General features: G+C 36.5%; 64 protein-coding genes. 43 read left to right on the forward strand and 21 right to left on the reverse strand.

All coding sequences use genetic code 11. From position 1 onward, the window contains the following. From PGL02S_RS19640 to PGL02S_RS19695, 12 genes are all read right to left on the reverse strand, one after another. Window positions 1–553: hypothetical protein (locus tag PGL02S_RS19640; RefSeq protein ID WP_174806176.1), on the reverse strand; the 553-nt coding region annotated here is incomplete at its 3' end. 17 nt (window positions 554–570) lie between these two features. Beyond that, window positions 571–957 (reverse strand): hypothetical protein, encoded by a 387-nt coding sequence (locus PGL02S_RS19645; RefSeq protein ID WP_063477571.1) that lies wholly within the window; start codon window positions 955–957, stop codon window positions 571–573. Window positions 958–1,028: 71 nt separating this feature from the next. Further along, window positions 1,029–1,511, reverse strand: a complete 483-nt coding sequence (locus PGL02S_RS19650) for a hypothetical protein (protein ID WP_063477570.1) — start codon at window positions 1,509–1,511, stop codon at window positions 1,029–1,031. Between the two features lie 18 nt (window positions 1,512–1,529). After that, window positions 1,530–2,009 carry a hypothetical protein gene (locus PGL02S_RS19655; protein ID WP_063477569.1) on the reverse strand — a complete coding sequence of 160 codons (480 nt, stop codon included), beginning with the start codon at window positions 2,007–2,009 and terminating at the stop codon, window positions 1,530–1,532. A 21-nt stretch (window positions 2,010–2,030) separates the two neighbouring features. Continuing rightward, the gene (locus tag PGL02S_RS19660) at window positions 2,031–4,112 is read right to left on the reverse strand and encodes a hypothetical protein (RefSeq protein ID WP_063477568.1); all 2,082 of its coding nucleotides are present in this window, start codon (window positions 4,110–4,112) and stop codon (window positions 2,031–2,033) included. Further along, the gene (locus PGL02S_RS19665) at window positions 4,109–5,995 is read right to left on the reverse strand and encodes an ATPase, T2SS/T4P/T4SS family (RefSeq protein WP_063477567.1); all 1,887 of its coding nucleotides are present in this window, start codon (window positions 5,993–5,995) and stop codon (window positions 4,109–4,111) included. Before PGL02S_RS19665 ends, PGL02S_RS19660 begins: the two co-directional genes overlap by 4 nt. Continuing rightward, window positions 5,996–6,829, reverse strand: a complete 834-nt coding sequence (locus tag PGL02S_RS19670; protein WP_063477566.1) for a hypothetical protein — start codon at window positions 6,827–6,829, stop codon at window positions 5,996–5,998. 2 nt (window positions 6,830–6,831) lie between these two features. Beyond that, on the reverse strand, window positions 6,832–7,509 hold the full coding sequence (locus PGL02S_RS19675) for a P-loop NTPase family protein (protein ID WP_063477565.1): 678 nt from the start codon (window positions 7,507–7,509) through the stop codon (window positions 6,832–6,834). A 19-nt stretch (window positions 7,510–7,528) separates the two neighbouring features. Then, entirely contained in the window at window positions 7,529–8,614 is a 1,086-nt protein-coding gene (locus tag PGL02S_RS19680) for an SAF domain-containing protein (RefSeq protein WP_063477564.1), read from the reverse strand. Window positions 8,615–8,630: 16 nt separating this feature from the next. Beyond that, the gene (locus tag PGL02S_RS19685) at window positions 8,631–10,067 is read right to left on the reverse strand and encodes a hypothetical protein (protein ID WP_063477563.1); all 1,437 of its coding nucleotides are present in this window, start codon (window positions 10,065–10,067) and stop codon (window positions 8,631–8,633) included. Then, window positions 10,064–10,288, reverse strand: a complete 225-nt coding sequence (locus PGL02S_RS19690) for a helix-turn-helix domain-containing protein (RefSeq protein WP_063477562.1) — start codon at window positions 10,286–10,288, stop codon at window positions 10,064–10,066. Before PGL02S_RS19690 ends, PGL02S_RS19685 begins: the two co-directional genes overlap by 4 nt. Before the next feature lie 184 nt (window positions 10,289–10,472). Beyond that, entirely contained in the window at window positions 10,473–11,180 is a 708-nt protein-coding gene (locus tag PGL02S_RS19695) for a translation initiation factor IF-2 (protein WP_127502912.1), read from the reverse strand. 713 nt (window positions 11,181–11,893) lie between these two features. Between PGL02S_RS19695 and PGL02S_RS19700 the strand changes: the two genes are divergently transcribed. The 3 genes from PGL02S_RS19700 (at window position 11,894) to PGL02S_RS19710 (ending at window position 16,191) form a co-directional block, all read left to right on the forward strand. Beyond that, complete coding sequence (locus PGL02S_RS19700; RefSeq protein WP_063477560.1) at window positions 11,894–13,102, forward strand: ParM/StbA family protein; 1,209 nt, start codon at window positions 11,894–11,896, stop codon at window positions 13,100–13,102. Between the two features lie 57 nt (window positions 13,103–13,159). Beyond that, window positions 13,160–13,657, forward strand: a complete 498-nt coding sequence (locus PGL02S_RS19705) for a hypothetical protein (RefSeq protein WP_063477559.1) — start codon at window positions 13,160–13,162, stop codon at window positions 13,655–13,657. Window positions 13,658–14,829: 1,172 nt separating this feature from the next. Further along, window positions 14,830–16,191, forward strand: a complete 1,362-nt coding sequence (locus PGL02S_RS19710; protein ID WP_063477558.1) for a replication-relaxation family protein — start codon at window positions 14,830–14,832, stop codon at window positions 16,189–16,191. Window positions 16,192–16,268: 77 nt separating this feature from the next. Here PGL02S_RS19710 and PGL02S_RS19715 read toward each other — a convergent pair whose 3' ends face one another. After that, complete coding sequence (locus tag PGL02S_RS19715; protein ID WP_063477557.1) at window positions 16,269–16,544, reverse strand: hypothetical protein; 276 nt, start codon at window positions 16,542–16,544, stop codon at window positions 16,269–16,271. Window positions 16,545–16,566: 22 nt separating this feature from the next. Further along, window positions 16,567–17,235 (reverse strand): hypothetical protein, encoded by a 669-nt coding sequence (locus PGL02S_RS19720; protein ID WP_174806177.1) that lies wholly within the window; start codon window positions 17,233–17,235, stop codon window positions 16,567–16,569. Between the two features lie 139 nt (window positions 17,236–17,374). Between PGL02S_RS19720 and PGL02S_RS28875 the strand changes: the two genes are divergently transcribed. The 3 genes from PGL02S_RS28875 to PGL02S_RS19730 all read left to right on the forward strand — a co-directional run bounded on the left by PGL02S_RS28875 (window position 17,375) and on the right by PGL02S_RS19730 (window position 22,239). Next, window positions 17,375–17,497 carry a hypothetical protein gene (locus tag PGL02S_RS28875; protein ID WP_255308655.1) on the forward strand — a complete coding sequence of 41 codons (123 nt, stop codon included), beginning with the start codon at window positions 17,375–17,377 and terminating at the stop codon, window positions 17,495–17,497. Window positions 17,498–17,745: 248 nt separating this feature from the next. Beyond that, window positions 17,746–18,747, forward strand: coding sequence for a hypothetical protein (locus PGL02S_RS19725; RefSeq protein ID WP_063477555.1), 1,002 nt, complete (start codon window positions 17,746–17,748; stop codon window positions 18,745–18,747). 2,208 nt (window positions 18,748–20,955) lie between these two features. Beyond that, a complete protein-coding gene (locus PGL02S_RS19730) occupies window positions 20,956–22,239 on the forward strand; it encodes an RES domain-containing protein (protein WP_063477554.1) in 1,284 nt (427 codons plus the stop codon). Window positions 22,240–22,280: 41 nt separating this feature from the next. Here PGL02S_RS19730 and PGL02S_RS19735 read toward each other — a convergent pair whose 3' ends face one another. Then, window positions 22,281–22,670: a hypothetical protein gene (locus PGL02S_RS19735; RefSeq protein WP_164762880.1), complete on the reverse strand. Its 390-nt coding sequence runs from the start codon at window positions 22,668–22,670 to the stop codon at window positions 22,281–22,283. Between the two features lie 665 nt (window positions 22,671–23,335). Here PGL02S_RS19735 and PGL02S_RS19740 point away from each other — a divergent pair. The 35 genes from PGL02S_RS19740 (at window position 23,336) to PGL02S_RS19905 (ending at window position 51,039) form a co-directional block, all read left to right on the forward strand. Continuing rightward, window positions 23,336–23,824 (forward strand): hypothetical protein, encoded by a 489-nt coding sequence (locus PGL02S_RS19740; RefSeq protein ID WP_063477551.1) that lies wholly within the window; start codon window positions 23,336–23,338, stop codon window positions 23,822–23,824. Between the two features lie 377 nt (window positions 23,825–24,201). Further along, on the forward strand, window positions 24,202–24,405 hold the full coding sequence (locus PGL02S_RS28290; RefSeq protein ID WP_164762881.1) for a hypothetical protein: 204 nt from the start codon (window positions 24,202–24,204) through the stop codon (window positions 24,403–24,405). Continuing rightward, complete coding sequence (locus tag PGL02S_RS19750) at window positions 24,402–24,704, forward strand: hypothetical protein (protein WP_063477549.1); 303 nt, start codon at window positions 24,402–24,404, stop codon at window positions 24,702–24,704. Before PGL02S_RS28290 ends, PGL02S_RS19750 begins: the two co-directional genes overlap by 4 nt. A gap of 136 nt (window positions 24,705–24,840) precedes the next feature. Further along, complete coding sequence (locus PGL02S_RS19755; RefSeq protein ID WP_063477548.1) at window positions 24,841–25,245, forward strand: hypothetical protein; 405 nt, start codon at window positions 24,841–24,843, stop codon at window positions 25,243–25,245. A 209-nt stretch (window positions 25,246–25,454) separates the two neighbouring features. Beyond that, a complete protein-coding gene (locus PGL02S_RS19760; RefSeq protein WP_063477547.1) occupies window positions 25,455–25,808 on the forward strand; it encodes a PilZ domain-containing protein in 354 nt (117 codons plus the stop codon). A gap of 711 nt (window positions 25,809–26,519) precedes the next feature. Then, on the forward strand, window positions 26,520–26,798 hold the full coding sequence (locus tag PGL02S_RS19765; RefSeq protein ID WP_063477546.1) for a hypothetical protein: 279 nt from the start codon (window positions 26,520–26,522) through the stop codon (window positions 26,796–26,798). A gap of 115 nt (window positions 26,799–26,913) precedes the next feature. Then, window positions 26,914–27,333 carry a hypothetical protein gene (locus PGL02S_RS19770; RefSeq protein ID WP_063477545.1) on the forward strand — a complete coding sequence of 140 codons (420 nt, stop codon included), beginning with the start codon at window positions 26,914–26,916 and terminating at the stop codon, window positions 27,331–27,333. A 181-nt stretch (window positions 27,334–27,514) separates the two neighbouring features. Continuing rightward, window positions 27,515–28,063 carry a methyltransferase family protein gene (locus tag PGL02S_RS29130; RefSeq protein ID WP_063477544.1) on the forward strand — a complete coding sequence of 183 codons (549 nt, stop codon included), beginning with the start codon at window positions 27,515–27,517 and terminating at the stop codon, window positions 28,061–28,063. A 522-nt stretch (window positions 28,064–28,585) separates the two neighbouring features. After that, on the forward strand, window positions 28,586–30,589 hold the full coding sequence (locus tag PGL02S_RS19780) for a hypothetical protein (RefSeq protein ID WP_063477543.1): 2,004 nt from the start codon (window positions 28,586–28,588) through the stop codon (window positions 30,587–30,589). Window positions 30,590–30,901: 312 nt separating this feature from the next. Continuing rightward, window positions 30,902–31,822 (forward strand): DNA-methyltransferase, encoded by a 921-nt coding sequence (locus tag PGL02S_RS19785; RefSeq protein ID WP_063477542.1) that lies wholly within the window; start codon window positions 30,902–30,904, stop codon window positions 31,820–31,822. Between the two features lie 159 nt (window positions 31,823–31,981). Continuing rightward, window positions 31,982–32,215, forward strand: coding sequence for a hypothetical protein (locus PGL02S_RS19790; protein WP_063477541.1), 234 nt, complete (start codon window positions 31,982–31,984; stop codon window positions 32,213–32,215). Between the two features lie 114 nt (window positions 32,216–32,329). Continuing rightward, window positions 32,330–32,773 (forward strand): HD domain-containing protein, encoded by a 444-nt coding sequence (locus PGL02S_RS19795; protein ID WP_063477540.1) that lies wholly within the window; start codon window positions 32,330–32,332, stop codon window positions 32,771–32,773. 417 nt (window positions 32,774–33,190) lie between these two features. Then, the gene (locus tag PGL02S_RS19800) at window positions 33,191–34,477 is read left to right on the forward strand and encodes a S1 family peptidase (RefSeq protein ID WP_063477539.1); all 1,287 of its coding nucleotides are present in this window, start codon (window positions 33,191–33,193) and stop codon (window positions 34,475–34,477) included. Between the two features lie 39 nt (window positions 34,478–34,516). Then, on the forward strand, window positions 34,517–34,855 hold the full coding sequence (locus PGL02S_RS19805) for a DUF3221 domain-containing protein (protein ID WP_063477538.1): 339 nt from the start codon (window positions 34,517–34,519) through the stop codon (window positions 34,853–34,855). 467 nt (window positions 34,856–35,322) lie between these two features. Further along, window positions 35,323–36,159, forward strand: coding sequence for a hypothetical protein (locus tag PGL02S_RS19810; RefSeq protein ID WP_063477537.1), 837 nt, complete (start codon window positions 35,323–35,325; stop codon window positions 36,157–36,159). A gap of 69 nt (window positions 36,160–36,228) precedes the next feature. Beyond that, window positions 36,229–36,789 carry a hypothetical protein gene (locus PGL02S_RS19815; RefSeq protein ID WP_063477536.1) on the forward strand — a complete coding sequence of 187 codons (561 nt, stop codon included), beginning with the start codon at window positions 36,229–36,231 and terminating at the stop codon, window positions 36,787–36,789. Between the two features lie 3 nt (window positions 36,790–36,792). Then, window positions 36,793–36,966: a hypothetical protein gene (locus PGL02S_RS28295; protein WP_156515019.1), complete on the forward strand. Its 174-nt coding sequence runs from the start codon at window positions 36,793–36,795 to the stop codon at window positions 36,964–36,966. A 353-nt stretch (window positions 36,967–37,319) separates the two neighbouring features. Beyond that, window positions 37,320–38,390, forward strand: coding sequence for a hypothetical protein (locus PGL02S_RS19820; protein WP_063477535.1), 1,071 nt, complete (start codon window positions 37,320–37,322; stop codon window positions 38,388–38,390). A 46-nt stretch (window positions 38,391–38,436) separates the two neighbouring features. Continuing rightward, window positions 38,437–38,982: a hypothetical protein gene (locus PGL02S_RS19825; protein WP_063477534.1), complete on the forward strand. Its 546-nt coding sequence runs from the start codon at window positions 38,437–38,439 to the stop codon at window positions 38,980–38,982. 53 nt (window positions 38,983–39,035) lie between these two features. Continuing rightward, window positions 39,036–39,329 carry a DUF5983 family protein gene (locus PGL02S_RS19830; RefSeq protein WP_063477533.1) on the forward strand — a complete coding sequence of 98 codons (294 nt, stop codon included), beginning with the start codon at window positions 39,036–39,038 and terminating at the stop codon, window positions 39,327–39,329. 215 nt (window positions 39,330–39,544) lie between these two features. Further along, on the forward strand, window positions 39,545–39,883 hold the full coding sequence (locus PGL02S_RS19835) for a hypothetical protein (RefSeq protein ID WP_063477532.1): 339 nt from the start codon (window positions 39,545–39,547) through the stop codon (window positions 39,881–39,883). 109 nt (window positions 39,884–39,992) lie between these two features. After that, window positions 39,993–40,271 (forward strand): hypothetical protein, encoded by a 279-nt coding sequence (locus PGL02S_RS19840; protein WP_063477531.1) that lies wholly within the window; start codon window positions 39,993–39,995, stop codon window positions 40,269–40,271. A 407-nt stretch (window positions 40,272–40,678) separates the two neighbouring features. Beyond that, window positions 40,679–40,984, forward strand: a complete 306-nt coding sequence (locus PGL02S_RS19845) for a hypothetical protein (protein WP_063477530.1) — start codon at window positions 40,679–40,681, stop codon at window positions 40,982–40,984. Between the two features lie 255 nt (window positions 40,985–41,239). Continuing rightward, complete coding sequence (locus tag PGL02S_RS19850) at window positions 41,240–41,515, forward strand: hypothetical protein (RefSeq protein ID WP_063477529.1); 276 nt, start codon at window positions 41,240–41,242, stop codon at window positions 41,513–41,515. A 188-nt stretch (window positions 41,516–41,703) separates the two neighbouring features. Beyond that, a complete protein-coding gene (locus PGL02S_RS19855; RefSeq protein ID WP_063477528.1) occupies window positions 41,704–42,555 on the forward strand; it encodes an N-6 DNA methylase in 852 nt (283 codons plus the stop codon). A gap of 237 nt (window positions 42,556–42,792) precedes the next feature. Further along, on the forward strand, window positions 42,793–44,016 hold the full coding sequence (locus PGL02S_RS19860; protein ID WP_063477527.1) for a phosphoadenosine phosphosulfate reductase domain-containing protein: 1,224 nt from the start codon (window positions 42,793–42,795) through the stop codon (window positions 44,014–44,016). 254 nt (window positions 44,017–44,270) lie between these two features. Then, entirely contained in the window at window positions 44,271–45,008 is a 738-nt protein-coding gene (locus PGL02S_RS19865; RefSeq protein ID WP_063477526.1) for a Fic family protein, read from the forward strand. 112 nt (window positions 45,009–45,120) lie between these two features. Beyond that, window positions 45,121–46,008 carry a hypothetical protein gene (locus PGL02S_RS19870; protein ID WP_063477525.1) on the forward strand — a complete coding sequence of 296 codons (888 nt, stop codon included), beginning with the start codon at window positions 45,121–45,123 and terminating at the stop codon, window positions 46,006–46,008. A gap of 38 nt (window positions 46,009–46,046) precedes the next feature. Then, window positions 46,047–46,376 carry a hypothetical protein gene (locus PGL02S_RS19875; protein ID WP_063477524.1) on the forward strand — a complete coding sequence of 110 codons (330 nt, stop codon included), beginning with the start codon at window positions 46,047–46,049 and terminating at the stop codon, window positions 46,374–46,376. A 164-nt stretch (window positions 46,377–46,540) separates the two neighbouring features. Then, window positions 46,541–47,224, forward strand: a complete 684-nt coding sequence (locus PGL02S_RS19880; RefSeq protein WP_231887926.1) for a thioredoxin domain-containing protein — start codon at window positions 46,541–46,543, stop codon at window positions 47,222–47,224. A 305-nt stretch (window positions 47,225–47,529) separates the two neighbouring features. Next, complete coding sequence (locus PGL02S_RS19885; RefSeq protein WP_063477522.1) at window positions 47,530–49,185, forward strand: AAA family ATPase; 1,656 nt, start codon at window positions 47,530–47,532, stop codon at window positions 49,183–49,185. Window positions 49,186–49,233: 48 nt separating this feature from the next. Next, entirely contained in the window at window positions 49,234–49,608 is a 375-nt protein-coding gene (locus tag PGL02S_RS19890; RefSeq protein ID WP_063477521.1) for a DUF1257 domain-containing protein, read from the forward strand. A gap of 3 nt (window positions 49,609–49,611) precedes the next feature. Continuing rightward, on the forward strand, window positions 49,612–49,821 hold the full coding sequence (locus PGL02S_RS19895; protein WP_063477520.1) for a DUF2997 domain-containing protein: 210 nt from the start codon (window positions 49,612–49,614) through the stop codon (window positions 49,819–49,821). 3 nt (window positions 49,822–49,824) lie between these two features. Next, window positions 49,825–50,388, forward strand: a complete 564-nt coding sequence (locus tag PGL02S_RS19900) for a 4Fe-4S single cluster domain-containing protein (protein WP_063477519.1) — start codon at window positions 49,825–49,827, stop codon at window positions 50,386–50,388. A gap of 30 nt (window positions 50,389–50,418) precedes the next feature. After that, entirely contained in the window at window positions 50,419–51,039 is a 621-nt protein-coding gene (locus PGL02S_RS19905) for a hypothetical protein (RefSeq protein WP_127502918.1), read from the forward strand. 424 nt (window positions 51,040–51,463) lie between these two features. Here PGL02S_RS19905 and PGL02S_RS19910 read toward each other — a convergent pair whose 3' ends face one another. The 6 genes from PGL02S_RS19910 to PGL02S_RS19930 all read right to left on the reverse strand — a co-directional run bounded on the left by PGL02S_RS19910 (window position 51,464) and on the right by PGL02S_RS19930 (window position 56,639). Then, entirely contained in the window at window positions 51,464–52,705 is a 1,242-nt protein-coding gene (locus PGL02S_RS19910; RefSeq protein ID WP_063477517.1) for a replication initiation protein, read from the reverse strand. A 1,357-nt stretch (window positions 52,706–54,062) separates the two neighbouring features. Next, window positions 54,063–54,353: a helix-turn-helix domain-containing protein gene (locus PGL02S_RS19915; protein WP_063477516.1), complete on the reverse strand. Its 291-nt coding sequence runs from the start codon at window positions 54,351–54,353 to the stop codon at window positions 54,063–54,065. Window positions 54,354–54,358: 5 nt separating this feature from the next. Then, window positions 54,359–54,913: a sigma-70 family RNA polymerase sigma factor gene (locus tag PGL02S_RS19920; RefSeq protein WP_063477515.1), complete on the reverse strand. Its 555-nt coding sequence runs from the start codon at window positions 54,911–54,913 to the stop codon at window positions 54,359–54,361. Window positions 54,914–55,176: 263 nt separating this feature from the next. Next, a complete protein-coding gene (locus tag PGL02S_RS19925) occupies window positions 55,177–55,404 on the reverse strand; it encodes a hypothetical protein (protein WP_127502920.1) in 228 nt (75 codons plus the stop codon). 125 nt (window positions 55,405–55,529) lie between these two features. Then, complete coding sequence (locus tag PGL02S_RS28300) at window positions 55,530–55,883, reverse strand: hypothetical protein (RefSeq protein WP_164762882.1); 354 nt, start codon at window positions 55,881–55,883, stop codon at window positions 55,530–55,532. 123 nt (window positions 55,884–56,006) lie between these two features. Then, complete coding sequence (locus tag PGL02S_RS19930; protein WP_063477513.1) at window positions 56,007–56,639, reverse strand: hypothetical protein; 633 nt, start codon at window positions 56,637–56,639, stop codon at window positions 56,007–56,009. 457 nt (window positions 56,640–57,096) lie between these two features. Between PGL02S_RS19930 and PGL02S_RS19935 the strand changes: the two genes are divergently transcribed. Both PGL02S_RS19935 and PGL02S_RS19940 read left to right on the forward strand, forming a co-directional pair. Then, entirely contained in the window at window positions 57,097–57,363 is a 267-nt protein-coding gene (locus PGL02S_RS19935; protein WP_063477512.1) for a hypothetical protein, read from the forward strand. Window positions 57,364–57,384: 21 nt separating this feature from the next. Continuing rightward, window positions 57,385–57,570, forward strand: coding sequence for a hypothetical protein (locus PGL02S_RS19940; RefSeq protein ID WP_063477511.1), 186 nt, complete (start codon window positions 57,385–57,387; stop codon window positions 57,568–57,570). The last annotated feature ends 101 nt before the right edge of the window (window positions 57,571–57,671 follow it).

Genomic DNA, 57,671 nt, shown 5'->3' on the forward strand with positions numbered 1-57,671 from the left:
AATCCTCATTATATATCATGCCCCCGTATGGAATATAAATTTTTGCATCTGTATTATTTCCATTTGTGATAAAATCACGTAGAACCTGAGAGGGGGTACGGTTCGTGTTTTTAACGGTAACTGAAAAGAAATCACCTTTCGATAATTTGTACAATCTGCTAGGGTCATCTATTTTTTTTGTGTTATCTGGAAATAACACAGATAAAATTTGATGACTAAAGAACTCATCATAATTTAACGCATAACCACCAACAAATTGAGGATTATGAGGGTCTGTCATGTTATCGTAAATTGGATCGTATGTTTTATGCCGATGTTCAAGATTAATCTCGTATGTATTGCCTGTAGATTGCAGAGATTCAAAAAAATCGTTATACATAGTTGGTGTGATATAACCCTTGTCACGAACAGAATCAACGAAAGTTGTAACTGACTTATATGCAGTCATAAATGAAATATCATCTTGATGTTGTGCTGAATTATCTAATGGAAATACGTATAATAAAATGATAGCTAAGATCAAGGTAAACACCTTGCTTATTGAGTTCATCATGTTTCTATCCCCATCTCTTATTGTGCTGTATATATCACCTTGGTTATTACCCCTAAGGTATTTCTTTCAAAGTTAGCTGTATATTCTCTGTTTAATGAAATCGTGGATACATCAATCTCATCAAATTGAAGGTTTTTATTGTATAAGTGGTTGTTTACTATAATGTCTATTTTAGTATCCGGAATTTGTATTACAGACGCTGCTACCTCCTGTCCGGTTATAGCAGGTTTTACTGGAACTCCTAATGTCGAGTGTATATCTCTTTCCAAATGAGTATTACTTTTACTAACTAGGTCTAATGACTTTGATATCGATAAATTCAAATAAATTGCACTCCCTAAAGCAATTACAAATACTGTGGCTGAAAAGCTAAAAAACATCCAGGATTTAACGTGACTAGTCATGCTCACCACCTCCATATTGTTATGTGGTAAGTCAGATCTCTCCAACTTACCACATATCTTTACTAAAAATTTTATTTTTGACGGAACAACAGACCCCGAACGACTCCACTATTATCCATGACGACCTGAGCTTCAAACTTACCTGATGGGTTAATATAATCGTTGCTGGATTCATCGGCAGAGGTTACAAGCGAACCTGTTGCTGTGCTTCCTGTAATGGCACCATAACCAGCAGACCCTTTTGGAACGGTAACGTTTACTACTTGGCTGTACCAAACACCAACAGGATTTTTACCAGTGATAACTTGAACGCCAAACTGACCCTTATCTGAAAATTTTCGAAGTGCATTTGTTACTTGGCTACCAGAAACGGTTGTGTTGTCATAAACTGTATAAGCCGTTTGAGATAGTTCAGTTTGAATATCCGAGAAATTGTTCTGTGCACTTTTTGTAGCTTCTTGTGCGGAAATAAACATTACTACAGCAATAGTAATCAAAGCGATTACCAGAAAAAATCCTGCTGCCATTTTTAAAGCGCTTTGTGCATTATTCATCTTTTTAAATCCCCCTAATTATACTTGTTTAAAAACTAATCCTCGCACAACGCCGCTATTGTCCGTTATCACTTGTGCCTTAAACTTACCTGAAGGATTGATGTAATCATTGCTCGATTCGTCAGAAGTAGTTGTTAATTGACCAGGAGCATTTCCAGTAATAGAGCCATAGGCTGTCGTCCCAATCGGCACCGTTATATTTACAATCTTGTTATACCAAGTGCCTACAAGGTTTTTACCAGTAATCACCTGGACGCCAAACTGGTCCTTATCAGAAAACTTTCGAAGTGCGTTCATTACTTGGCTGCCGCTAACTGTCGTATTGTCATATACGGTGAAAGAGGTTTGCGATAGCTCGGTTTGGATATCCGAGAAATTTTCCTGAGCATTCTTCGTCGCCTCTTGAGCAGAGATGAACATTACCACTGCGATGGTAATCAAAGCGATAACTAGAAAAAAACCAGCAGCCATTTTTAGAGCACTTTGTGCATTATTCATTCCAACCTTGCGTCCCCTTTTCTAAGAAATTCTACCTACTTGTTCGTAATAACTACCCATCTGTTCAATACTCATATACACGAGCGGGAATACGAGATACAAGAACACAAGAGCATACATTGGAGCAAATCCGAGCATTTGCCCCCATTCCTTTTTGGTATCAATAATTTTTTCATAATCTTGTTTTCTTTGTTCAAAGTTGAATGCTCGGTCAGTTTCAAGATCGTCGAATGCTTCGTTGATAGGGATTTTCTCAACTGCAACTTGCAATCTTTCGATCGTTCGAACAAAAGGAATAAATGGTACATCTTCTTTTAATTGCTCAAGAGAATCCTCAGGTCCAGAATCATAATGGAGAAGACATTTTTGGAGGGGTTCTTTGAAGACTGATGAGAACCGTTCCATCCATTCAAGAATCGTTTCAACTGATACTCTTTCAATTTCAGATAACATTGAAATGATCGTATGAAATTGTTCAACCTCATTTTGCATCTCCATCGCTCGAATTTTTTTCTGAAACATCAGAATCCAAACCGGAACATAATATCCAACCAATCCTAGACCGATAGCAATCAGAAGTTCCCACCACTTTAAGTACTCATTTGATATAACTATCGTCTTTTCGATTATACGGTTAGATGTGGATGCAACCATTTTGTCATCAGCATCCGGCATTTCTTTTTGTATTGCGAGGGCAACTCTATCTCTTAGATTTTGTTTCACCCCCTTCAATTGATTAATTATTTTTCTATCAAACTCGGTAGTTTTGTTAGCCTTCGCTAGTTCCTCCTGAGAAAGCTTCCCAAACATCACTTCACTTTTTATTGGAGTATTCAACACGTTGTGTACAGTAAGTGAATGCATGTAAATGAAAGAAGAAAACATTCCTAGAAAGAGAACACTGCAAAGCAACAAACGCCGAACGAAAAACCATTCAATTGGAAGGGGAGAATTAGATTCTTTTAGCAAAAGATTGAGCTTGTATCGTTCCCTTCTATTTGAAGCAGGAATAATGCGATCAACAATAAATCTTATAGGGGGAATCTCGTAAATCCGCTTTTCCCATTTAAACCGTTTTGTTTTCGCAACATATTTACCTTCATTTGTTTCTTGTATCTTCCTAAGTAATACATAAGAAACAACAATGATAGTAAAAACGGATATTTTAGTGATGATTCCTAACTTTGATGTATAGAAATCAGTCATGGCTGGGAAATTTCCGCGCGCCCAGGTTTCAATAGCTTTTGTGAACAAAACCGGGGTTATTGCTATGATGGTCAAACCTCGAAGATAGTAACTCAGTTTTTCCCTACGTAATATTTCAAGATTTATTTCTTTCTTTAGTCTGTCAAGAGCTGTTAGAAACATAGATGAACCATCTCTTAATTTTTTGTCACCAAACTCTTTTATTAAGAAGGAAATTCCAGCGAAAACCTTGAGAAACCGATTGGGTGCTACTTCGTAATAATTTTCGAGTTCCTTTTCCGGGTCTATATCTGTAAGAATTTCATATACTCGTTTTGCATGGAGTGAAGCCTCATATGATTTCGCTTCCGCAGCATCAAAGATTGCCTCTTCCACCATCCCATGCTGGTGAAAGTGATACCGGACATCAGACAGCATATCGACAAATTGTTTTAACAATCGATCCTCTACTTTATTAATGAAGGAATCCATCAGACTTCCATGAATGACCAATGCTCCTAACAACACCATAAAGGTGGTTAGAAGATCTCGATTGATGAAGATTAGAAAGAGAACCGTAACAGTGATTATGGTGAGAGTCATAAACACTATTCGCATAGTCATTTTTCGTAAAGTAAATTCATCATAAGAATGAATATTTGAAATCCTTCTCCGAACACGTGCGACGTAATTTTTAATGCCAGGGATTCTAACAGCTTTGGAATACGAAGATCTAAAGAATTTATCTAAGTTCCTCTTATTTTTAACTCTTTTTGGATTGATCAGATCCCTATAATAATTTGATTCCTGAAGGTCGCTGCTATTATCGATCTTTCTGGATATCACTTTCATTGCAATGAAGGTAAAGGCAAACAGAAAAATACTTGCACCAGCGATGGTTAACAGTAGAGAAGTCATGATACTTCACCCCAATGTTCTTCCAGAAATGATTTAAATCCTTCGGTATCCTCTGGAGACATATGGTCTATCATTTCAATTCTGTTTCTTTCAGAGATTTTATTTACCGGTACATACCTACCTTCACGAAATTCAATAATGTTTCTCGGTTCGTAAAGTTTTGGTGCTGTAACTCTCTCGTAATACTCACGCTGAGTGTCGAAGAATTTTTCGAATTTATTCTCCAGCCCTATGACTTTTTTATAATTATCCGGAAGTGGTGCAAGTTCAGTCGGAATACATTCAGTGATACGTTCGATATAACGTCTTCCGTCAAAATCCTTTTTGAGATGAATATCAAAATTGAGGACATTAACAACTTGTTCTTCCGCAATGGTTTCATCATGGAACATTCCAGTTTTCATTAGTGAGTTCCGAAGAGACATTATTAATGCTTGAAATGTTTTAGCATGATGCGAAAACAAAGTGAATAAACTTGCTACCTGACTCATTTGAATCATCCATGCGGCCACCGGATCCGTTGCCACTTCTCCCAAGATGTTCACAGAACCATCGGTTTTCTTTTGAATATCTAATGCTTCTTGACCAGAAATTTGGTCCGTTTCTCTTAAACTCAGTATGTTTCTTTCTTTGTAGATCTTACGGAGGTGGAGCTCAAATGCCATTTCTTGAACACGAATAGTATGCCAAGCATATATAAATCTGACCATCGCCATAATCAGTGTGGTTTTACCTGTTCCCTGTGCACCAGTTATAGCTGTAATTCGTGCGCCCTTGACAAGATATTTTATCAATCCTATTGGTAAATCTGCGTTTTCTTCTTTAATTAGTTGATCAAGAGAAGCGTTAGGCACATCAAATTTCCTCACGAAGAACGCCCATGTTTCTGCTAATTTAGGTCTTAGTACGACTACCCTACTTCCGTCTTTCATTTCATTTACCATATACCCATTACTCTCCGAAAGCTGGCCGGGATTATTATACTTATAGATATTTTGGCAAACACGTTTGAGTTCGTGTTCACTTCCAAAGGTTAGAAAAGATAAATGTATGGATTTCCCCTTAAAGAATATCCAAACGCTATCATGAGCATAAGGTACATCTTCAGATTTCATCTGCTGTATGTAGTGATCATACTCACCAACCAGATGCATAAAAGATGTTGGCAAACCCGAGACACCACCAGAAACACCATCAATATTCATGTCCCTTATCTCGTCAGTTGGTCCGAATCCTTTGAGTTCCTGGTACACCCTTTGAACAACTATATTGAGCTTGTCTTCAAAGTTGATTCCTTTAAATTCTTTTTGAAAAACATATTCAATTTCCTCTGATGTAATAATGTAAGAAGGCGTCTTACCTTCCTCTATTACATTTTTCAAATGATCAAGATTATGATTTTCAATTAATTTGGTGAGAGCATCGAAACCAAATTTCTTTTTGTATTGATATAGAAGAATTTCGAATTTATCCTGTATAGTTAAGCTTTTTCGATCATCAAACGGTATTACTAGATTAATATTGTTATCATTAAATCCATAAGTCTTGTATAACAGATCAAACAGAAAAGTTTTAACATATGTTTTGTCGTTAATGTCACCGTAAACGCATCCTTTTAAAGCCCTTTTTAGCTCTACGCGTTTCCGCTTTAAACGTATAAATTCCTCTTCTGTTAAATTCAAATCCATAAGATCGGATTTAGCGAGTTCGTGTAAAGTTTCCTTGATGTATTCACGTATTTTTTCCAATGAAAACTTCGCATCGCCTTCTTCTTTTCTCGGGGCAACAAATTTTCTGTCAGTAAGCTTGAAATAAAATAGTATAGCGGCTATTAAAATCATTACAACTATTAGGCTTGTATTGATCAAGTAGACTGATATCATTTACTCTCCCCCTGACTCAAGTCTTCCAAGTTTGAGGTCTAACTTAGCAGAAATCGCACGCGAGAGTTTATTCACTTCTGCGAAAAAGGAGCTGTTTTCATGTGAAGAAGATATGTGTCTGTTTCTCAAGAAAAAATCCAACACATTACTATCATTGGTAGCATCTAAGAATGAGCTGCAATGAGGAACAGTATATATTTTGTTTTTCAGTCGATATTTTCTTTGAATATTCTTAACACTATACTTTGATTGATCATCATACTTCCCAAGAACAAATAGGTGCTCCTTTTGATTTAGAATTTCTGGATACTCCTTGTTTTCGAAAAATGAATTCAATACTGTTAAATTCTGATTTAGACAGACAACTACCAAATCACTTTCCTGCAATACCGTTTTTGTTAGCTCATTTGTTACTCCACTAGGGACATCAATCAATGTTAAATCATAATAATTCTCTGCATTTCTTAAAATAGCTGGAACTGCTTGAATAAGCTGCTCATGAAAATCTTGATCTGGTTTTGTTGTTCCGTAGAGCATATCAAGATGTCCTTTAATTAATGGAGTAGTGTTGTCTCGAATAGACTCAGGTGTTAACCTGTTACTTTTTGCAAGTCTTTCCAATGCATCAATCCCATAATCCGTGAAGGAGTGTGATAAATGGTTTGAATCTACAGGTTTTTTATATGAGTTTTCAAGGGTCGTTTTACGCCAATGAGTATGTGTAATTAAAGTTTTAATAGGCGTATTCATACCGATATTTGTAGCCGTAGCAATTAGATTCGATGTTGTAGCAACTTGACCGTCTCTAATTCCCCAAAATGCAACCGTCGCCAATCTTATCCCCTCCTTGCAGTTTTGAGTGCATTGCTGATCGACTTCTCATCAACAATTTCACTATCCATTAACAAACCAGCTAGTGATTTTCTATAGTGTCCTGAAAATCGCTTCAGGTTCGAACGCTCATCATGTACATTTTCAACATATCTTTGGTAGTCAACTTCATCGAAGTTAAACAAGTGAATAGTATCTGTGCGAAGGATTTTCGGATTATCGAAGAAATCATAAATAAAATCCTCATCCATATGGGTTGAGATGTAATTATTAACAATCAGTGTAAAGATGTGCGATTCATTCTCTCTTTCTTTAAACAAATCTTCTAGAATAGCTCGTGTTCTTTTTAAAGCAGACTTTTCGAGTGTTGAAAAAATATAAATTTTATCGAACTCATCAAGAGAAACATCAGATATAAAATCGCTATTATCAATATCGATCTGTATGTAGTCATATTCATTCAAATTGACTTTGTTTAAATGTTTTTTGTTCAACGCACAGTCAAACCCCTCAAACTCGATAAGGTCCATCTTCTCCGTTATTTCAGGTATTGATGCAGCTACATCTCCAGATTGTGTTCCATCTACATAGAGACCTTTTAAGCCAGTTAATGAAACTACCTTTATCAGGTTTAGAAGGACCGATGTTTTATCTACAGAACCTATATATAATATTTTTTTCATGTTTTTCACTCCCATCTTTTTAAGGGTTTATGGCGTCTTGATTCTGCTCAAAGATATTCTGCTGTTTGTCTTCTGGAATTGAATTATCTGTTGTCGGTTCTAAAATATTGCTTTTTTCTGTTGGATTTGTCCCATTCGATGAGTTAACACCTTCATTGCTGGACTTATCGTTTAATTGTTGTTCTTCATTTCCAATTGCACTACTTGATTCATTCTGAGAAAAACCATTGGTTCCGTTATTTACTTGATAACTTGTGGCCCCTGTGGTGTACTTCATTTTGTCCACCTCATTTAATGAAGACAAATCTTTATCAAGTTGATTTCGGAGACGTTTGTTCAACTCAACCTTTGCGACTTCTATGATATTCGGATCATTTTGCATGAGTTCAAGTACTTTATTATTAACTGGATATGTTGTTATCGCCTTCTCTTGGAATTGTGGATCCGTATAAGTTAGGGCATAAATTCTTGCGCCATTAATAAATGCGTCCACTATGGCACTCGACATGGTTAGAATTTCGCTTTCATTCATTTCATACCAAACGGTCCCAGTAGCACCTACGAGTTTTTGAACCTTCTTTTTCGATAACACAATGTAATCATGCCCTGTAGGAAAGTTGATCCTAACATCTACGTATTGGGCATTCGCTAAATCTGAAGGAAGTTGCATTACATTAAACTCTTGATATCTGAGATCATTTGGTGTCACGCCCTCATCGTAAAGAATACTGGGAATAATCGCTGTATTCTTTGCTGCATCGATCTTAATCGTTTTATTTACTATTTCTTTAGGGTCTACTAGACTATTTGCCGGCACTTCGTCCTCATTTAATTCAACTTGTTGAAGATCATCAGGCTTAATTTTTGTACCTGCTTGAATATCTTTCTTAAGCAGCAAAACAGACTTCTTTTTTTCTTGTTCTGCAATTTGAGCTGCTTTCATCTCATCAATCTGTTTTTGATAGGCAGCACGTATTTCATTTTCTTTCTTTGTTTGCTGAACACCGTTGTATACCATTACTCCTCCGAATATAGAAGCAGTCAATACAACACCGGCTAAGCCTGCGATGATTAGTTGCTTGTGCCTTGGACGAATCTTTGACATTTGTATTTATCCCCTCTCAATTCCTTAAAAATAGAAAAGCTATGAATATTACAATTAATAAAGAAATAACAAATCCATATTTTAGATGTTTTCTGTTTCGGTTCTTACTCAATGAAACCGGGGCCAAACTAAGTATTTGTTCAAACATTTCATCAGAAATGTCATTCTTTCTGAATGGGTCCGGATGATACGGCAATGCAAAAACTTTCTCCCTAGATAGGTCACTTTCAATATCCGATCTGGTTTGTGCATCAATCAAAGGGATTACTATGTTCCATTTTGTTTGATGATCAAAAGAATCTGTTGCTGATAGAAACTCTTTTAAATGACGCTGTTTCCACTCACTTCCACAAGCTACAACTATTTGTATATCTGATCTCAAAAATTCTTCAAAATATGAGGTTTCTTCATATCCCCCTAGATCAAGAACAACAAAGTTGTACTCTGATGAAAGAAGTGAAATTAGATTTAGATCCGTATTATCAGATTTGTAAAAATCAACTCCATCAATGTCAAATTTTTTTGTGTTTAGAGTGCGACTAATATCTTTTATTCCTTCATATGCCAGTTCAACATATTTAAAGTCACTGCTTTCATTGCACTCTACTATTGCAACCTTGTTACCTTTTCTTGATAAGAAGTATGAAAGTGATATTGCACTGTGCGTTGTTCCGGTACGTATCTGTGCGCCCAAGACAGCGATTACTACAGAACCAAATACTCTGTTCCTTATTATGATTTTTTCCTTAACTGTGGGAAACGGTAGTGTGAAGTCTTCAATTGAATCATCAATTATAAGAGGTCGTTCTACTTTTCTATCATCTTTTGTACTTGTTATATGCTCTACAATCTCATCATTCTGATTTACTCCTGATTTCTCCTGATCCTCTCCCTTTAATCCTCGTTCTTTTTTATTTGTCGATATCGTTCTTCTTTCTGTCTTTACTGAAATTTCGTTCCCACCATTATCAATTTTGCGCCAGGCGATATCCTTGCTGTACTCCCGATATTTTGCCACTTCTGCAAATTCTTTTGATTTTTCAAAGCAATTCATGATGTCAACAATGCTAATCGTGCTATTTGTTGCTGATCTTACAAAAATGTTGTAAATCCCCATGTTCACAAGTTCTGCAAGTAATGGATGTCCCTCAGATTCGTTTGAAAGAACTACTGTCCTTATCTCACTGTGCCTAGTTCGAATGGACAGAAGAACATCAGAAAGGTATTCCAGGCGTTTATCATTTAACTTGTATGCAAGGTCAGTAATTACAATCAGTCCAAATACCGGTTCGTCATTTTCATAAGCTTCCTCTATTGTTTCGATTAAATGCTCAGCCACAACGACCGATTCAATTACTTTAAAGCCTTTAGACTCAATAAACTTCTTGAGCTTTGAACCAAAATCCGTGTTTTGAGTCGCTATAATTATCCTTCGGGTATCACTCGGCGTCACAATTCACCAACCTCCCAAATGCTTTCCCCAAGTACTTCATTAATTGCTTTTTTTATTTCCGGGTGTGGCTCTTCTTTGCTTTTTTCATATCTAGAGATCATTACCTGGTAAACTCGGAGTTTATCATTCCTTTTTTTAATCTCCCCAACAAGATCCTCTTGGGTCCAGCCTTTTCTTAGTCTGATGATTTTTAGTTTTTCAGCTGGGCTTTCAACAATCATCAACATACACCTCCTTAGTCGATATTTTAGAGACACAAAAAAACACGCTAACCAACCCTATGTAGGGTTTGATTAGCGTGCTTCGCTTTTGAAAAGATATATGGAGTTTTTATTTAAACACTTTGTCACAAAACAATCCTAGTACATTCTAAATGAAGTGTCAAACATCTTTTAGTCTTTTAGTTTAGTTATCTTCGAACGCTGCTTTCATTCGTTCATCTATATGATCATTGATATAATTATTAATGAATTCTAATTTCTTTGCAGTATCTTCTTTTTTTATTATAATGCCTGTTTTTATAGGATTAGCATTCCATTTTTCTTCTGCCTCATTTTTAAGTTCACGGGTTATTTTCCTTTCAGTATCTCTAATATTTAATTGTATTGTTCTAATAGCCACTCTCTCTTGAGCTTCTTTTTCTGCAGGGTCAGGTAATGCGAGCCTTGCTAGCCGTTCCTTTTCTTCATATTCCTGACGAATCTCATTTCTCATCTGGTCCATTTTTTCATTTAAAAGATCACCCATAGCTCGTAAAATGCGTTCTTCAGCTTGGAGTATATCCATAGTATTTGAATCTGCGGAATTTTCATCCTCAAAGTATGTGACTTCAGGAAATTTTTCTCTTACATACTCGGCAATAATCTCATTAGGTATCTTTTTTCCGTATTTTTCTCTTACCTCATATATAAATATTGCTATATTGATTTCGAGTTGTGATAATACTCTCTCTCTCTTCCCTTTTGTTCTGGGTAGAGTGTGAACTTTTTGCTTCTCTAGTTCATTAAACCAAGATCTTAAAGTGACAACCGGTATTTCTATTCCTTTCTCCTCTTTCAAATACTCTTGTGCTTTCCCAAGGGTCCACATCTGTGGTAGTTGTTCTTCTTCCACTTTGATTCCATCTCCTCTCCTCAAATATCAGTTTTATATTAGTGATATAGACTATAATTTGGTTTACGATAGTTTACCAAAAACCTCTATCTATATTATAGCCTATAAATATTCAAGTTAATAGATTCTATACAGGTTTTAGATTCTACAAATATATTAGTTATAGGTATGCAACGTACTAATTCCTACTCTTATAGATATCCTATATAATCGGTATAGTATATATTATAAGTCTCAAACACAAATATAAACTCTGCATATAAACTTCTATAGAATATATATATACAGAGTTTATTTAATGTAGGAATATATTACTTTGGTATAGAATATAGATAGAATAATAGATTTGATGGTCCACTATATCTTATATTCTATACTTCCTCGCGATATAAGTTAGATAATCAATATAGTCTACATTTATCAGTCCTCATCTATAACACTTATAGGTTGCAAAACCCCTATAGTCTATATATAGTAAATCTTCGGTTTGCTTCATATAAACTATATACCTCCTATAGGATATATTATGTAAAGGATAGTTTGTTACATATAGTATATATTTTTCGTATAGGCTATATAATCTTTCGCAAAATTCCTTTTCTTTCCCTCATTCATGTGATATAATCCAATTAAGTTAAATCAGTTAATTTAAGTTAAGTTAACTCAGTTGAGTTAACTTAACTGTAAAAATCATAAATTTGGAGGGTAATTCTATGGAAAAAAAGACATCTATGCTGCAAGCAGGATCGGACGCAGGAAATACTCGGCAAAAAACTTCTTATATTGATGAGACAGGGAATGTTGTCAGCATTTCTTTTCCTACACTAATGGCTCCGGGGAATTCAGTGGGTGACCCACTCCGTAAAGAGTCAAAAGATCTTTCGATCACAGACCGTTTACATGTATACATACAATCAAAAGCTCTTTCCGGAACCTATTATTATGTAGGGGATTATGCAAGAGATAAGAAGGGTATGGTTCAACCCGATGGTGCTTTTAAATCATCCAGTGAACTTCACATTGTTACTCAACTGACCGCATTAGCAATTATTGCAGCTTCAATGAACAAAGAACGAATTGATCATTTCTACTCTGGCGGCCTTCCTATTGAGGAGTTTAAAATCGTAGGTGAATCGACATTTCTTGAACGTATAAGCGGTGAGCATGTGATCGAGTTCTTAGATGGTATTTATAATGGAAAAGTTATTACTATCAATATTACTGGCGGGATTGTTAATATAGAGGGCGCTACTACATCACTTGCACTCACAAACAACATCATTGAGAACAAATTAATAGAACTGCCTAGTGCTAAGATCTTTGATGATGAAGACTACTGTATTGGTGATTTGGGAGCCGGCACCACTGATGTAGCACTGTTTGAAGGCGATGGGCTTAATGGTATTAATAGTACGAATTATGATCTTGGGACAAATAAATATATCGATGAAATGATAAATGAAATCAATGAAATAGATGAATTCAAAGAGGCTCGGGATTTCCTCAAGGAAAACAATATGGATGTCACTTCTCCTTATACAAACCGCGAGCAATTTTTACGGCAAGTGGTTTTTCCTGAAATAGCTACAATGCTAGCAGATAAAACAAATAAGTATCAGCCTACATTCAAGGTTTCCTGGGCTAGTAAAAGAAATGTTATTGTTACAGAAATCGTGTTAAAGCACATGAAGTCTTACTACGACGAAGTTGTAAAGCAACTAAATTTATTCGCTCTTACAAAAGCACCAAATGTAAATAACTTTTTCTTAGTGGGCGGTGGTTTGCTCTTTGCTTATTACTATTTTAGAAACATTGAATTCTTTAAATTACCTGATTTAGAAGTCCGGCCTGAAGCTCAGTATTTTACAAGCAGAGCGTATTTGATTAGTTCCTATATTCAAAACCTTGTTGCCTCTCTATAAAATTGAACTCTATACACAAAGTGGAGGGAGGTAAGACGCCCTGCAGGCGGTTTAAATATGAAAGAAAAAGCAAAGGAATTTAAGAGGGGGGTTGGCTTCACCTTCACTCCCTCGCGTATACCTGATGCCGGTGAAGTGGATTTCATTGATGAGTTAAACCGAATTTTAGCACTAAGCAATCTAAGTCAAAACAAATTTACTGAAATTATGCTGAAAGAGGCAGTTGAGTATCAAAAGATTAAGAAAACCCAAAAATTCAAGGATCTTTTTGAAACAAATGAGCAAGGGTTGATAATAATCGATGAGGATGATAGCACCTCTAATTTAAAAAAACCACTAATACAAACCGTAAACTCAATGGAACTAAACCAAAACGCCCACAGTTCATCAACATCTCAAGTTAAAGAAAAGGATGATTTTGAACATTCGCAAATGAAAGCTGTTGAAGATAAAAATTCTTCAGTTAATTCGAAGGATGTCGTTAAAGAACCGGTAGTTAATGATGTCTTAAGAAAAGCGATGGAAAGGGCAAATAAAACAAAACTTAAATCATAGTACTTGATGAACAAAGGACCTGATATAAATCAGGTCTTTTGTTTTGTATAAAATTAAAGGATCATGGATCCTAGAGAAAAGCCCCTCCTAAATAGGTACAACTAAATTAAAAGGTGGGTCAGAAAAATTTATGATATTTCCTTAAATTCTTATAGATCAAATCAGTATTTTATATTGGAGCACTTATCTTTTAAGATGTGCACCCCTTGAACACATTGGGTATATCCTTCCGATGATTTCGAGAGGGTGCATTTTACATTCTTGGACAAAGGAGAAATTGGAATGAATCATAAAACGCCATTTAATAATTATCCTTAACGAATTATGCGAAGAGAGGAGAGAACTCCTAAAAACGACTACAGCATAAACGTAATGTATGCATCGTAATTGAAAGAGGAGTTAACAAATGAAACTTTAATATCGTCACATTAATGAATAAAGCATATAAACTCTTTCTTTGAATCCCAATCACAAAAATAAGATATTACTCAGAATGTTCAAAGCGGCATTGATATCGTTCCTCAGACAGAGTATTTTTCCAATTTGCCAAGGGCACGAATTTGGGTCAGTCGAATATTAGCTAGCTAACCCTGAGAACTCATTATTAGCGATATTAGGTATGTTGCGTGGATGTTCCATAGATCCCACCTTTGATCATAAAGAAGAAATCTATACGATGAGTAGTCAGTTTAGAAAGGTATTTACAAGCATCCTCCATCTCAATAATCAATTAAGTTAACTTAATTGATTTAACTTAAATTAACTTAATTGATACTCTGGATTCATATTTTTTATATGTCTGTTCTGAAGTCATTCGAGTTCATTAGCAGGTGCATTTATAGTAACTAAAGGGTTTCTTGACAAATCAAATAATGAAAAGCAAGTCAGTTTCATAAATAGAACGCAGCAAGAGAAAGAAAGCTAATTAGTGGAATTTATAGTGGAACAATAAGTGGAATCAAAGGGAGACATTCCACAAATCATTCTTCTTTCTAATCTACTACGCATTCCATATGAATGTATTTAATGAATTCTCTTGTTACTTGATGTCTCGTTTAGAATTTGTTAACTTTTTCATGACACGAATGACATTTAACGAAGACGTGAATAAATACAGTAGAAGGTACGCATGATTTTATGCTCTTAAGCTGCTGTCCGGAGGGATGATATTTATGCCTAGTATTGGTGCATACTACTTCAGCAAAACGGAGGTTGATATAATCTCATCATTGTTTATTTTTAGAAGTGGTACTGCGGAGCAGGTTACTTATATGATCCAACCCGAGCTGGCACCAGAAGGCTTTGCAAATAATGCAGGGAAACGATCTGTTTATACCGGTAGAATAAAGTACATTGCAAAAACACTTAGCGGTTTGCAAAAAAAGGGTCTTGTTGCGCTAATGAAACCAGTACACACAATGAAATTCGTTTATTATTTAACTCAAGAAGGCCTCAACTGTGCATACTCAATCTTCGGAATTGAAGAACATTCAGCTAATCTAGCGAGTGGCTGGCCATGCGATTATGGGTACTTCGAATACACTCTCTATAAGCCATCTCTGGATAGATTCTCACATCACGACCTCTCACTTAACTATCACCTGCAAATGTTGAATTTCGCAGCTCTAAGAGGCTTCAAATACGAATTCATTGATAACCGATATGCATCAAGGGAATTTTATACGAAGAAGCAAGGCAAGAATGTAAAAAGATATTTTCGACCTGATGGGGAATTTAAAATTAATGATAAGAATCACTATTGGCTCGAAGTCGATATGTCCACTGAACGCGGCGAAAAATTGGCAGATAAGTTTGAGTCCTATCGAGACTACCTCGATGTAATCTCTGAGGGAATCTCCTTTTCAGAAATCAATGAAACACCAAGGTCAATTGTTTTCCATTCGTCAGCGACTTATATAACCGTAAGATGGATCTCAGTATTTAATGCTTTCATGAGTAAAATGGAAAAGTATACGCCGTTGATTAACTTCAGACTAACAAACAATTCAACACTTAGTAGGGCTGCAGATGCTGAGGTTAATTCAAATTCATATCTAAATAAGGTTAAAACCAACATTCAAATTCACTTGAAACGCGAGTCTGGATTCGTGGGGCTTCCAGATTCCCGCTCCAGTTCACCTAGCTTCATCAAATTGTTATCAAGTGATGAAGATGCTTTAGGTTGGTCTCCTAACATAGTAATCGTCGAGAATTCTGACGGCTCTAAACAAATCCTACTTTTTGAACGTCTTGAAGGACTTGAAAGCTTGGGTATTGCCAGGATTATTGATTTAAACAAGAAACTTCAAGAACTAGAGATAGGTAGAAGTGGACAAATAAAAGAAATTATCCCTATTTTGTACTACTATGACATAACCCCTGATGAGACAACGGTCAAAGGTACAGGCGTTGATATGGTGCTCCGAAGGACGTTAAGTAAACTGATCGTGCATGATGCTAAGAACAATCTATGGTTTGACGGTTTTAATAACATTGAGATAAAGGGAAACCCTTTAATGTATCGAAGAGACTAGACACCTTTAGCTATCCAGTCTTCGAAGCCATATGGTTCTAATTAAATTAATAAGATTTTCCAAAAAAAAGGGCGTTGTCAGTCATCCTTAATACGACGCCTCTTTTTTTTAAGCTCCGGAACTATTGCAGCAACAATTCTGTTTGTGCTATCTGAGAATGCCTCTTCACAAAAAGTTTCCATCACACGGCTAGTGATAACTTCTGGTGTTAATTCATAATCCACATCTATCCGTTCATTAATCGCGTCACAAATCATTTGCAATTGATAATACCTATGTCTATGCATTCGATATGTTACTTCCTTGTACTTAGAATTTTCTTTCCACCATTCTTGAAGCGATTCAAAAAACATAACAACCCCCCCCGATCTTCAATCACAAAACACTCCATACACTACGCTTCTGATTGTTCTCTGTGACGTCAATCCTTTTAGGATCGTAGATTCGATCACTTTCTTGTACAATATGGATGGCCTTAACCTTATCTTTCTCAAGCTTTTCTTTAGTCTTCTTAGGGAATGCTAGGTCTGTAATAAATAACTGAGTATGTGGTCTAGGTATAGGTGCATTGTAGAAAAGGTCATCATAATTAATGTTCGGTGCAACACGGTGAACCATATCCTTAGTGTGCAGACCATATCTTAATAAAGCATGCGTAGCATGTGATAAAAAAGATGATCCAAGCGCTATTTGAAACTCTGAGATTTTGTCATACAAGCACTTGTTCACTCGTACTTTAAACCGATCCCGCTTCCCGTTAATTTCAATGTAGCTATCTATTAAAGCAGCGTACTCATGTCCTAAGAATACTTGATTACCGTAAGAGAAGTTCCGTTTGAAATAAGGAGAGAAAAAGCGAATACATTCTTCACTTTTAACAGCACATTCGATTAAGCGGACTCCAACTTCACCCTCAGGAATCTCTAGGTGTCGCGCAATTCTGTGTATCCACACACGATAGGTATCAGGTACATATGGAGCTATAGAATGTTTCTTATCTGATCTAACTTTACGGCTGGCACTATTCATACCCATCACTCTCATCATCCCCCATCGGAAATTGCGAATATAACAGGCACTCCGTTCCCTAGTGCCTACTTTAAACATATGCCCGTCCAAGTATATTAGAACCTCACACTGGGCATAATAAGAGCAATATAGTAGGGCGTGGAGGGGTATGGAGATGCACAGTACTAAAGAACTTAAACTAACACAAAAAGAACTAGAGCTTTTAGCAAAAGGGTCAATAGAGACAGCCAAAAAGCTCGGCTATACTCTAAAAAAGAAAAAAAGAACTCGTCCATGAAGGACGAGTTTCTTTTTTAATATCAGAAAATAAATTGATTGGAGAAAATATTATTAGGAGCTGAAGCTCCAAACTACTTAATGCTATCTATTTTGAAAAAAACACTTAGAAACCCTGTATCATCAAGGGTTTTACCCTCACTCTTTTAAGAAAAGGGATAAAAGAAACATAAACTTATAAAGGTTTATGACGTTTTCGTGTATAATGAAATACGTAAACGTCCAGCTAAACAAAGGGGGCTTATTAGTGTGTCTATAATTGATAGCTCAGAGCAACAAGTCATGATCTTAAACAAGAAGAAAGAAGAGATATTAGCACATAAGGAACAGATACCTGATGCACCCTATCACTTATTCAGCATCAATGCGATGATTAGGGATGCAGAAATGCGATATGAACGTCTCAAAGGTAAGTATACATCTATAAAATGCAGTCAGTGTAATCAAGCAGTAGATGATGAAATGAAATCGATTAATCTCGGACGCAATATCATCTGTGAGCGATGCATTAAAACAATTGGTCAAGTAATGAATACGACTGAATTCGAAGATAGACATGGATTGAAAACAGGTACCGTCAAGCAAGATATTCATAACACACTTCACACCCTTCAAGGAACTGGGATAATCAGAAAATCAGGGAAATGCTGGCTTGTACATGATGTGCTTGCAGAACTCTATTATGATGCTGGTAAAAACAAGGCACGTCTTGAAATGTCATGGGTAGAAGAGATGGAAAGACACTTATCCTCACTACAGACCCAACACAAAATTCTTAATGATATTAAAGGTTCATTAACTGGCGCTACATTACAATTATTTAGTCTAGATGCTCAGATAAAGGATTATGAGAATCGTTTAAGAATAGTAAAAGGAGGGACTTTACCTTTTCGATGTTCGCAATGTCTCGGATGGATAAAAGAGAAGGGACTCCCAGTATTAATTAGTCATTTTACTCTTTGTGACAACTGTAAAGATACGATCCAGCAAGTTATGACCTCAAGCGAAGCCGAAACTAAATATAACCTATTACCAGGTCGAATTAGAAAAGACATTCACAAAGGTAATCTAGAAAAGTATCTTGAAAATGGTCTACTCCGTCAATCAGGGGGTATTTGGCTTTTTCATGAAACGATAATTAAGCATCACTACTATCCTGAAATAATAACTCCATCAAATAAACCAGAGATCCCATCATCTTTGCTAGCACGATCAGCTGCTGTGTTCCAAAATTCAATGGAAGGGAGATGACCCATGATCGTTGAGTCGAGGAACAGGACTTAGGAAGCACTCTTATAGTAAATATTTTAACTAGTACATCCTTAAGCATGTTGAATAGTTGTTGAACCTCACAAACAAAGATATTAACCGCCTAAACAAAAAAGACCCCCCATTAAAATATTGGAGGTCTTTTTCCCGCTTCATAGGATACCTCATCTTACTTTTGATTTAGCCAATCCTGTTCGATCAATCCACTCATCTAAATCATATTCATATCCTTTATCAAGCTTTTTCTGTTTGATTGTTATGAGCTTATTATAGATCAAGGGAAAGTGGTCCCATTTTGTGAAAATGACTTTGATTTTTGTTCAATCAAATCGTAATGAGAACACTATGACCGCTGAATACGATTAATAACCTTTTTTGATTGGATCTTTCTTAATTATGTTATTCTTAATCTCATTAATCTCCCGCTTCAATTAATTCCTCTATTATGCATTATTCTGATTCTTTCATTACAAGTGATTTATTGGAGTCTTTATTTCACTATCCAAGTCAAGAAAACAAATTCCCGGAGTTGAATTAGTAACCGATAACCTACGCCAGGACACTTGTAGCACCATCGATTTTTATTATTTCTCATACTATTTTTCCGAAATAATCCACTGAAGCGGGTGTTATATATGGATTTTAATGACTCTTGATAGATATATACCCCGTGATTATACACATTTTAAATGGACTTATATGATTTTTATATGTGTGATGCTCGAAATCATAAGAAAGGATATCTTACATACACCGGTCTCACCTCACTATAGCTTCTGAAGCATGGTCACGTTTTAAGGGACTTGGTTTCTCGAAGTTCTGATAACTGTGATATACTGTGGCGGATCTGAACTAGTTAAGCATGGGGGTACTCAATGGAACTCGGAAACGTAGTGGATAGATTCTTGATAAGAACCGTTCTTTTCTTGACGATTTACGTTATTGTAATGTGTATCGTTATTCTGAAACAAGTAATGTAAAGCGTAAAGCAAAATGCTACTGCAGTACATGTATGGTAAATTAAAGAAAATCTAAGATAATTGAGGTGAACTTTATGGTGTCTAATAGCAAGCGTAAGAATACCCAACCCACGGGAGACAATACCGCCAAACTTGCTTTAAAAATTTCAGTTATGGCAGTTATTATGTTCGCAATAGGCGGGGGAGTGCCACTTGGATTAGCCTTGTTTGGCTACCTCAACCAGTAGCATTTAGATATCTATGTCCAGTAAAGACCGTGCTTAGTACACCTGCCTTCTTATTGTTATGTGTCCTAAACCCCTCAGAACTGGTGTGCTTAGGCATTCCCTAGCTCCGACTACTCCGACGCATCTTTCGGCGTTATGAGTTTCATTAAATATTAGCCATTTCTCCGCTCAGAGCCCTTTGCAGCTTATCTACATAGCACTCACTAAAAATCCATAGGTTGTCTTCCAACGAATCATGCGATCTGCATTCGTGTCTACCTAAGTGGTTTCGTAATTGATAGCACCCCACTTCGTTCTCCACCCTTACGATTGGCAGCTAGAAACCGACATTCAGGTAGAAAAGCGTTACAAGGACAGTTGCAACAGAGGTGAATATGTCCCCCGCTCGTCTCGACTTCACTAATAACCAGTTAACCATAGAATCTCACACCTGTTGGGAACACGATCCTCTTTGTCCTTTTGAGAAACCGGCCCTTCATTCAATCTCCGAGCTGACCCCAATACTCGGAGCTGCAGTGGCTACGCTACAGCCGAGGAGGTAATAGGCCATGATCCTGCCTGATCATGGTGTCAATAGACACAATACTATACAGACATCTTCAGCAGCCCGTGGAGTAAGAATACCGGCTCTTTTTTATTCCGAAATAGCTATAAAGGCCGTCAATGCTCATTCGTTGTAACCAAACAAGTACACTATGACTCAAAGAATCTCTTTATGTTCATAGCGTATTAATTTACCATCTCGATGGGTAAGTAAAATCAATTTATTTATCCATAACCATTTAAATAGCTGAAAGTATTCGATTTGATCCGATTTCTTGTCTTCGCTCTTCTGATAGTTACTTTTTCATTTCAGTTGAGAATAAGGTTTGTTATATTAGATTTACAACTAGTACATGACAAGAGGTAGAGGGGGAGAGGATCCCGCTCCAAGTTAAATCCAAACGTTTGCTTTAGGTTATAAATTAACAATTAGGGGCGATATGACGGTGATCAGAGACTTAAGAGAGACTATGCTATGTTCTACCTGCGGGGAGATTGTTATTGATTTTACAAAGAAATATGGTTATCACCTCCTGGAGTCGCAAGATGACTGTCATGAACAAACACATGATGGTATCGAGAGTCTAGATTGTGAAGGTTGCGATCGTGACATTGAAGAGGAAGAAGTGTATTTCATCCTCAGTGTGGACGATACCACCCTGAATGATATCGCTGATAAAGTGGGGGAGAATATATCCGGTTGCAGCTACTGTGAAGGGGAGGAACGTGCATATTTTGTACATGCTTTTAACGATGACCCCTTTGACCCGAGCTCTCGTATGGAAGAGCCAGAGGGTATGAGCGTAGAATCATATTTATTTGATCAAGATGTACCTGAAGAACTTCACTCGTTAATGACCAAACATTTAGAGTGTAAATGTGGACGTGGACGTGATGGGTATCGTCCTGACGACATTACCGGTGGCGTATTCTCTCCAAGTGATGAAATATACACGAAAAATGATGTTGTAGATTTCTGGGGCTATGATTATGAAACATTCAGTGATTTTAGCGCAAAATATGGAGAAAATATCGAAGTAGATGACTTGATAAATTTCAAGAAATACCTCAGTAAATATCCCATGCTCGCGTTAAAACACCCCACAGGAAGAGCTATTTATAGCACATTGGAAAAACACTATACGGCCAAAGAGTATCACGTACTGTCACCAGAAATCGGAACTTTATATCGCGGCCGAACTCGGAAGCGGGATAATTCTAATGTGTTTACCGATAAAGATATGTGGTCACCACCAGCAGGATTACCTCAACATGGTCGATATAACTGTATTGGTGTCCCAGTGCTGTACGTGTGCGATAACGTGGATGCGGTTCCTTATGAAATACATCCCACCCATGATGATGTAATCGACATTGGAGAATTTCAGATCCTTGAAGATGAGCTGCATTTATTCGATTTAGGATCTTTTGATCCCTATTTCCAGGGCTTCTTCAATGAAGAGAATGAAGAAACTAAGATCCTAAAACAAGCCTATCTTTTACCAAATTTTATAGGTACCTGCTGCAGTGCCATTGGATACCATGGGGTTAAGTATGAAGGCGTACATAGGAACCGCTTCAGCTATACGAACTTTGCTCTGTTCAATATTACACCTGGTAAAGACATTAAAGTAAATGAAGTTATAAGCTATTCACCACAATTCACAATAACAATGGAGAAAATCCCATTGGCAAGCTCTCTGAAGCCTTTGGAGGTCTTCTGACGAAATATGAAGAACCCCCACCTAACGGTGGAGGTTTTTTTCTATTCTTCGAGTATTTCCCATTTCACCTCATTGATTATATCTTGAAGTAAGAGATCGGGGGCTAGCTCTAAAAAATCACTGATTCGCGACAATTTCGATATAAAAACCGAACGGTCATTATAAGTGGCGCGAAGTTTTACATCATGCAGCAGCGCAGAAAGAGCCGTGGCAGTATCAACATAGACGGATTCGGCCGGTTCTTCTTTTTCCCATTGCGCATCCATTGTTCCAAAATTCAAAACGAGGTGCGTTTTCTCCGGCTCACAATCCGGATGTTCTTTGTAGAAGAACCCCCCACCTTTGCGGATAACGGTAATCTTGATGTGTTCACTCACTAAGCGTGCAACTTCCCCCTCTTGAATTGAACCTAACATTTGTATCGTAGACATGCTCATCTACCCAGCCTCTTTTCATCTTTTCTTTTTATCATATCAGGATCACACTTCATCCAGTAGTGCCCCGCTCCAGTACAGAGCAAAGATAAAATTTCGTTCTTTCTCGTAATTCCAATCTGAATAATACATTGATGAAACCTGGTACTGATGTTTTCGACCGGATCTGAAAAGATGTTCTTTTTAATCGGGAAGAAAGAAATACCCGAATTGATAGTCCTAACTTTTGGGTGTCTTTCTCGATTTTCCACAAGCCGTGTACACTAAGTATATAGCGCTAATAGGAGGTGCATCTCTTGAACAACTATCTACCCAAACGTTGGGTATCAAATCAAAAAACTATCCGACGAGAAACAAAGATCATGAAGATTACGGGATGGATCGTTGTTATACTAATTGCTCTAATGGCAGTTCTATATATGCATGATATGTTAAAGGAGCGGGAGACCCTTTGTTTTATTGCAATAGCTTTTATTGTAATAACCCGCTTCTGTTGTTCTTATGGAAGACGAAAAAAGAGTATAAAAACGATCTCTGCACTAGAAGAGAGGGCCTATACGAAAAATCAAAGTGGACTAAGTTAATTTTCGGAAATCCAGCATTTCAAACATTGTTGGATCAAAGAGGGTTAAAGAGAATTTGATGCAAAAGGATGTATGTCAATGACAAGAAAAATTAACGAGCTCAGAATGATTCTTAACAATATTCCAGATATCAATGAAGAGGAAGAAGCAATTCTGCTCCAAGACTTATCCTTTTTAAAGGATTCATTTGAAGACGCACTTGTAAATTCAAACCAGGAGGAAATTAGATCATTTTTAAAGTCAAAAATCGAATTGGTAGAACGAACGAGTCTGATTGTTTTAAATAAATCGTATTCTGATCTCATGAACTTGGAACCGATCCGTAATCTGTACGCTCCTATTTTTGAAGAACAACCCGAGCCGGTCTCTATACATCTGTCCCTTGATCCATCTCTTGTTCAAGACTTAAGCGAAATTAAAAGAAAACATCCTTACGGAGAAAAATATTCTCTAGATGACTTTATAGTACTTTTGTTAATTGAACAAACGATGAAACATGAAAGTGCAAAGACCCCATCATTATTTGAGAGAGCCAGTCGAGCAGTATCTGTCATCTTCAATAGATGATTATCTCAGCTTTCAGTTATAGAATGTTGCAATTGCAATGATCCATGGAATTGTAATGAATAGCCTATGTTAGAGATCTTGAACGGAGAGTGGTTGTTTTGGTCCAAACGTATAGAGATTTCGAATTGCTTTTTACAAAGAGAGTTGTACCCGAGGAGTTAAAACCGTTTCAAGTCGTGGCTCAAGTAAAGACCTGTGATGAACGGTTCCATAAGCGACTTCAGAACGTACTATCCGATAAGTGTATAACCTACCGACAATTAGATTTGTTCGAGAAAATGTTTACTTTTTGGACTCGTCGACAATATACGTTCTATATCGGTGATGAGAGAGACTACCAAACATGGGCGGAAATGATTAGAAATAATCAAAGGGTCTTGGCATTGAAAGAACTGGTATCTCCAGAGGGCTTGATCTTCGATTTTAATAGTGAGGGAAAAATGGATGCATTTATCACAGAACTCGAAAAGGTTCTTACACCGTCTCTCAATCTCAGATACGACGAATTCATGGAACTTGTCCAGAAAGAAAAAGAGTATGAGGATTTGAATTCCCATCAAATAGGAGCTGGTATCCAATGAAAAAGCGGCAGCGGAAGAAGAATGAAAAAAAGTACATTACGATTTATGTGGATGAATTTAACTTAATAACCATGACCGATGAAGAAAGGAAACAGGCATGGGATGATTACTTAAAGTATCGGAAGAAATATGCTTTCCGGAAGAGATACAAGGATCTTAAAACTTCTAAACCTCTTATGTATGTCTTCCCACCTAGTCAAAGCATGGGGTCGCTTATCTCCGAAATTAGTAAAAGATCGAGGAAAGGGAATCAACCAGGTACAACGGTTTATCAAAATCAAATTGATTTTATAACATAAAGTAATTGTAAAATGTATTTTTATAAGCATGGCTTCAATCATACTAGCTGCTATTTTCTATAAGTTAGATAAGATATGTTGATGCTACGAAAGCAATGTAGGTTTGAACGTTGGCTAAAGAGAGGATATTTTTATTATGAACAATTACGGATTATTTTCAATTGAAAAACGTGTTCAACCAGCTTTGCCTGTTCCCTATATTTTAACAGTAAAGATTTCTGAGGAACCAAAAGGGTTTTACACGCGCTTATACACTAAATTTCAACACAATTCTATATATATTTTTAAAGAAAGAAACAAAAAACTATTTAAGAGAGAATCAATCCATTGGAAAGCAGGTTTAAATAATACAAAAATAATTAAAGGAATTGAATATTCAATCTATAGTCGTTTTCGTCGTGTCATGGGTTTTAATTTTGAAACAGAGATCGATATGATAGATGCTTATTTTGCTTTAGAGTGTTTTCTAGATGAAATTTTGACTAAAGAATTTATAGATTATCAAATTGCAGTAAATTCTGAAGCTAGAATTTCCAAATGAAACCCTTGGATTTGTTGGTTACATTCTATTAGGTGTTTTGATGATAATCGCATTGGCATTATAGTCTGTAATGGGCCCTCAAATATTCTCGGTTCAATGGTGAAATTGGTTGGGCTGAAATACAAAAATTGAAATGGGCTAATCAAATTAGCTCTAACATATTCGTTATGGAATCCGTTATAAACAGTGATAAAAAAAGGTGGAGACATATGACACAGATAAATCGAACAAGAACCAACATGCAGCAAAAACGCGAATTTTTCCGAGTCCCATATCATTCGGTGGTATCCATATCAACAAATGATGAAATCTTTCTCAATCATCCTACCAATGATCTTAGCGGTGGCGGAATTTCTTTCATCTCTGACCAGGAAAAAGAATATCGAATCAACGATCGAATCAAAGGAATTCTTTATATCGATAGGCAGCCTGTTACTTTCTTTGGCAAGATCGTCCGGATCGAGGATGAACGCATCTCAGCTAAATTTATTCATATCAACGAAAATCAGCGATGCAAGATCATTCAGGAATGTAACCGAGTCCAGTTGAAATATCGGAAATAAATGTGATCGATATGAGGGGGAGGTATCATCTTTATGCTTGAGATTTATGATAATGCTTTACTTTTTTCATCCGCAACTGCTTTTGTTCTACTTATATTCGAGATATTTTAATTATTGAAAGAGTGTAAGGAAACGGAGGAACGGATCTCTCTAGTACATACATTGTTTCATAAAAATAATAAAGTAACTATGACTTTGATTCGTATCATTGCATTCGGGCTGATTTACGTCTTTATTAGTAAGGGCGCATTTTCGGAACCGGTTAGAACCATAAGCACCATCCTGGCAGCACTATTCCTTACTTGGGTGTTTATTGTTGCACTTTCTTTGGTAACAGTGAAGAGATCCCAAAAGAAGTAAGTTTAAGAACTTGGAGTTCAAATTATAAATTAAATTATCAAGATATTGAATGATTTCATTTGACTATGATAGGATGTATTTATCTAACTGATGTTTATGTTGACTCTGGCATGCGCCTCAAGAGTCTTTCTATTAAGAAGCGCTCTTCCGAGCGAATGATCTCTCCCTTAGGCAGATACCCGCCTATTTGAATGATCGTTTGTAGGGAAGAACGCTTCTTTTTGCGTTCGTCACAACCCAATCATATCATCAAGAAAGGAGAGAATCAGGAATTAAATCTAGAATAGATAAGCTTTTTTGCAGAACTCTGAAGGAAGGTCAAAGGCAACTATAATACTGGAGGAATAAAGAATGAGAAGATACGATGAATTAAGCGATGATTTAAAAGAAATTGCAAGAGAGCTGCACCCAAATGATTTTAGAGAATGGTCATATAAAACACAAGGCGTTGAAATAGCTTTTAGTACAAAGTCTGGGTGTTATGATTTCAGAAAATGCGAAGACAGAAGTTGTATAAGTTGCGGAAAAGATGTTGAAGACGAAGAGCCATTTATTCACGTAAATATCTGCAAACAATGCCACGAAAGATTCCTGTTTTACACAAATAAATTGGAGAATGCTAATTATTAATATTATGAATCTGCATGGAATCCAAAGGTGAGTGCAGTATCTCATCAAATCGCTACATCAAAACATGAAATACAGAATATAGCATCATCAAAATTATAAATAAGGAGAATGAACAATGAATAATATTACCGTATCTCGCGTTATGACTGCTTATAAATCTGGAGTAGTAAAGCCAGGTTTTGAGGGATGGGGGAGCATAGAAAAAAATTGTGGCTGCGCGATGTCTGCGCTGGCCTTATACGAACAATCAGAAACATTCCCAACCCTTAAGCAAGTGCTTAATGTTTGTGAGTATTTTGGTAGTGATAGAGTATGTAAGGCACTCGATGTCAGTAAGCCGTATATGTTCGGCTTTACGGATGCATATGATGGCATGAGATTCGGACTAAGCCATCACGAGGGCAGTATTGATTACTGGGAGGATTTCGAAAAAGCAGAGTATCATATGGGGTTCGACCATGGCACAGCAGTTCGAATTGCTGTGTTCAATGAATACTTCCCAGATGGGTACGTTGTTACTGAAGGATCCCTTTGAGACTACGAATAATTAGGAAATAACATTATGACCCGCTCCGTTTATGAGGAAGCGGGTTTTACATGTGTTAATGAATACGAATAGCACAGCCGACAATATATCATACAGCTCTAACAATGAATATATCAGTTTTATATGTATACAATCAAAAAACAAAAAATGAAAGGATAGGTGATCTTCTATGCTCAACGAAAATAGTTTTATAGCAATTCTTTCGTTATCAATTCTCATTCTCATCACATTGATCGGACTCAAAAAAATTTCACAGCGATCTACGGCCAAGTGGAGTGACTTCGTTCTCTTACTTCTACTTATTCTGTTTTATTGTGTTATCTTTTGGATCAAACCGGTACTATTTTGGTTTAATTCTCATATTCTTTTGGGATTACTGATTTCTTTGAATTTAATATATCTTATCCATTACCTCAGTATTTGTATACTTTCAAAAAACTGGACAGATTCCGAAAAACCCAAAGAAAACGGTAGTCTTATTATAAAAGGTATGTACCGATTCGTGAGACACCCGATCTATAGTATGTTTTTCTTTGAAGGTTTCGTCTTTATGCTAATCTCTCCTTGGCTACTGCCTATCGCTCTTTGTGCAATGGGTGTTCCCTTTTATCGATTGATTCGTCTGAGGGAAGAGGACTATCTTATTGATAAGTTTGGGAAAGAATATCAGGATTATAAGGAGCGGGTAAAATACAGAATTATCCCTTATGTGTGGTAACATAGATGGGAGCAAATACCTTTCGTTAAGGAGTTCGCGAAATATACTGGCAGTTTTGAGTAAAGGAAGCAATGTCCTTAGAATGGGTTGAACACTCCATACAGGAAATCCACAAACACATATGTTTAAACGCTGATAGGTATGAGTGCAGCCTCTAAAATATCAAAAGAATGTTGAAGTGATAGTAAATGAGTAATAAAATCATGCTTTCACATTCGAGTTCAGCTATTCATGTTATTGAGTGAGACATAATTACTGTTCCCTAAGAGATGTCGTACAATTGTGTTTTTTTAAGTAGAAAATATCTGCAAAGGGAATCGCTTTCGAGCGGTTCCTTTTGTCGACAGTTGTTAAAAACTTGCATGTATTCTGTGAATCCGAAGCTGCTATATAAGACAATCATAGCCGACATTTGAATTGTTTAACGTCTAATGCTTAACCAAATGTCGAATGACAGCTAAATCTCATATTTCAACTGGACTAACAAAATCGATAGTTCAATAAAAAAGCGAGGTACTGAACATGGCGAAATTTAAAAACCTTAGACATAAACTAAGAAACGAGGTGCACTGGAATCCATTCAGTGATAAATATGATGCAGATAAGATAAGTCAAGACTTGGAAAAATATATGGAAGCAGGCTCGTTAGACCTGGACGATCCATCTGCATTAACGATCGTCAGAAAAGGCCCGCTTTTTCACTCCATTTTCAAGATGATATACGATTATATGAAAGATGCCATCGAGAAAACGAAGGCTCACCCAGAGCATATCATGAAGTTTCTAATCGCTATCGGTAATTCAGAAATTATTAAATTGAATAAACACATGGACGAGACTATACGCCAATTTAATGGCATTCGATTAGAAGAAGTCGCTAGTATTAAATTTGATCCGGGGAATGGGAGGCCTCAGCTTAATGCAGGTGGGGTTTTCGAAATGCAGGTCGACCTTCTTAACAATTTATTTAATTATATTCGATACTTCTTGAATAATGAGCAACTCCACAATCATTATGATTCTAAAAAGATAATTGATATTGCAGGTTATTTATACTTAACCTCCAATATGTATTTCGCCGCAAAAGACTCTTATGACCGTATTACTTGGGAAGAAGGGATAATTGAAGAATTTCCTAAGAATGTACTTCATTTAGAATTCAAAAACGAGCAGTATCTTAAGCTTCTTAAGGTCGGTCAACATCGTGTTGAGAGAAATGTCAGTGCGACAGTAGTTGAAACGCATACAATTTTTTCAAAAAACCCTGAGCTTCAAATTATGATGAACCATAAGAGAAAGAAAGCGGCTATTCGAGAAGTATCTGTAGATCATCGAGGCTTCGTCTCTATACAGGTTGCTAAGACTGATGATTATCCTGTATCTAATGATTTGATTGAAGGTATATCCTCGATCTTCTCCTTTTATCCACATATTGATTTAGAACCATTGAAAGAATTACAAAGACTGACAATTCATGATGTCATCCTCCTATATAGCTCCTTGCTAATTTTGGCCAGGGCATTAAGAGAGCAGTTAAGTCAAAATGAAGACGCCAACAATACGGAGTTGAAAAGATTCTTTATAAGAATCAAGAAAAAAGAACTCCTTTCGTATTTGCAAAATGTTACAGCTTTTACTAAATCACAAATTGAATCGTTCCTTTCGATTATCGAAAACGATCTTTACAACACGGACAAAAAAAGAAGAGTTAATCTTTGGGCCCGACCTTTGGTAAAAACAAGGGAGGTATATTTTTTACTTCTTTCTAGCCTCCAAGCACCCAATTACTTGCAACTCATCGATGAATGGTTGGAGTCTGTTAGTTATTCGCTGGAAGATCGAGGTGCCGCATTGGAGAAATATCTTAAGAGGAACATTAAAAATGACCTTAGAGGTAAGGGAGAGTATGTAGTAATACCTGATAAGCAGAAATTCCATGCAAGCAAGAAAGAAGTCGAAGAAATTGATCTTATTGTCTCTATGGAAAAAATGATCCTCATCGCGGAAATCAAGAACATTAAGTTCCCTATGGAAGCGAGAGATTTTCATAATGGCTATAAACGTTTGAAGCAAGGCGCAGAGCAAGTTAAGCGGAAGCGGGATTTTTTGTTGAAACACAGCTCGATTTTTGATTCTGAACTACGCGGTTTTCAGGGTAAGGACATTCACGTAGTCGTGATCTGCAACTACCCGCATTTTACCGGAATGGATATCGATGGTGTATCGATAATCGATTATACAGCACTGCAGAGTTATTTAGATAAGGGAGAAATTAAAGAAATGAAAGCAACCTTCGATGGTGGTCTTGCTGTACAAACAGAGATTGTTGAAAAAACAAAGTTTTGGAGTAACATGGATGAATTCTATAATTCCTTTGAATCGTACGTAAAACTGCCTACCGTAGTTAGTAATCTTTTGGACATGCTTACCATTAAGGAAAGTCGGATAACACTCGAAGAGTCAACTGTTCAGATGCTGATGCAAGTTGCGGCATTCAATAACACTGAATCTGAAGAACAATCGTAATATAGATGTTTAATCCTGGTGGTCGGGGGTCCCATTAATACATACTTTTGGGAAACCTCTCGACCATCTAAGGATTTTTATGGTGATCATCTTATCGATTCTGTTATTTTGTAAACTATGTTAAAATGTCGTTATGAATTAATTCCAGCGGACTCCGACATGCGTCAAAGAGTCAATTTAAGTAAAGCGCTCCTCTGAGTGAATGTACTACCTTCTTGGTAGAAATCCCCCTATATGGGCCAACATTCATTGAGAAGGGCGCTTTTTTTGCGTCTTACACAACCCATCAATTGAATCCAAGGAGAGATAATCATGAGTAAACGTATTTTAGCCAACCGAATTGCAGAAGTCATGGCCCATAATGCAAGACCTATGCATATCAAAGAAATCGCATCCTATTTTCCAGACAAGCCAGAAAGTACAATCCGAGGCAGGCTATATCGCGAACTGAAGGATCGTTGTGAAAAAGTCGCACGTGGAGTATATCTTTTTCTGGACGGAGAAGGTTCAGCTGTTGTGGTAGAAGGTGATGGAAGGAACCTTTCTATTTTTGATGACGAAAGTATTGATGCCATCGTGACCGATCATCCATGGGAGGACATTAAATCAAATTCGGGAACAAATCGTAATTTTGTATCTGGATATGAAGAAACCACATTTCGTTACAATTTAGAGGATTTTAAAGAAAAAGCACGTATCCTTAAACCTGGTGGTTTTTTGGTAGAAATATTGCCGGCCGAAAACGAATCGAATTTCAAGTACCTGTATGAAATCAAAATGATGGCTGAAAAATGTGGGCTTTTATATTTTTCCAAAGTACCATGGAAGAAGGGTGTTCGTGTATGGAATACTGGACGTAAATCAAAAAACACAGAGGACATTATGTTTTTCACAAAGGGTAAAGCACGTTCTTTACGTCCGGATAAGCAACGAGGTGGAAATAGAAAAATGTCTGGTACGGCCTATCTTTTACCCACGGAATTTGATTTTCAACCCGCTTCTCCTCAAAAAAGGATTCATCAGGCAGAGAAACCTGTTGAGCTCTACGAAGCTATTCTGGAGGCAATTACTCTCCCAGGTGAAATCGTGATTGATCAAGCTGCAGGAAGCGGGAATTTAGGAAGAGCAGCTATGAGAAGAGGTCGTATTGCCGTTTTGTTCGAAATCCTAAAAGAGAACGTTAAAAAGATCCGCGAAAACCTTTCTATTCAAGAAATTCCTTTAATGTGTTAAGTAATCAATCAATTGTCCATCCAGCCTTACAATGATAGGATGGAGAGATAGATTGTTTTGCTTTGTTACATTCCTTTCAAAGTTTATAAAATGGAGGAACTAAAGATAAATCCGTAGAAATTTATTAGTATAAGTTAAAGGAAGAGGAAGTGTTTTCAGTTGAGTAGATATGTTATTAAGGTTGGAAATCAATATATTAAGTGGGCTAATATACTGAGTGTCGAAGGTGTAGTAAGGATCGGCAAAGTAGGAGAATATACAGACAATTTGATCGAAGCAAAAGTATTTGATGAGTTTGACAAAGAAGAAGATTTGGAAGCTTGGGAAGAATTTTATGAGACTAAGCATGGCGATCAATTTGAGTATAAGGAAATTGAATTTGTATTAAAATAATAACGAAGATGATCTTTTGCGAATTGGGTTGAATTGCTTTAATAGACACCTGGAAGGTATGTGGCTACGTGAACGTGGACGAATACTTATTTGGATATTTAGGAGGAAGCATAAATGTCGATGCTTGACGTAGCCATTCAAATCGCTGCAGAAGCTCACAAAGACCAATACGACAAAGCTGGGCAGCCATACATTCTACATCCCTTAAGAGTAATGATGCAGCTGGAAAGTGAAGAAGAAAGGGTTGTCGGAGTACTACACGATGTTTTGGAGGATTCGGAAATTACGGATGTTGATTTGAGCCGATTAGGATTCTCCGAGATAATTGTGACAGCCGTTAAAAGTGTCACGAGAAATCATATTTCTCCACAAAGAAAAGAAAATTATTGGGATTTCATTAGAAGGGCACGATTAAACCCAATTGGATGTAAAGTAAAACTTGCAGATGTTAAAGATAATATGGACTGGAGTAGGATTACGTCTCCTACAGAGTCAGACATGAAGAGAATGCAAAGATACCAGCAAGCTTATTTAATGTTGATTGAATATGTAAAGTGAAAAATTAATATTCTAAGCAAGTCCGTTAATAATTCGAATAAAAGTCGATGCGCTAACGGATAACGATAGTTAAACAAACACAGTCGAGCAGCTGGTCAATGTGATCAGCTGCTTTTTTGTTAAAACTAACTGGCAGGATTTTAGCGCGAATTTAATAGAAAAGGCTAGTTTTTACACAAAGCAACTTCTAAATATAGATTTTGAGAAATAACCCAAATTTAACCGTAACTTTTTCTCTGGTACTATGGTTATTAATAGTGTATTGAAAAAAAATAAAAAAGGAGCTGAATACCTATTGATGTTGTTATAAAACTAAGAGGAATAAGTTTTCTTAATCTTAATTACTCGATAGCAGGTAAACTTGACAGGAGGCGCTAGAAAAACGGTATTTAGAAATCTAAAAAAGAGGTGAATTTCATGAAGATAAAAAACAAAATGTTCACATTCATATTATCAATAGGTCTTGTCATGTCTTCAGTTAATGTAAGTGCAAACGAAGTTGAAATTGATTCCTATTCCTATGATTATTCAAATGAAATGAAATTCAGAGAAGAATTCGGATTGAATACTCATATTAGTGAAGATAAGAGCTTTCTGTCTAAGAAAGAAAATATGAACGAAACAAAATTTGGTGTTAAATTAACAAGAGAAGAGGAAGAACAACTAACATATCGTATTGATCATCAATTGAATAAGTTACCTTTGGTAAAAAATTATTTATCAACCAATAGCACTAGAGATGAAACAATTGTATTTATTGATCAAAAATTAGGTGGAGTCTTAAATGTTGGAATTAAGGATAAGAATGATAAAGCAAAACTTGAATCTGATTTGATAAATATTTATGGGGATCCTACATTGATTAACGTTTTCTCAGCTAAGTATTCAGAACAAGAACTGATTGATCTTAATGAAAGATTATTAACGTTATTAAATATTGAGCATAATGGAGTGTTAATCACCGATACCTTAATAAATTTGCCAGAACAAAAAGTAGAAGTAGGAGTTAAGAATCTAGATTCAGAAAAAAAGAAAATACTTGAAGATGCTTTTAATCCTGATATGTTATTAATCAGAGAATCTGCATTGGTTGAAGATCAAAATAGGGACTCAGCATATAATCCTCTGCAAGCCGGTACCGCTATTACTAATACAACAAATGGTGGACTGTGTACCCTTGGCTTTATGGCAAAATTCCCAAGTACTAGTTCAGGATATATTATTACGGCAGCCCATTGTGGTAATGCTGGGAATAGCTTCAAACAAGGAACAAATAGTGTCGGTTCAATGGGTTCAAGAATATACGGTGGCAATGTAGATGCAGCAGCAATTGGTATATCTTCTCTAACATATAGCAATCATTTGTACACTAGTAATTCAAGAGGAGGATATTTTGATACTGTTCAAAATAGTAGTAATGAATTTGTCGGGGAAATGATTTGTATCTCAGGCGCGTCTTCATATAACAACCCAGTTTCATGCGGTGTGCTGAAAAGTAAATCTGTTTCTTATACTATTGAAGGAGTGAATTTTACAGGTTTAAGGAGTGCCAGTTACAGTTCTTATGGAGGAGACAGTGGAGGCCCAATCTACTATAGTTCTGTTTTAAAAGGAGTTCATAAAGGGAGACATAATGGCGAAGGAACATATTCACATGTAGGTAATGTATTAAGTCGACTTCAAATGAATGCCATATTAAATTAATTTGAGAAGACAATAGTGATACTAACTGGGAGCGATTTTATGCATAAGAAAAAAGCATTGTTAATATGTTTATGTTTGTTCTTTCTAACTGCTTGCAGTAGTTCTAAATCTGATTATGAGACATTGACTGGCGTTGTTAAAGAGATTGATGTAGAAAACAAAAAAATCCTTGTCATTTCTGGATTGAAGAAAGAAGATTTGCAAGAAGATTACAAGGTATTAATAGAACTGAAAAAATATAAAGAAGTACTATGGGTAAGTGGAATTGATCCTTCTAAGTTTACAATCGGTGAGAAAGTTGAGATCTCATATAATTCTATAGAAGATTCATATCCAGGACAGGTCACTGCTAAAAACATCACTAAGCTAGATCATTAAATAGTAACTTAGATAAGATCTTACACTGTGCTTTATCTTTAGGATTGAATAACGAATATTCTTAATAAAAGAGAATTTTTCGAAAATCCATATCTTTAATTGATGGTTATAAACAATACCTTTGGCTACAGTTGCTCCTTTTATGTGTCAAGCTCCATGAAGCACTATAAAAGTTGATAAACTTGGTGTATTTTGTTCCAATTGAAGCGGGTCATCCCGCTTCTTTTTGATTAACAGAACTTTTAATCGAGCAAACATCCTGTTATTATAGATAAATAACTACTATCTTTATCAGTCCCTAGCATGCGCTTTAAGGGATTATCTCAAGAAATGCACTTTAACGAAAGTGACTTATTTGCCTATACGGCAGCTTACCTTTTAAGGTAATGGGTCCTTTTCGTTAAGGTGCTTTTTTTTCTGCCTTAATCACAACCCAAATAATTGAAACAAGAAGGAGTGCTATTTGAATGAATGTTTTAGCTAAGAAAATCGAGGAGTTTAATCAGAAACTTATGGAGTCGGAGAAAACTTGTGAGCATTATATTTTCACCCGTACCACAAAGGATTTAGTCCTCACGGAAGAGAAGCTAAATATGTGGAAGCGTAAAGCTTCAGCCGGCTCGGTTATACTTGGAGCAATTGACTGCAGGTACTTAATTGTTCTGAGAGAATTACAGTATGGATTTCTTAATATTGATGATGCGGGATGGGAAATGTGCGAACCCGTTTTCTCCTCAACCGATGAACTGATCGAGTGGTTTGCATTTAATCTGGATAATCCAATCATCGAGGTGACTTCGGGTCAATTAACTGAGAAACTCATTAATCGAGATAAGATCGAAATTCAGGAAGAAGAATATTACACCGTTTACCACCAAGATTCTCATCAGGAGCATAAATGGAGTTGTTGTCCATCTCTTAGCACCCTCAAAATGGAGTTACTATCACTGGCTGATAAAGAAACCCCTTTAGACCAAGTCTGTATCATCACACCAGAAGGTGAGAGGTTTAATTACGATGAAATGGTCAGTCGCATCATAGCAGACCCCATTGTTATTGGTGGTAATACAATCCATTCGCTAAAACAGATTGATGATGCAATGGCCAGAGAACTGAAAGGACACTATATTGCGCATCTTCAAAATCCCTATAACGAGTCAGTAGATGGGGAGCTCATCACCTATTCGGTATATCAATGTCCAAAGTGCCATACAGTCCACCGAATCGACTCTGATCTTCAAGCTGCAAGGTTCCAAAAAAACGATGCAGGATTTTTTAAGATGTTTTGCTTTGATTGTGCATAAATTCATTCGAACTCGCAGATCCACCTGATTCAAGTCAAACATGTTATAATAAACATATGGAGGATTAACATGAAGATTATTAATCACTTCCTTACCGGTGAATACCATACAGAGGGGCTTGAAATTCATATAGATGGATTATCCCCTTGTTTAACTCATCGCCAATCTGGGGAACATTATAAGACAACATTCCTCCCCCTTGAAAGAAATGATCTTTCTACACAGGTAACTCGTGAAAGAAGTTGGATTAATTTCGACTGGGGACAAGAGCTACACCATCCAAAACGGGAAGTGTATAAGTTGCTCGTTCTTGGTTCGGAACAAATTCAAGGCCTGATTAGTTTGGAAATTGATCAAGGCTTCATATTCGTCCATCTTGCAGAAAGTGCACCATGGAATGTTGGCTCCGACAACAAGATATTTAGTGGTGTTGGTGCTCACCTTTTTGCAATTGCCTGCAAGATTAGCTTCACCAGAGGATTTGATGGTTATGTTTCATTTATATCTAAGACTTCCTTAATTGATCATTATAAAAAAGAACTTGGTGCAAAAGATATGGGACGTGGCCTCTATATTGACACTCCAGCTGCATTACGGTTAGTTAACTATTACTTTAACGAGGAGGGGTAAGCGATGAACGAAATTAAGGTCCAACCTATCCCCAAAAATTTCGAAGAAGAACTTGAACGAATTACAGACTCCGGTCAATCTGTTCTGGCTTCACCGGTTGACAGCGAAAAAGAGCGATTGGAAATCCGGAAATCCATGATTGAAATCATGCGCAAGGAAAAAGCTCAACAAAGATAAAGAATAAAGAGAAAAAGGCACTTGGATAATCCAAGTGCCTTTATTCTAATACCTTTTAAACACTTCGTAGTATAGTTTGTCTTACTATAAGGACATCCAACTCTTTTTCCTCTTCAATAATAACTTTTAATTCATCCTCTTAGATGATAAGATGTTATCAAGAACTTACATTTAATTTGTCCCCAGCACGCGCTATAGGGATCATTTTTTTAAGAATACACTTTAACGAAAGTAGACCAATCTGTCATTTTACGGCAGCATGCCTTTTAAAGGGCGAATGGGTCATTTTCGTTAAGGTGTATTTTTTTGCGCCTTATCACAACCCAAATTTCAAAGAAGGAGTGATTTTCAGTATGACAAGAACAATTTATCCTGAACCCGTTGGCAAATCACAAGCAGGTGCATTGGAGAAACTGCAACATACCTTCGGATACAACAGCAAAGGGATCCTAGAGTCTCATGCCAAGAACCCTAATGGATGGAATCTTGAAGTCCATGCACTAAATGGTATGGAGTACAGGCAGCTAAAACGCGCTTTAAAGTTTGGATATACGACTGATGTAAAAGTGAAACGTATCGTAATAACTAGAGGCGAGGGACCAAATCATGAATGCCATATCCCTTATATTGCAAAGAACTGGGAAGATGCAGACGAAATTTTAAAAAGAATGGCCTTAACAGCTCCTGAAATTGGATACTACAAGACCGACTTTGAAATCCTCTTCACGAATGGCGATACATATCGGGGGACGTATGAGTTAAGTTACAAAGATCGGTTAGAAGCGAGTTTGTATGGTCATGTCACAAATCACTGTGAGTTTTATGGCGGCATCTGCAAAAAGCTCCCTGATCATCTAACAGATGATCAATATCTTAGCCTCTTAGATGAGAATACCTACCGATATTTGCTTCTTTTAGATGATCTTATCTATCCAAGTGCAAATCAAATTGGACTTGACCCTGAAATCATTCGAGCTGCAATTACAAAACCAATTAAACAAGAAGAGCAGCTCTATAGAGGATCTCTTACTTCAAACCTTACGGTGTTAAAAGTTGAAGGCCACCAGGATAGTTGCATCTACAAAGTCTTAAGTAATGGTTATAGTTACTCATCATTTAGTAATTCTGAAGCATTTAATAAGTGGATGGATAAATTTGGACTATCGCTAGGGGAACAAATACGTAACGATACCTACCACATCAATGGATCTTATCGAATCAAGATGGTTCCTGATAGATCTCTCTATTTACATCTTCCTCAAATCGCCATTCTTATGAATGGAGGTATGGTTAGAGCTTACAAAGAGCTTACTCCAGAAGTAACTAATATTTATGTTGTCATGAACTATAAAGAGAGCTTTCATTTCGATTACACCAAACCTAGTGGTCAATGGTATCTACGTAAGTTCTTTTGGGACAAGTGATTGAAGTATATTCATTCTAAATTAAATTATGAGGAGAGAGCTACGAATGAAAGAACAATTGATCAAACTAATGAATCAAATCAAACCGGATGCTGTTTTTATCGTCAACTGGTATATCGGAGACAAGGGAATTGAAGGAACATTTAAATCTGAGTACGAAAGTCAGGCTTTCCTAACAGAAATTATTCGAGGTTCAATTTGTATCCAGAAGCATCCCAGATTAGAAGATGTACTTATAATCGATGATAAATATGGATTTAACGTCACACAAATATACAACAGTATTCCTTACCAAACACCAGATACGGATGGATTCAAAGAGTGCATTTGCAAATACAACAAGTATAACAATATTTTTATAAAAGTTGATGAAGAGAACAAAACGGTTACATTCAAATTAGCCAATAAAATGGTTACTCTGAATTTAATCGAGTATACAAAGTGGACGTTCAAATATGTGAAGACCAAAAAACAATTGAAAATCTCAAGCATTAAAGACTTTAAAAGTTTTATTGAGGATCCGTTCTGGCATCCTACAACGATCGAGCTGGGAAGACGGGTTCTTAACATGCGAAACCTAATCCGTATATAATTTACCGTCCGTATTAATGAGAAAACAAACCAAAATAGAGAGGGAAATGAACAATGGATAATTCAAATCTCCAGATTGATAAAATGTTGGTCTTAAGTACGGCACATATCATGCAAGAAACTTGCGAATTTTTAGAAAGTAGATCATGTCCTTTAATTGTATATCCCAAACATGAATATGGTTATATTATTCTTGTTTATACGGATACAGAAGATGATGATAAGTGTGATGTAATCCCTGAATGTTTAAAAGGACTATTGGAATTCGCTGCAAGACAGGACTGTGAATGGATCATGTTAGATCGTGATGCATCGATCTGTGCAGAGCTCCCTAGTTACGAGTGGTAAATATATCAAAGTAGCATTATAACGAGAGGACTTCCAGCGCGAAGTCCTCTTCTCATTTTGATTTAATTAGCAATCTGGTTTCTCAATTAAGGATCTAGACAGTATCATAGGAGAATAGATTGAAATTACTGTCCATGTCATGAGAAATTGAAGTAAGGATCACCCAATAATTATCCCGCTTCTCTTATTACTCTAAATAAAAAAGGAGTGCGAGTATGACTCAAGTATACACCTCTCTTAGTGGAGTACGTTTCTTGAAGCCTCTAACTATTGAATGTAATAAACAATTTGAACTATTTATGTTATTCAATGTGTTGCCAACTGAGTATCTGAAAGTTCTTACTTCTCTATTCAAAGAGAAAAATAAGAACCGGGAATTCACTGCCATTCAAGAATTAATAATTGATATCGATGTGATATTAGAGAAACGAATTGATATTGATTCCACAATGAATGAACTCAAAACCATGCCTTCAGATTTCATTTTACATGTAAATGATTTAATACAATCCATGATAAAGTTCGAGAAAAAACGTGCATCAACCCATAAATAAACTCTATGATTAAAACCGAACCAGGAAGAGAACTTATTGAAAGATACAATTTGCAATTACTATTAGTGACTGATTGCCAGACATTATATCTTAAGAGAGAGGTTAAATTATGCGTAAAAGATTTCGTGTAAAACTAAGTTCTTGTACCCATTGTGGAGCAGACTATCAAAACTCGCAAAGCTCGTATCTGTGTGATGAGGTAAATCTCGATAAGCATAAAATTTGTGGTAACTGTCAAATTGGTAAACTGTTCATAACTGATGTAATTGGTGAGGTTTGTGTCTTATGCGGGGAGCTGGCTAAAATAAGTGATAAGAAGAATAAATGCAATGAGTGTGAAGCAAAATTTGAACTAGCTGCGGAGAGAGATAAGCAAATGGAATCATAAGAGTGACTGATCAAGTAGATTTTTCCCTAAGATAAAATACATGTAGTAGAACGAAATAGCCCTTTTCCACCAGAATATCCGAATACACTAAAAAACGCAAAATATAGTTTGAATTAGGCTTTTCATGTGGCAAGTATAATGAAAATAGGAGCTCAAGAGAGGGCGTTGATTTCGACTATAGTTGTTAGTTTGTATTTATCATGGTAGGATAAATCCATCTAACCCACAATGATGGACTCTTGCATGCGCTGTAGAGTCATTTTTATGAAGAAGCACATTTTTCCCGTGTCAAATCACCTTTGGTGTCTTTATGCCCATTTCTGGTGAATTGATGGGAGATCGTGCTTCTTTTTTTTGTGGTGAAGCGATCACAACCCAAATCTAAGGAAAAAACGGAGGCGTTACGTATGACACATTTTACTTTTACAGGTAGATATGCAGGTCAAACATTTTGCGGAATAACAAGAAATGAGCATGACAAGTTTATGCATATTCAAGGTTCCAACACTCCTGTTATGCAGCGTCTATTAAGAGGAGAAGAACTTTTATGTCCCAGTTGTAAGGGAATCTATTTGGAATCAAAGGATGAAAATGATGATTCAACGGATGATATTGTAAGGCAATTTGAACAGCTGATCGCATCTGAAGAAGATCAAGAAATTAAAAAATTGCTTATGGCAACCCTTGCTAGTTATCTTGTTGAAAATAATTAAGCAAAATCATAAAATAACTTCATTTTGAAACGGAGATATTCTAAATGGCTTTTACTGGTCAAAGAATCAAGGGTAGTAGAATTTAAACACCTCAAACAGTAACTATTTAGATTTAATTAAGAAAAACAATGAGTCTGATTTCTTTAGTATGTTTGAACACATTTCCCATTCAGCACTAAAAGAATTCTTAGAGTGGGCAAACGTTGTAAGATGGCAAACATTGATTAATGAGACATCACGCAAGGAGTGAAATATATGAAGTATAACATTGTTCCAAACATTGAAAACAGCGTATCCTATGCCAGTGGTAAGCACGCTGGTAAACAGGTAAAGCGCGAACGTTACTCAAATATGATCGGCTATGATTTTGGAGGTTATGTATATCTAGGAGCTGCGTATACAGATAATGCTAGGCAATACTTGTTTGAAAGTATAAAGGATAAATCCGTGTGGGTTACGGATTATAAAGGCTTTCGAGAGCATATTGATAAGTATGATTTTCCTGGAAGGATATTAAAATCAAGAGCATGAACACTTTAAAATGAAATTGAATTATTGAAGCGAGCACGCTTCACATGTCTGACCACTTTTAGTGGCTTTCCCCCTAAGAGGTGATAATGACATGTGATCGTGCTTTTTTTGTTCTGAAAGCCTTTATTAATATGAATATACCTTTTCTGACATAACCCTACAGGGGTATATAAGGAGGAATAAATTAAATGAGTACCAACTATAAGATGGAACGTTTTTCTATGGAACAACTCATTGATCTACATAGAAATGTACATACTTATGCAATACCAATAAACGGACTTCCTCTCAGCCATTCGGAAGTATTTGAGAAGCGGGGCTGGTTATTACCCTACCTTTTTAGTTATGATGATTTACTATGGGGTAGGTGGACATATTGGTCAGACATTCTATTAAAAGGAACCCTTATTGGCAGTGGCCCAATTCCTCAAATCCAATGGTCTGACATGGGGTCCACCGGCGTAGAAAACACAAAAAAAATGTTTGCGAAATGCCTGCATCACAACGAGGCAACAATCGAAAACTTTGCTGATTGGTTGCTTTGGGGATTAGCATGCTCCGACGATGTACCGGTTGTTTCGGAACGTTTGAATGAGCATTATTATAGAACGTTTGATATATTCCCAGTACTAGATAATCCATATGACTACTTGTCTCATTTACTTTGTGAGCAATCCGGAAAGGGCTATAAAGCAGCTCTTGGGTATTATCCTACACCGTTTCATGTAACAAGAATGATGGTTGATTTTGTACATTCCAATGAAGAACCGGAAAAAATGAAAAGACAGACTGTAAATGATCCTTGTGTCGGATGCGGTGCAATGCTACTGCCCGCATCCAATTACTATTTACGAGGAACTGGTCAAGACATATCCAGCATTGCGGTCAGGCTCTGTAAAATCCAGATGAATTTCTATGCACCTTGGTATGCTAAACCAGGGAATATAGAGGGATTTGAAGAGGAGACGAAACCCATTGAGTTAATAATAAATCCAGCTGATAGCAGGGGGGAAGAGGGGCAGTTTTCCTTTGCATTCTAAGGAGCTTGTCGGTCAAGTATAGGTATGATACCATTAAGATATAATTTTTGTATTTCTTATGGACTCATGCATGCGCAATAGAGTCATTTCATTTTGAAGCACGTTCGTGTCTAATCACCTAACAGGTGGCATTATGCCTTTCTTGTTATCGTGATGGACTCAGAACGTGCTTTTTTGTTGTGCGCTATGAGATTCAATCACAACCCATAACTATTCAATAAGGAGGCGCTTTGATTCATGATTCACCTGAATAAATATTCTGTAAATGATAAAGCCAAGAACCGCGAAGAAATAGTCCCGCTCCTGAAGAATCATATTATTTTCTTTAGTGGTGGAAGAGCAAGTTTAGCTGCTGCCGATTTTGTGATAAAGAAGTATCCAGAGGATAACATTCTCCTTTACTTTACGGACACACTCTGGGAAAACCATGATACCTATCGATTTATAGATGAGGTGTCTGATAAATTGCAGCTCCCACTTCTCATCCATTGTGCAGGGCTCACTCCCATCCAACTCATGTTTGAAAAGAAGCTTGTATATAACAACATGATTGGAGACTGCTCTAAGCTTCTTAAGATGCGAGTAGCATCAGACTACTTGAAGAAGGGGATTAAGCCTGGAATAGAACAATGGCGTAATCCTCAGTATCTCAAACAAAACAACTTTATTGAGAACGCTACTCTCTACTTTGGTATTGGATTTGAAGAAATGCATCGAGAGAAGGCGATCGTAAAAAATTGGCTTCCTTTTAGCGTGAATATGCCGCTCATCGAAAACTTCATACGACCAGATGATGTTTTGAAACAGTATGATATCCGGGAACCTGAACTTTATAAACTCGGTTTCTCCCATAACAACTGTAATGGTCGCTGCATAAAAGCAGGTCAAGGACACTATCGTCACTTGAAGAAAACCATGCCTGACACCTTTAAAAAGCTGCTTGAAGAGGAATTCCATCTATCTATGTGTGTATCAGCTTATCGATATATCATAGATGATCAAGTTCCGGAAGAGGATCAGATTCCTCAACATGTGCAAGAAAAACTGCTTCAAGAATTAGATGACGCTTATCGCGATTACTTTTATGGAAGAGCTGATAAACCAAATTTATTTATCCATCCAGCTGCAAGTGCCCAGTCAGAATATATGAAGATCCGGAAGTATAGTTTTATGAAGAAAAAAAGTAAAACACCGGTAGAATTCGAATATCAAACTGAATCAGAAGAGTACGATACTGATCTTATTCCTGATTTACTTTTTGAAGAGAATGAAGACACCACACAACATACAACAAAGGGATTGCGATTTCCTAGCGAGCCCTACACACTTCGTGACTTTAACCGAGATGAGAAAGCCAAACCAGAACAAATCGATCTTTTTGATATCGGAGGTTGTGGTTGTTTCGTTGAATTTGATGAGCAGGAGAATAATATGTCCTGCAACACTACATTTGGAGGTTGATGATCATGCTAACACGCATAACTTACAATAATTTCGGTACAGTTGAGCATATGTTTTTTTCCGAATCAGAATCCGATGCACATACTTTATGGTGTAACATCTGGGGTGGGAGTTCAGTTAATATAATCAGTGTAGGCGAGGCAGTTGACACAGATGATTTCGGTGGTTTCATACATTCATAAAGTGGTTGGGTATTTAATGCAGCTGCTTCTGATATAATGCTAATAAGAACATCTCAGGAAGGAATAAGTGCCATGTTTGAAAAAATTGATGCCCTTCGTTCAGAGGTCGATCAGAGGCGTCCACTAAGTGCGGATCTTATGAAGATAGTTGCTCAGAAGTTCCGTGAAGAATGGACGTATCACACCAATGCAATTGAGGGTAATACTTTCTCGTACCAAGAAACTGCCTTCTTCCTTAGAGAAGGCCTAACTGTTAAAGGAAAGTCACTAAGAGAACATCTCGAAATTATAAATCATGCTGAAGCGATTGATTATTTACAGGAAGTCATAACGACTCGGGATCTTACAGAGCGTCTAATTAAAGATTTTCATGCGCTCCTTTTCCAAGGAGTTCGGGATATTGACTTCGCACCAGGGGAGTATAAGAAACATGATAATCATGTACTAACCATTTCCGGAAAAATCCATCATTACACACCAGCTATCCAGGTACCTATTGAAATGGAACAACTTATGCTGTGGTATGAGTCGAACAAGACGATTATCCATCCCATACAAATCGCCGCAACGTTCCATCATAAACTAGTAGCCATTCATCCGTTTACAGATGGAAACGCAAGAGTTAGTAGGCTGGCCATGAACTTTATTTTAATGAAGAATGGATTCCCTCCGGCCATAATTCGTAACGAAAATCGAGAAGACTACTATGCTGCGCTCGAAAAGGCTGACAATGGTGATCTTAGCCTCATCATTGATTTAGTAGCAGCAGAGGTGAAAAATAATCTCGACCTGATGCTATCCGCACTGTGACCATTATCTAAGAGATACTGCGCTCCCATTATAAAAGAGAAGAGAATCCGTAGTTTAATTACATACGGCTTCTCTTCTCTTTTTCTATAACCAAAATTGGAGGTAAAAGAACGTGCAAATGACATTTGACTATAATCAAGATCTAAAAGTTAAAAACCCGCCAACAAAACAAGAAAAACAGAAACTCAATAAATCAATTTCCTTATTTACTCAACCTGTACTTTCATTCGGAGAGAATGAAGAAGAGAATGGGGAGTACGGACCGTGGATTATAACAAACAAGTGCGATCGTGATATGCTGCGTCTTGCCGATTGTCATTATTCCCGTGCTCGTAAGTCTATTGGAAGCAGTCAATTTACGAGACCAGGAAAAAATTTGGTCTTACGTACGGAAATAGGAGATGCCGGCTGGGTTTCTTGGTATTCAAAGAAGCGGGATGATCATTTCAAAGATGTTATTGAATGTACTTTTTTTAGAAATGAATCACGTTACCTCTCCTCTGATTTAGTAAAATGGGCTGTTTATGCCAGTGTTCAAAGGTGGGGGATACCTTCAGAAGGCTTTATCACATTTGTAAAGGACGACGCTATACAATCTACGAACCCTGGATCCAATTATATTCACGCTGGATTTAAAAAAGTGGGGCGTACCAAAGTTAGAAATCTCACAATACTGCAGCTTTTACCTAATCAAATCGAGGAGTCTCTTCACGATATCCGTCTTATACATCAATTATTCAGTGTTAGACAACTTATCCATGTTGCTTTGACTGATGGTGAATTAGAGGAAGCTATTAATATTTATCGTTTGGCGAAAACAATTGAAGCAGGTCTACGTGAACAGAAGAGTGATATCGCTAGACGTAAACTTCATAAGTGGGATAGTTTTGTCCCTAATGAGGAACCTATGGATTTTTTACATCATATGTTTACAGATAACTGGATCCCCGAAGAAATGTTATGTCTATTTGAAGATGAAAACAATTCCGAGGAGTGGTAAATATTGACTATAATAATCAGAAGTGAGGCAATTAACTTATGAATAAACAAATCAACGAACTGTTATACCTTAGTAAAATCTCTTATGATGATAAGGCAAGTCTATACCAGGTTATTACTACTTTAAGTAAAACAGTCCTTTACGAATTTAAAGTTGCAACAGGGGAGGATGATCCCGAAGAAATCGCAAACGTCTTAATCGCCGAAGACTGGTTTGAAATCAAAAATGATGATATGAAGGAATGTAGTCTTAATTATTCTTACGATGAGAAGGGGAAATATTACATCATAGAAGACAATGGAAATACCTCCGAAACCCGCTCCTGGGTGGAGGCACTCTATGCATACGAACAATTAGTTAATAATTAATGTGAAAAGGATTGGATCGTAAAGATTCAATCCTTTTTTAATCTTGTCGCAAAGAGGTAACTCGTATCAAATAATGTGAGATTTATCATTCTCGATAAAACACCCTCTATAATACGATTTTTACAAGCCGAGCACTGGCTATGTTAATGAGATGAGGGATGAAGGTGAAATTGAGAAAGTCTTCAATGGTCATTATTGCAGTACTTTTGATTGTTACTTCTTGTGTAATAATGTTAGCTCTAATAAACAGGTCATCGGAGCTAGAAGGGTTACCAAACTACACTGATGATAAACAGAAAATTAATGTTGATGGATTCAAATATGAGAATCAACCTCATATAGGAGATCCCAATGCGAAAATTAAAGTGATCGAATTTGCTGATTTTAAATGTCCTGCCTGTAAGAAGTGGAGTGCCGAAAACTTCGAGAAATTCAAATCCGAATTTATAGATACCGGTAAAGTCGAGTTTTTTTATATGAACTATGCCTTTATTGATCGTGACTCCTATTTAGCTGCTGCTGCTGGAGAGGCTATCTACCAGCAAAACAACGAAAAGTTTTGGGAATTCTATGAATTACTTTATCAAAACCAAGGCAATGAATCTGAAATTTGGGCCACACCTTCATTTCTGATTAAGCTCGTCAAAGAGAATATCACTAACATTGACTTAGAGCAGTTTGAATACGATGTGAGGAATCATGTTTATTTACATGATGTAAAAGTGGATTATAAAACTGGAGGGTATTATGGAGTGAATGGAACCCCCTCTTTTTTTGTTAACGGTAAAATCCTTCGAAGCTCTTCGTACGAAGACTTGAGAAAGGCAATTTTAAGTGAATCAGAATAATATGGTTTTCGAAATGATACGTTTCAAAATTGCACTCTAGATAAACTCAGTTGCTCATTTATCAAAAGGGTATCTACAGAATTTCAAACAATAATGAATATGGATCTAAGCACCCCATTATTGGGGTGTTTTTTTATAAGTGCGGTTTGTTTCTCGAAAATGAGTAGAACATCTAATATTAGATTGTAAGGTAAATACAAGGAAACCACATGGAATTTCCATCTGATCAACCCAAGAAAGAGGGAGACTCAAGGTATCGGTACCTTGCCAGTAATATTAATATCCTTTAGGAGGATTGATTAAGTATGAAAGATATCATGGAATACCTGAACGCAGGATACCCTGCACTTTGGATACAGGACTGGGAAGAAGATCGAGTCTGTAAAGAATTAAAGAGACTTGCATCTATCGGAAAAAAACAAGGTGCTCATTCAAAACCTCTTCATTATTTTGAATGGAGTTGTACCAAAGGGTTAGTAGATATGGAAACCGAAAAACCCATACCGAATACTACGGACCCCTCAGATGCCTTAAGATATGTTGTTGGCGATAAAGCATCCAACTTCTCTATCTATGCTTTTAAGAACTTTCACCCTTACATAGAAAACCCTAATACAAAAAATATAATTATTCAGTTAATAAAAGATCTGATTCCCATAGGGAAACTTGATGAGCGGCACCTTATTTTTGTTAGTTCTTTAGTTAATATCCCAAGTGAACTATCAAAAGATATTACGCATATTCAGTTTGATCTTCCCGATGCAAAAATGCTCGATAATGTCCTTTACGATATTCTTTCTTCTATAGCTAAAGGGAGAATAAATTATCCCGATAACAACAACCCGGAATACATGAAAAAGCTCATTCAAGAGGAAATCAATAAAATGGAATTTACAGAGGAAGATCGCTATCGAGTTGTCCAGGCAGCTATGGGACTAACCTGTAGTGAGGCAGAGAATGCATTTGCATTAACATGGATCAGGCACAAATCCTTCACAACAGATGATGCTGTTACTTCAGTACAAAAAATCAAGACTCAATTCATTAACAGTTCTGGGATTTTGGAGTACATCCCACCAAAGTTCTCTCTTAATGATATTGGTGGATTGGATGAGTTAAAAAAATGGCTGGTACTGTATCAAAAAGCATTTACAAAAGAAGCGCTGGACTTCGGGCTTTCTATTCCAAAAGGACTTGTGTGTACTGGTCCACCCGGAACTGGAAAATCGGCTGCCGCACAGGCAGCATCAGCAGCATGGAAAATCCCGCTTCTACGCTTTGATATTGGAGCTATCTTTTCAAGTCTCTTAGGAGAAACAGAACAAAAGTTACGCTCAGTACTTCGCACTGCAGAAGCTTTATCGCCATGTATTCTCCAGATAGACGAGATTGAAAAACAACTCAGTGGAATTTCTACAGGAGGAAATGGAGATGGGGGTACAACTACTCGGGTAGGAGCGACTCTACTTACATGGATGCAGGAGAAAACAAAGCCCGTCTTTGTTTTTGGTACAGCTAATGATATATCCAAAATAGACTCTGCGCTTATTCGGAAAGGTCGTTTTAATGAAATCTTTTTTGTTGATTTACCTATGGATGAAGAGAGGGCAGAGATCTTTTCAATACATATTCGTAAGCGAGGACGCGATCCTAAATCCTTTAATCTGAACCAATTAGTGGGGAGTAGCGAGGGTTTTGGAGGAGCTGAGATCGAAAGCGCTGTCGAATCGGCTCTTTGGACAGCTTTTAATGATAATCAGCGGGAGCTAACAACTGATGACATCATGCAAGCTTTAGAACATACCGTACCGGTGTCCATTACAAAAAAAGAAACGATTGATACTATTCGTGAGTGGTCAATAGGACGCGCAAGAAATGCGAGTTCATCGGTGAAAGTCATTGATATGAAAAAACTAACTGATCGTTACAAGAGTGAAAAGACGCGGAAAATTTCATTCTAATAGATCTATTTATGTCATCCACACTAAAGTTAATGAGGAGGATATTATATGTCATTTGTGGGAACGAGTTCTACATTTATTCGTGATGAAGAGTCATTACTAGAAGCTTGCAAGTTGTTAAACCTGACGCTAAAGAAAAACGCGAGGGCACGCGTTCATTTAGGATCTGTTAAGGCAGATTACGTTATTAAGCTTGATGGTCCATTTGATGTTGGTCTTGTAAAAGACGGCGAGAACTATTCAATAAAAGCAGACTGGTGGAACGGTCATGTCGCCAAGGTAATTGGGGAAAACGGTTCTAAGTTGCTTCAAGCCTATTCAGCAGCAGCTACTGTAAAAGTAGCAAAAGCCCAAGGAAAGCAAATTGAAATGCAACGGATTGAAAACGGCGATATTAAATTAATTTTGAGAGCAGGTGCATAACTAATGGCCGATCAACGTGTAGAGGTCATATGTCACGCGGATGGTACTATTACGATCGAAGCTTTCGATTATGGAGGCGATTCCTGTGATCAAGCAACAAAAGAAATTGAGCAAATCTTGGGATTTGAAGGATTAGTGAAAGTTAGAAAACCTGAGTTTCTCCATGTTGATGTTCAATCTCAACAATTAAAAACAAATGTAACAGGAGGATAACGGATGCGAATTCACTCTTTTACACCAAGCACGCTTGTGAACGGTCCTGGAAATCGTGCAATGATTCACTTTCAAGGATGTACATTGAATTGTCCCGGCTGCTTTAATGCTTTTACCCATTCGATGACAGGAGGGATGGATTTGAGCGTTGAAGATCTCCTAAAGCTCATACCACCAGAAATTGAGGGTGTGACTATTAGTGGGGGTGAGCCCTTTCTTCAATCCCGCTCCCTACTTCAATTGGTGGAAGCTATTCGTCAGAAGAATAAATCTATAGTTGTTTTTAGCGGATTTTATCGTCATGAAATCTCCAATATGAAGTATGGCCCTGACATACTTAGTCACATTGATGTATTAATTGATGGACGATTTGAACGAGAAGATATTTCTGAATCGGGAATACGTGGTTCCAATAATCAAACCATTCACTTGATAACCGACCGTTATACTATAGATCAATTTCAAGAAAGAAACGTGGAAGTAACAATTGATTCTAAAGGTGCTATGTCCATGACTGGTTTTCCATCAGAAAAACTTCGTGCGGACATGCGTTTCATGGGGGTATAATAATGACTCCTTTTATATTTGGGGAAAGGAGTGAGCGGAAAAAGTATGTTTGGCCAATTAGTTAGAGGTATTTTTATAACTTCTCTTTGCTTGCTGCTCATTTCTTTTGCTCCAAAATTTATTGAATTGATACCAGAACAGACTTCTGATGTCGATTCATCGTTAGATCTAACTCCTTTGGAGAAAGAAAATGCAGCAAAAGGTTCTAGCGGAAAGGAAGAATCTTCAGAACAGTTTTCTGATTCGATTTATCAATTAAAAAACTTGTTGATGTTATTTATTAAAATAGTTAGATTTATATTAATCATAACTTTATTAGTATTACTATTATTATTTTCCTTCAGTATCATTAGTGGTGAAGGTTATTGGGGAACTCGATCAGAACGTTCCCTTCGAGAAGAAAGAGATGTTCAATCACAAGACCAGGCACCATCCGTAGCTGATGCTTTAGAAAACATAATTGCTAATGCTACACCCGATGCTCTCATAAGTTCATCTACTGATAGCCATATACCCATTGATTTGTCCAAGTCTTTTTCTGGAGCTGAAGTCACTGGTTCTCGAATAATTCGTGAGTCCTCAGAAGAGGAACATCCAAAAACGAACGATGAAAAACCTAGTGGTGAAATACGACGAATAATACACTCATAAATCCACAAACACACGAAATGCTAAAAAAACTTAAAACAAACATCTGAGTATATAAGCATATTTGAAAAAGGAGCGATCAATTATCGAAACGGAAATTCTTCCTGGTTCACAGGCATTTTATGAAAATGAGTTGAGAAATGGTAGTGAATCGACTGATAGAATGTATTATTTATTAAGTAAGCATCTTATTAACTCGGATATGAATATAGTAGATATTCTCATTTGTTTGGAAAATCTTATTCATGCATATGAAAGTGTTAGAATAGAGGCGTCGTAGTATTATCCATCGACCTTTAAGATATGCTACTAATGCTGAAAATACTATTAAAGTAACAGTATAGTTAGAGCAAACCCCGCTTCTCATAAACAATAGAGAAGTGGGGTTTGTTCATTCTTATGGACAATCTTCAAAAAATTTGAAGAGTTAAATATGTTGCTCAGAATCACTTATGTAATAAGCAAGTGCTTGTTTTGCATAGTGGTGATAAACATCTTCATCTTCTAGAGGTTTTAAGTTCAATAAGTGGCGTTCGTTCGAGCAAGTAACAATTTTATCTAGGATACTTTTCATCATAATTGAAGTTGCTTCATCAGTTTCGTACACTTTTTCGTTAATACATTTTTCGTAAAAGAAAATGATTTTACCGATCTGTTGGTTTAACTCTGTTATGGATGTTTCTTTATTATCGGGATCTTCAGGAGCATAGAATATACCGCAATCAGCGTAATTCTCTTCAATTGCTTTTATAATATACCCTGAGACACTACTCACATCTTTTGTTTTCATTCGTTCAAACACGTAGAGAATGTTCTCTCTAATGCGTTTTTCACCATGATTCTTAACAAGTGCTTTCGATTGTTTTTGGTTTATATCAAACCGGCTTAGAAGTTCATAAATAGGCTGATTGTTAATATATTCAGCGTCATTAAGATTTTCTCGTACTTCTTTAGCATTACGGAAGATATGGAACGTAATACTGACGACCCGCTGACCATTCTTAGTTTCCTCTATTTCAAATCTTATGTCGGTTTTCTCAGCTAATTCTTCTTGTGCTGTCAACAGAACGCGACTTTTAAGATGTGAGTATCTTTCATACAAACCTGGTTCAATTTCTAATTTTTCTTTGAGTTCAGCAATCGATTTAAACTTACGTTTACCAAAATAGAGGTACTGCTTTAATAACATGTAAAGCTTAAGTGAATGATTGCTACGAAGATATAAAACATTCCAAAGCTTAAATTTAGTGAAATTCTGCTTCAACTGCAAAAGGTAGGGTTGTAATTGGGAAGAAAACTCTAATTCTATTATCCCTTTACCATGATAATAACGTGCAGACGCAAGCCAGTTTGCTTCAAGAGTCGAGTTCATTTGTGGTTCATCTATCACAACTTCTTTACTACGAAGTTTAGTAACAATGTCACGTACTCTTTTATAAAAGTTTCTGTCATTAATGTCGAGTCTCTCGGCAATTTCTTTCACTTTAAAAAAATGCGTTTTGAAATTTTTGTCTTCAGGATGGATACGAGAGGCTAAAATATATATTAACCTGCGTTCATATAGTGTGAGGTTGGTTTTAGCTTCGATTAGAGCATTAGATTCTGAAACGATATAGTGATGTGAAATTGGATCTGGTTCAAAATTCATCTCCAATTGTTCCTCGTTCATCGAGATCACCAACTTTTATTTTATTTCCATCTAGTAGAGATCATATCGGATATTTAATCGAAGTTCCACTCACTTTTGTGTGGCCGGTTTTTTTGACATAAATTGTTCTCTATAGAGAATGTTTTAATACAAAAATCTAAAGTTAATCGATCAATCAAGAAATAACAAGCGTTTATTTTATCCGGCCACACGAAGCAGAGTAGTATTTGGATCTATTTTGCTATAGATCCTTTTAATATAGCGGCCACACAAAGCAGAGTTCGTATTATATGCATCGTCAAAAGAGGCCACACGAAGCAGACTCTATCATCATTTAATATAAGCTCTGATATAGAGGTGGGCTTTTTAAGGTTATTACAGGCCACACGAAGCAGATAGATGCTGTCCTGTAGATAATGTATAGGACTTGAAATAATCTATTTTCAACAATTATCTATATGTATTCAGTTAAAATTATCCGTTTTGTGTGGCCAGTGAAAATAAGCATTATCGGTCATTATCGAAAAAGGTAATTAATTTTTGAATTTAAACATAGTAGTAAAGAGTATATTCATTTTATAGGAAATATTGAGGTAGATAATTCAGCTGATAATAAAGAGCTTATTTTATAACTATATTTTCTTTTATATTTTTTATTATTTGTTCTTTATTTGTTTACCTGTTTAGAAGATGGATTTAGCCAAGTCTAGCAAGAGAAGATGGGTTCAAGCGGCCACATCAAGCAGACTCAAATATCACATATAACAGACAGACCGGCCACACATAAGTGAGGATAGCGGCCACATTAAGCAGACTTGCCGGCCACATTAAGCAGTATATAGAGGCCACACGTAACGGAGTTTATTCTCGTTTACCTTTGATCATTAAAGTTTTTTGTCAGAAAGTGTGTGGATAAGTGGGTATTTATTCTGCTTTGTGTGGCCTCTCATTACTTTACGGCTCACTATGTTCTTTTCCACGTGGCCTCTAAACGTTTAATTATCGCTCATCGATTCCGCGTTTTGGATTTTGTCTGCTTGACGTGGCCTCTAATAAAACAATATAAGCATCTTCATTCTCAACCTTGGTTATAAGGCTTTCTAGTTATCTTGCCCTGCAGTTTGTTTGTTGGATAGTCTGCTCGGTGTGGCCAGCTATCAGGCCCAAAGCGATAATGCTAGAATAATACTGAAATTGTGTATATCTTGATAATTATGTCTGTGTTTTGTGGCCGGTAGTGTTGCTTCTGTACGAGAGTCAAAAAGTCTCTCATATTGAAAGAGCCTTTTTGAAACACGCGATAAGAAGCCATAAAACATAATCTCCTAATCATTTGAATCGGCAAATTGAATATCAAATCAATGAAATTCACCCTGTTTTAGCTAATAGATTTTTTAACCACACTTTTTTTCATATTTGTTAAACGATCAAGTTTCTTTTTCTCTTCAATATCCATCAGATCCCAGAACCCAGGGACTGTTTCTAAATCATATTTATAGACTGCTTCAATCATCTTAAGATTTACTTCTTGTTTTAAATCATTCCTATCTTGGTTAGAGGTTTGCCACAATGACTTTTGGATCTTCGGCGTATATTTTTGTATTATTGTCTCCATCGCAGTTGCATCTTTTTCCTGAGCTTTTTTAATTAAGGAGATTAACGATTCCATAGCCTCTACACCTCTCCATTAGTTAAATAGGATTTTAATTTGTTTAATGCTTTTGTTCTTGTTTTCGAGATAGCTTGCTGTGAGACGCCTTTGTTTTTTGCAATTTCAGTGTCTGACTTATTGAAAACATAAGCATCTAATAGAACCTTTTTTTCAGTTTCAGTTAGTTTTAAGATGGCTTTATGAAGAGGTAAGCTGCTAATGATACTTTCAAATGAAGAAACCTGTGACTCTTCCATATATTGATCTTCTGTTCCTATGTAGGGGAAAGGGCTATTGGGGTCGTTTTCGGGAAACAAAATCGACCGTTTTTTTTCTTTCCTTCGTTTTTTATCAAAATCAATCGATGTAAAGTGGATTAGAGAGGACATATATGCTGTAAAACGGAGTTCAAGAAAATACTTCTTGAAAGCCTCATCTACATTTTTTTTATTTGTATATGTTGGTTCGTGAAGGTAGTTAATTAGCAATTCCATGTGGATTTGATTTTTCAGGAATTCAAGTAATATAGGTTGATTGGATAAGTTTCGTTTCAACTGGTTATATATTTTAGAATTCATAAGCGCCCCCCATGCTAGCTCCATATTTATACATATAAAGAGGTCTTATAACATCATTTAACAACCTATTTTCAAAAAAATAAGATCATATGTTCTTATTTTATCAGTTAATTATTGGATTTTGAACCTAAAATGTGCCGTATCTCAAAAAAAGTTTTTATAACTACAGCGTGCTTTTAAGGGTGTTAATTACTCGATAACTCAAATATGAAATAAAAAAAGACTACCTACGAAATCATTTCATAGATAGTCTTTTTTTATTTCTACTCAATACATTGTTCTGGATGAAATCCACAATTGCATATGCTAACACCAATTTCATCAAAGCAATCCGATTCAATTTTTTTAATATGGCGAGCATATATCTCACAAAGTTCTTGATAAAAGATTACATCTTCATGGTGTGTTGTTGTGACAATTTTTTTACTGAGCCGCAAGAGTTGGATTTTTAAATCATAGTGCCTTGATCTCCACTCACTTAGTTGATCCAACGGGATCACCTCCATTCAGATCTTATCCTTAAAAGTGAAGCAGCACTTAATAAAAACAACCTTCTAAGCACCTAATTTTACATAATAATTAACTTCTCCAGGTCAGGGAATCGTAATGAATTGCATTAGACTTGAATTTCATTTGGTGGTATGATTTTGTATATAGTTAAAAACAAACAATATTGCCATTCGAAACCATTTTGAGCATCAAAGTACTGCACGAGAGGATGATATGTGTTGAGATCATTGGACTCACGTAGAATTTCTATACTTACATTTGTAGTACCTGTCATTTTATTCATATTAGAAGTTTTATTTGTACGAGAAGGACATTGGTTTCGTTTTTTTGGACTATTGTCTACAATAGTCATTCCACCAATTGGAGTAGTATTGTCAATTCGATCGTATGGAAAATCGGATTCTCGAATTGATCTTGTTTTGATTACGTGCAATGTTCTAGCATTTTTATCATATTTCATCTACACATTTTTAGGTTATCTAATTTTCGGTCCATAACACATTGATTAAATTTTTGATGTTTGATTAAACCAAAAGAAAGCTGCCGAATATTCGGCAGCTTATCCTTTTTATTTTACTTCATGTTAGACACAATATCCCGCAATTTGAGCTAGAATAAATGTTGTTCTAACAATATTGGCAGCCCAGCCAGACATGCCTCTCGTACAATCAAGCAAGTCGTAATCGCATTGGCAGCTGGAATAACCATTAATAGCATAACAATTGTCATGATACATGCAACATTTATCAAGAGCGTCTACGGGTGCTCCTGGACCACTACATCCTGGACCACACCAGTTACCATGTGGCCAACAGTTATCTTGTGCAGACACTTCATCCTGTTCAACAACTTCCTCGTCAACACTAAGTTCCTTCGACAGTTTTACTACTCCGTCTTTGACTTCGTATTGTTTTTCAAGGTTATTTTGTACATGAACACCAATCACTTGTTCATAACCCTCGTTGGTATTAAGGACGTCAAATTTACTGTACCAGATCTGATATCCCTCTCCAAGGGAGACTTCCACCGTTACTCCGGAGTAAATATTTGCCATGACCTGATAAGCCCTTGAAATCTTCAGTTCTGCTTCTGTCAAGAGCCCTTGTTCAGCGAGAAATTTCTTGATCTTGATAAACTTCTCATTGTCATTCAGTTTGCTTAATAGAAACTCCTTTTCTAATACACCTAATTCACGTTGTTCAGATTTAACTTCCATTTATTATTCCTCCTCGGTAGATATAGTGATTAAATCCTGCAGGTATTTAATCCAAGGATATTTGCTGCTCTCCTTGTACTTTATAAAGAGATAGAGTTTGGATTATAAACAACCTCTTTTGAATTATTAATTTTCTATAATGATTCCAGAGTTAACTTTAAAATGTTTTCATAAATTGAAAATTGATGCTCAAACGTGATAATATGAATATATTATTCTTACGTTTTAGGTTCTGGCATGCGCCTCATGAACTCATAGTGAAAAGCACTTCTCGGAGTGAAAGCTGAAACAATTTTTAGATTGTTTACTTTCTGTTCTTGCGAGAGGTGCTTTTTTGTTCTGATCATAACCCCAAATTGTTTTAGAAAGTAAAGGGGAATTAATAGAGTGCTAGAACAGATGGGTTAAAGGCAGGATGAATGTAAACGTTATACTCAAATGAAAAGGGGTACATGGAATGGAAGGAATGGTTTCTCAAAAAGGCCTATACTCAGGAATCGAATTACTAGAGCCGCAAGATTATCTAATGGTCAGTGAGTTTGTTGATTTTTTATTAAGCAAACGTGGTTATGCCGGTTATTTAACAGTAGTAAATTTTTTAATGAACGCAACTAATCAGCATCTAGAAGAACTTCGAGATCAGTTATTAGATAATGGGTCTCCTGTATTTAACTCTGTGATTGAACAACTAAATAAGATTCTGATGAAAAGAACCAATAAATAAATTCTGCAGAGGGGGGGAAATATGATTTTGAAGGATCGTAATGGTAGAGTTATTGGATTAGGAGCTACAGCCCGACCCACCGAAGGGATCTGGGCAAACAAAGAGGGCTTGATAACTGAAATTAATGAGAGTATTGGTAATATTACATTAGAATTTGAGAACGGTGAGATCGGTGTATATTTTAATCATAATATTGTAATGTGCTGAGAATAATCACTAAACTAAATATGATGAACTTTCATTGATTTAGGGAATAACAACGGGGTGGTGTGGCATTGATCTTTATTATCTTACTAGCTTGTCTTATC

This window comes from Paenibacillus glucanolyticus NBRC 15330 (assembly GCF_004000885.1).
GTDB lineage: Bacteria > Bacillota > Bacilli > Paenibacillales > Paenibacillaceae > Paenibacillus_AQ > Paenibacillus_AQ glucanolyticus.

Coding starts and splice junctions, on each gene's coding strand:
- PGL02S_RS19740 (WP_063477551.1), top strand. CDS start 23,336: ATGACAAGAAAAATTAACGAGCTCAGAATGATTCTTAACAATATTCCA.
- PGL02S_RS19780 (WP_063477543.1), top strand. CDS start 28,586: ATGGCGAAATTTAAAAACCTTAGACATAAACTAAGAAACGAGGTGCAC.
- PGL02S_RS19690 (WP_063477562.1), bottom strand. CDS start 10,288: ATGATTGTTGAAAGCCCAGCTGAAAAACTAAAAATCATCAGACTAAGA.
- PGL02S_RS28875 (WP_255308655.1), top strand. CDS start 17,375: ATGCACAGTACTAAAGAACTTAAACTAACACAAAAAGAACTAGAGCTT.
- PGL02S_RS19825 (WP_063477534.1), top strand. CDS start 38,437: ATGAAAGAACAATTGATCAAACTAATGAATCAAATCAAACCGGATGCT.
- PGL02S_RS19900 (WP_063477519.1), top strand. CDS start 49,825: ATGCGAATTCACTCTTTTACACCAAGCACGCTTGTGAACGGTCCTGGA.
- PGL02S_RS19830 (WP_063477533.1), top strand. CDS start 39,036: ATGGATAATTCAAATCTCCAGATTGATAAAATGTTGGTCTTAAGTACG.
- PGL02S_RS19850 (WP_063477529.1), top strand. CDS start 41,240: ATGAAGTATAACATTGTTCCAAACATTGAAAACAGCGTATCCTATGCC.
- PGL02S_RS19735 (WP_164762880.1), bottom strand. CDS start 22,670: ATGTCTACGATACAAATGTTAGGTTCAATTCAAGAGGGGGAAGTTGCA.
- PGL02S_RS19720 (WP_174806177.1), bottom strand. CDS start 17,235: ATGAGAGTGATGGGTATGAATAGTGCCAGCCGTAAAGTTAGATCAGAT.
- PGL02S_RS19700 (WP_063477560.1), top strand. CDS start 11,894: ATGGAAAAAAAGACATCTATGCTGCAAGCAGGATCGGACGCAGGAAAT.
- PGL02S_RS28300 (WP_164762882.1), bottom strand. CDS start 55,883: ATGAAATATGATAAAAATGCTAGAACATTGCACGTAATCAAAACAAGA.
- PGL02S_RS19890 (WP_063477521.1), top strand. CDS start 49,234: ATGTCATTTGTGGGAACGAGTTCTACATTTATTCGTGATGAAGAGTCA.
- PGL02S_RS19770 (WP_063477545.1), top strand. CDS start 26,914: ATGAATAATATTACCGTATCTCGCGTTATGACTGCTTATAAATCTGGA.
- PGL02S_RS19855 (WP_063477528.1), top strand. CDS start 41,704: ATGAGTACCAACTATAAGATGGAACGTTTTTCTATGGAACAACTCATT.
- PGL02S_RS19845 (WP_063477530.1), top strand. CDS start 40,679: ATGACACATTTTACTTTTACAGGTAGATATGCAGGTCAAACATTTTGC.
- PGL02S_RS19930 (WP_063477513.1), bottom strand. CDS start 56,639: ATGGAAGTTAAATCTGAACAACGTGAATTAGGTGTATTAGAAAAGGAG.
- PGL02S_RS19675 (WP_063477565.1), bottom strand. CDS start 7,509: ATGAAAAAAATATTATATATAGGTTCTGTAGATAAAACATCGGTCCTT.
- PGL02S_RS19785 (WP_063477542.1), top strand. CDS start 30,902: ATGAGTAAACGTATTTTAGCCAACCGAATTGCAGAAGTCATGGCCCAT.
- PGL02S_RS19800 (WP_063477539.1), top strand. CDS start 33,191: ATGAAGATAAAAAACAAAATGTTCACATTCATATTATCAATAGGTCTT.
- PGL02S_RS19705 (WP_063477559.1), top strand. CDS start 13,160: ATGAAAGAAAAAGCAAAGGAATTTAAGAGGGGGGTTGGCTTCACCTTC.
- PGL02S_RS19920 (WP_063477515.1), bottom strand. CDS start 54,913: ATGAATTCTAAAATATATAACCAGTTGAAACGAAACTTATCCAATCAA.
- PGL02S_RS19760 (WP_063477547.1), top strand. CDS start 25,455: ATGACACAGATAAATCGAACAAGAACCAACATGCAGCAAAAACGCGAA.
- PGL02S_RS19820 (WP_063477535.1), top strand. CDS start 37,320: ATGACAAGAACAATTTATCCTGAACCCGTTGGCAAATCACAAGCAGGT.
- PGL02S_RS19810 (WP_063477537.1), top strand. CDS start 35,323: ATGAATGTTTTAGCTAAGAAAATCGAGGAGTTTAATCAGAAACTTATG.
- PGL02S_RS19665 (WP_063477567.1), bottom strand. CDS start 5,995: ATGATATCAGTCTACTTGATCAATACAAGCCTAATAGTTGTAATGATT.
- PGL02S_RS19715 (WP_063477557.1), bottom strand. CDS start 16,544: ATGTTTTTTGAATCGCTTCAAGAATGGTGGAAAGAAAATTCTAAGTAC.
- PGL02S_RS19660 (WP_063477568.1), bottom strand. CDS start 4,112: ATGACTTCTCTACTGTTAACCATCGCTGGTGCAAGTATTTTTCTGTTT.
- PGL02S_RS19885 (WP_063477522.1), top strand. CDS start 47,530: ATGAAAGATATCATGGAATACCTGAACGCAGGATACCCTGCACTTTGG.
- PGL02S_RS19755 (WP_063477548.1), top strand. CDS start 24,841: ATGAACAATTACGGATTATTTTCAATTGAAAAACGTGTTCAACCAGCT.
- PGL02S_RS19910 (WP_063477517.1), bottom strand. CDS start 52,705: ATGAACGAGGAACAATTGGAGATGAATTTTGAACCAGATCCAATTTCA.
- PGL02S_RS19835 (WP_063477532.1), top strand. CDS start 39,545: ATGACTCAAGTATACACCTCTCTTAGTGGAGTACGTTTCTTGAAGCCT.
- PGL02S_RS19915 (WP_063477516.1), bottom strand. CDS start 54,353: ATGGAATCGTTAATCTCCTTAATTAAAAAAGCTCAGGAAAAAGATGCA.
- PGL02S_RS19645 (WP_063477571.1), bottom strand. CDS start 957: ATGACTAGTCACGTTAAATCCTGGATGTTTTTTAGCTTTTCAGCCACA.
- PGL02S_RS28295 (WP_156515019.1), top strand. CDS start 36,793: ATGAACGAAATTAAGGTCCAACCTATCCCCAAAAATTTCGAAGAAGAA.
- PGL02S_RS19860 (WP_063477527.1), top strand. CDS start 42,793: ATGATTCACCTGAATAAATATTCTGTAAATGATAAAGCCAAGAACCGC.
- PGL02S_RS19680 (WP_063477564.1), bottom strand. CDS start 8,614: ATGTCAAAGATTCGTCCAAGGCACAAGCAACTAATCATCGCAGGCTTA.
- PGL02S_RS19940 (WP_063477511.1), top strand. CDS start 57,385: ATGATTTTGAAGGATCGTAATGGTAGAGTTATTGGATTAGGAGCTACA.
- PGL02S_RS19875 (WP_063477524.1), top strand. CDS start 46,047: ATGAATAAACAAATCAACGAACTGTTATACCTTAGTAAAATCTCTTAT.
- PGL02S_RS19795 (WP_063477540.1), top strand. CDS start 32,330: ATGTCGATGCTTGACGTAGCCATTCAAATCGCTGCAGAAGCTCACAAA.
- PGL02S_RS19805 (WP_063477538.1), top strand. CDS start 34,517: ATGCATAAGAAAAAAGCATTGTTAATATGTTTATGTTTGTTCTTTCTA.
- PGL02S_RS19815 (WP_063477536.1), top strand. CDS start 36,229: ATGAAGATTATTAATCACTTCCTTACCGGTGAATACCATACAGAGGGG.
- PGL02S_RS19895 (WP_063477520.1), top strand. CDS start 49,612: ATGGCCGATCAACGTGTAGAGGTCATATGTCACGCGGATGGTACTATT.
- PGL02S_RS19655 (WP_063477569.1), bottom strand. CDS start 2,009: ATGAATAATGCACAAAGTGCTCTAAAAATGGCTGCTGGTTTTTTTCTA.
- PGL02S_RS19750 (WP_063477549.1), top strand. CDS start 24,402: ATGAAAAAGCGGCAGCGGAAGAAGAATGAAAAAAAGTACATTACGATT.
- PGL02S_RS19840 (WP_063477531.1), top strand. CDS start 39,993: ATGCGTAAAAGATTTCGTGTAAAACTAAGTTCTTGTACCCATTGTGGA.
- PGL02S_RS19730 (WP_063477554.1), top strand. CDS start 20,956: ATGACGGTGATCAGAGACTTAAGAGAGACTATGCTATGTTCTACCTGC.
- PGL02S_RS19865 (WP_063477526.1), top strand. CDS start 44,271: ATGTTTGAAAAAATTGATGCCCTTCGTTCAGAGGTCGATCAGAGGCGT.
- PGL02S_RS29130 (WP_063477544.1), top strand. CDS start 27,515: ATGCTCAACGAAAATAGTTTTATAGCAATTCTTTCGTTATCAATTCTC.
- PGL02S_RS19935 (WP_063477512.1), top strand. CDS start 57,097: ATGGAAGGAATGGTTTCTCAAAAAGGCCTATACTCAGGAATCGAATTA.
- PGL02S_RS19650 (WP_063477570.1), bottom strand. CDS start 1,511: ATGAATAATGCACAAAGCGCTTTAAAAATGGCAGCAGGATTTTTTCTG.
- PGL02S_RS19710 (WP_063477558.1), top strand. CDS start 14,830: ATGCCTAGTATTGGTGCATACTACTTCAGCAAAACGGAGGTTGATATA.
- PGL02S_RS19765 (WP_063477546.1), top strand. CDS start 26,520: ATGAGAAGATACGATGAATTAAGCGATGATTTAAAAGAAATTGCAAGA.